The organism is Streptomyces luteireticuli, assembly GCF_041519305.1.
In the GTDB taxonomy this organism is placed as follows: Bacteria; Actinomycetota; Actinomycetes; order Streptomycetales; family Streptomycetaceae; genus Streptomyces; species Streptomyces luteireticuli.
In genome coordinates, this window is sequence record NZ_CP167927.1 from 5,566,673 (window position 1) to 5,623,249 (window position 56,577).

Annotated in this window: 50 protein-coding genes and 2 pseudogenes (2 of these 52 only partly in view); 28 read left to right on the forward strand and 24 right to left on the reverse strand. The window is 71.3% G+C overall.

Translation table 11 applies throughout. The features are described 5' to 3' along the window. Positions 1 to 1,067, forward strand: the 3' end of a protein-coding gene (locus tag AB8735_RS25050; protein WP_372409506.1) for an ALF repeat-containing protein. 2,212 nt of this gene lie to the left of the window's left edge; the window shows 1,067 of its 3,279 coding nt (coding positions 2,213-3,279); the start codon falls outside the window, past its left edge; it ends in the stop codon at positions 1,065 to 1,067. 68 nt (positions 1,068 to 1,135) lie between these two features. Continuing rightward, positions 1,136 to 1,531, forward strand: a complete 396-nt coding sequence (locus tag AB8735_RS25055) for a hypothetical protein (protein WP_372409508.1) — start codon at positions 1,136 to 1,138, stop codon at positions 1,529 to 1,531. 148 nt (positions 1,532 to 1,679) lie between these two features. Here the strand turns inward: AB8735_RS25055 and AB8735_RS25060 are convergent. Beyond that, positions 1,680 to 2,122: pseudogene (locus AB8735_RS25060) on the reverse strand (NUDIX domain-containing protein). Positions 2,123 to 2,236: 114 nt separating this feature from the next. Next, positions 2,237 to 3,589: a transcriptional regulator gene (locus AB8735_RS25065; RefSeq protein ID WP_372411912.1), complete on the reverse strand. Its 1,353-nt coding sequence runs from the start codon at positions 3,587 to 3,589 to the stop codon at positions 2,237 to 2,239. A 127-nt stretch (positions 3,590 to 3,716) separates the two neighbouring features. Here AB8735_RS25065 and AB8735_RS25070 point away from each other — a divergent pair, with 127 nt between their 5' ends. After that, positions 3,717 to 3,917, forward strand: coding sequence for a hypothetical protein (locus AB8735_RS25070; RefSeq protein ID WP_344030433.1), 201 nt, complete (start codon positions 3,717 to 3,719; stop codon positions 3,915 to 3,917). After that, positions 3,914 to 4,222, forward strand: coding sequence for a hypothetical protein (locus AB8735_RS25075; protein ID WP_372409511.1), 309 nt, complete (start codon positions 3,914 to 3,916; stop codon positions 4,220 to 4,222). The genes AB8735_RS25070 and AB8735_RS25075 overlap by 4 nt, the downstream gene beginning before the upstream one ends. Positions 4,223 to 4,671: 449 nt before the next feature. Here AB8735_RS25075 and AB8735_RS25080 read toward each other — a convergent pair whose 3' ends face one another. Next, positions 4,672 to 6,795 (reverse strand): recombinase family protein, encoded by a 2,124-nt coding sequence (locus AB8735_RS25080; RefSeq protein ID WP_372404421.1) that lies wholly within the window; start codon positions 6,793 to 6,795, stop codon positions 4,672 to 4,674. A gap of 535 nt (positions 6,796 to 7,330) precedes the next feature. Here AB8735_RS25080 and AB8735_RS25085 point away from each other — a divergent pair. Then, positions 7,331 to 8,254: a hypothetical protein gene (locus tag AB8735_RS25085; RefSeq protein WP_372409513.1), complete on the forward strand. Its 924-nt coding sequence runs from the start codon at positions 7,331 to 7,333 to the stop codon at positions 8,252 to 8,254. Positions 8,255 to 8,471: 217 nt separating this feature from the next. Here the strand turns inward: AB8735_RS25085 and sodN are convergent, their stop codons facing one another. After that, a complete protein-coding gene (gene sodN / locus AB8735_RS25090; RefSeq protein ID WP_004937667.1) occupies positions 8,472 to 8,867 on the reverse strand; it encodes a superoxide dismutase, Ni in 396 nt (131 codons plus the stop codon). A 149-nt stretch (positions 8,868 to 9,016) separates the two neighbouring features. On the opposite strand from sodN, the gene sodX reads away from it, so the two are divergent. Next, a complete protein-coding gene (gene sodX / locus AB8735_RS25095) occupies positions 9,017 to 9,481 on the forward strand; it encodes a nickel-type superoxide dismutase maturation protease (protein ID WP_372409515.1) in 465 nt (154 codons plus the stop codon). Here the strand turns inward: sodX and AB8735_RS25100 are convergent. The 4 genes from AB8735_RS25100 to AB8735_RS25115 form a co-directional block, all read right to left on the reverse strand. Next, entirely contained in the window at positions 9,373 to 10,017 is a 645-nt protein-coding gene (locus AB8735_RS25100; RefSeq protein ID WP_372409516.1) for a CGNR zinc finger domain-containing protein, read from the reverse strand. The two genes, sodX and AB8735_RS25100, sit on opposite strands and share 109 nt — an antisense overlap. 161 nt (positions 10,018 to 10,178) lie before the next feature. Further along, positions 10,179 to 10,946, reverse strand: a complete 768-nt coding sequence (locus tag AB8735_RS25105; RefSeq protein ID WP_372409518.1) for an amino acid ABC transporter ATP-binding protein — start codon at positions 10,944 to 10,946, stop codon at positions 10,179 to 10,181. Beyond that, the gene (locus AB8735_RS25110) at positions 10,943 to 11,890 is read right to left on the reverse strand and encodes an amino acid ABC transporter permease (RefSeq protein ID WP_372409519.1); all 948 of its coding nucleotides are present in this window, start codon (positions 11,888 to 11,890) and stop codon (positions 10,943 to 10,945) included. The genes AB8735_RS25105 and AB8735_RS25110 overlap by 4 nt, the downstream gene beginning before the upstream one ends. 34 nt (positions 11,891 to 11,924) lie before the next feature. Continuing rightward, the gene (locus AB8735_RS25115) at positions 11,925 to 12,890 is read right to left on the reverse strand and encodes an ABC transporter substrate-binding protein (RefSeq protein WP_372409521.1); all 966 of its coding nucleotides are present in this window, start codon (positions 12,888 to 12,890) and stop codon (positions 11,925 to 11,927) included. Positions 12,891 to 13,481: 591 nt separating this feature from the next. On the opposite strand from AB8735_RS25115, the gene AB8735_RS25120 reads away from it, so the two are divergent. After that, complete coding sequence (locus tag AB8735_RS25120) at positions 13,482 to 14,696, forward strand: NADP-dependent malic enzyme (protein ID WP_344030457.1); 1,215 nt, start codon at positions 13,482 to 13,484, stop codon at positions 14,694 to 14,696. A gap of 54 nt (positions 14,697 to 14,750) precedes the next feature. On the opposite strand, the gene AB8735_RS25125 is transcribed toward AB8735_RS25120, so the two are convergent. Then, entirely contained in the window at positions 14,751 to 16,010 is a 1,260-nt protein-coding gene (locus AB8735_RS25125) for a hypothetical protein (RefSeq protein WP_372409523.1), read from the reverse strand. Positions 16,011 to 16,215: 205 nt separating this feature from the next. Here AB8735_RS25125 and AB8735_RS25130 point away from each other — a divergent pair, with 205 nt between their 5' ends. Beyond that, on the forward strand, positions 16,216 to 17,178 hold the full coding sequence (locus AB8735_RS25130; protein WP_344030463.1) for a zinc-binding dehydrogenase: 963 nt from the start codon (positions 16,216 to 16,218) through the stop codon (positions 17,176 to 17,178). A 7-nt stretch (positions 17,179 to 17,185) separates the two neighbouring features. Further along, positions 17,186 to 18,664 (forward strand): glycoside hydrolase family 5 protein, encoded by a 1,479-nt coding sequence (locus tag AB8735_RS25135; RefSeq protein ID WP_372409524.1) that lies wholly within the window; start codon positions 17,186 to 17,188, stop codon positions 18,662 to 18,664. A gap of 94 nt (positions 18,665 to 18,758) precedes the next feature. Here AB8735_RS25135 and AB8735_RS25140 read toward each other — a convergent pair whose 3' ends face one another. Continuing rightward, positions 18,759 to 19,649, reverse strand: a complete 891-nt coding sequence (locus tag AB8735_RS25140; RefSeq protein ID WP_372409525.1) for a PadR family transcriptional regulator — start codon at positions 19,647 to 19,649, stop codon at positions 18,759 to 18,761. After that, on the reverse strand, positions 19,649 to 20,500 hold the full coding sequence (locus AB8735_RS25145) for a DUF4097 domain-containing protein (protein ID WP_372409526.1): 852 nt from the start codon (positions 20,498 to 20,500) through the stop codon (positions 19,649 to 19,651). The genes AB8735_RS25140 and AB8735_RS25145 overlap by 1 nt, the downstream gene beginning before the upstream one ends. Positions 20,501 to 20,661: 161 nt before the next feature. Between AB8735_RS25145 and AB8735_RS25150 the strand changes: the two genes are divergently transcribed. Next, positions 20,662 to 21,480 carry a hypothetical protein gene (locus tag AB8735_RS25150; RefSeq protein ID WP_344032350.1) on the forward strand — a complete coding sequence of 273 codons (819 nt, stop codon included), beginning with the start codon at positions 20,662 to 20,664 and terminating at the stop codon, positions 21,478 to 21,480. A gap of 71 nt (positions 21,481 to 21,551) precedes the next feature. Here AB8735_RS25150 and AB8735_RS25155 read toward each other — a convergent pair whose 3' ends face one another. Beyond that, a complete protein-coding gene (locus tag AB8735_RS25155; protein WP_004937694.1) occupies positions 21,552 to 21,731 on the reverse strand; it encodes a DUF6104 family protein in 180 nt (59 codons plus the stop codon). Positions 21,732 to 21,997: 266 nt separating this feature from the next. Between AB8735_RS25155 and AB8735_RS25160 the strand changes: the two genes are divergently transcribed. The 9 genes from AB8735_RS25160 (at position 21,998) to AB8735_RS25200 (ending at position 36,697) form a co-directional block, all read left to right on the forward strand. Continuing rightward, the gene (locus AB8735_RS25160; protein ID WP_372409528.1) at positions 21,998 to 22,435 is read left to right on the forward strand and encodes a CU044_2847 family protein; all 438 of its coding nucleotides are present in this window, start codon (positions 21,998 to 22,000) and stop codon (positions 22,433 to 22,435) included. Continuing rightward, positions 22,432 to 24,576 carry a trypsin-like peptidase domain-containing protein gene (locus tag AB8735_RS25165; protein WP_372409530.1) on the forward strand — a complete coding sequence of 715 codons (2,145 nt, stop codon included), beginning with the start codon at positions 22,432 to 22,434 and terminating at the stop codon, positions 24,574 to 24,576. Before AB8735_RS25160 ends, AB8735_RS25165 begins: the two co-directional genes overlap by 4 nt. Positions 24,577 to 24,837: 261 nt before the next feature. Further along, on the forward strand, positions 24,838 to 25,842 hold the full coding sequence (locus tag AB8735_RS25170; RefSeq protein WP_344032357.1) for a MoxR family ATPase: 1,005 nt from the start codon (positions 24,838 to 24,840) through the stop codon (positions 25,840 to 25,842). Between the two features lie 6 nt (positions 25,843 to 25,848). After that, positions 25,849 to 28,935: an SAV_2336 N-terminal domain-related protein gene (locus AB8735_RS25175; protein WP_372409532.1), complete on the forward strand. Its 3,087-nt coding sequence runs from the start codon at positions 25,849 to 25,851 to the stop codon at positions 28,933 to 28,935. A gap of 190 nt (positions 28,936 to 29,125) precedes the next feature. After that, positions 29,126 to 29,386, forward strand: a complete 261-nt coding sequence (locus AB8735_RS25180) for a hypothetical protein (RefSeq protein ID WP_372409534.1) — start codon at positions 29,126 to 29,128, stop codon at positions 29,384 to 29,386. After that, positions 29,383 to 30,666: an HEXXH motif-containing putative peptide modification protein gene (locus AB8735_RS25185; protein ID WP_372409536.1), complete on the forward strand. Its 1,284-nt coding sequence runs from the start codon at positions 29,383 to 29,385 to the stop codon at positions 30,664 to 30,666. The genes AB8735_RS25180 and AB8735_RS25185 overlap by 4 nt, the downstream gene beginning before the upstream one ends. A 165-nt stretch (positions 30,667 to 30,831) precedes the next feature. After that, the gene (gene fxsT / locus AB8735_RS25190; RefSeq protein ID WP_372409538.1) at positions 30,832 to 33,855 is read left to right on the forward strand and encodes an FxSxx-COOH system tetratricopeptide repeat protein; all 3,024 of its coding nucleotides are present in this window, start codon (positions 30,832 to 30,834) and stop codon (positions 33,853 to 33,855) included. Between the two features lie 9 nt (positions 33,856 to 33,864). Continuing rightward, the gene (locus AB8735_RS25195) at positions 33,865 to 34,497 is read left to right on the forward strand and encodes an EF-Tu/IF-2/RF-3 family GTPase (protein WP_372409541.1); all 633 of its coding nucleotides are present in this window, start codon (positions 33,865 to 33,867) and stop codon (positions 34,495 to 34,497) included. Positions 34,498 to 34,720: 223 nt separating this feature from the next. Then, positions 34,721 to 36,697, forward strand: coding sequence for a glycosyltransferase family 2 protein (locus AB8735_RS25200; protein WP_372409543.1), 1,977 nt, complete (start codon positions 34,721 to 34,723; stop codon positions 36,695 to 36,697). 10 nt (positions 36,698 to 36,707) lie between these two features. Here AB8735_RS25200 and AB8735_RS25205 read toward each other — a convergent pair whose 3' ends face one another. Further along, complete coding sequence (locus tag AB8735_RS25205) at positions 36,708 to 37,064, reverse strand: hypothetical protein (protein ID WP_372409544.1); 357 nt, start codon at positions 37,062 to 37,064, stop codon at positions 36,708 to 36,710. A 63-nt stretch (positions 37,065 to 37,127) separates the two neighbouring features. Next, positions 37,128 to 37,670, reverse strand: a complete 543-nt coding sequence (locus tag AB8735_RS25210; protein WP_372409545.1) for a hypothetical protein — start codon at positions 37,668 to 37,670, stop codon at positions 37,128 to 37,130. A gap of 351 nt (positions 37,671 to 38,021) precedes the next feature. Here AB8735_RS25210 and AB8735_RS25215 point away from each other — a divergent pair, with 351 nt between their 5' ends. From AB8735_RS25215 to AB8735_RS25230, 4 genes are all read left to right on the forward strand, one after another. After that, positions 38,022 to 39,260 carry a helix-turn-helix domain-containing protein gene (locus AB8735_RS25215; protein ID WP_372409546.1) on the forward strand — a complete coding sequence of 413 codons (1,239 nt, stop codon included), beginning with the start codon at positions 38,022 to 38,024 and terminating at the stop codon, positions 39,258 to 39,260. A 69-nt stretch (positions 39,261 to 39,329) separates the two neighbouring features. Further along, on the forward strand, positions 39,330 to 39,587 hold the full coding sequence (locus AB8735_RS25220; protein WP_372409548.1) for a hypothetical protein: 258 nt from the start codon (positions 39,330 to 39,332) through the stop codon (positions 39,585 to 39,587). After that, entirely contained in the window at positions 39,584 to 39,907 is a 324-nt protein-coding gene (locus AB8735_RS25225; RefSeq protein ID WP_372409549.1) for a hypothetical protein, read from the forward strand. The genes AB8735_RS25220 and AB8735_RS25225 overlap by 4 nt, the downstream gene beginning before the upstream one ends. Further along, the gene (locus AB8735_RS25230; RefSeq protein ID WP_372409550.1) at positions 39,904 to 40,431 is read left to right on the forward strand and encodes a hypothetical protein; all 528 of its coding nucleotides are present in this window, start codon (positions 39,904 to 39,906) and stop codon (positions 40,429 to 40,431) included. Before AB8735_RS25225 ends, AB8735_RS25230 begins: the two co-directional genes overlap by 4 nt. A gap of 233 nt (positions 40,432 to 40,664) precedes the next feature. On the opposite strand, the gene AB8735_RS25235 is transcribed toward AB8735_RS25230, so the two are convergent. The 3 genes from AB8735_RS25235 to AB8735_RS25245 all read right to left on the reverse strand — a co-directional run bounded on the left by AB8735_RS25235 (position 40,665) and on the right by AB8735_RS25245 (position 42,551). Continuing rightward, positions 40,665 to 41,003: a hypothetical protein gene (locus AB8735_RS25235; RefSeq protein ID WP_372409551.1), complete on the reverse strand. Its 339-nt coding sequence runs from the start codon at positions 41,001 to 41,003 to the stop codon at positions 40,665 to 40,667. Positions 41,004 to 41,112: 109 nt separating this feature from the next. Continuing rightward, on the reverse strand, positions 41,113 to 41,871 hold the full coding sequence (locus tag AB8735_RS25240; protein ID WP_372409553.1) for a hypothetical protein: 759 nt from the start codon (positions 41,869 to 41,871) through the stop codon (positions 41,113 to 41,115). Beyond that, positions 41,850 to 42,551, reverse strand: a complete 702-nt coding sequence (locus AB8735_RS25245) for a hypothetical protein (RefSeq protein WP_372409554.1) — start codon at positions 42,549 to 42,551, stop codon at positions 41,850 to 41,852. Before AB8735_RS25245 ends, AB8735_RS25240 begins: the two co-directional genes overlap by 22 nt. A gap of 244 nt (positions 42,552 to 42,795) precedes the next feature. Between AB8735_RS25245 and AB8735_RS25250 the strand changes: the two genes are divergently transcribed. Beyond that, positions 42,796 to 43,215: a hypothetical protein gene (locus tag AB8735_RS25250; RefSeq protein ID WP_372409555.1), complete on the forward strand. Its 420-nt coding sequence runs from the start codon at positions 42,796 to 42,798 to the stop codon at positions 43,213 to 43,215. 55 nt (positions 43,216 to 43,270) lie between these two features. On the opposite strand, the pseudogene AB8735_RS25255 reads toward AB8735_RS25250, so the two are convergent. After that, positions 43,271 to 43,561 (reverse strand): annotated as a pseudogene (locus tag AB8735_RS25255) (hypothetical protein); the annotation flags it as partial. A 230-nt stretch (positions 43,562 to 43,791) separates the two neighbouring features. Here AB8735_RS25255 and AB8735_RS25260 point away from each other — a divergent pair. Next, positions 43,792 to 44,217, forward strand: a complete 426-nt coding sequence (locus tag AB8735_RS25260; protein WP_372409557.1) for a hypothetical protein — start codon at positions 43,792 to 43,794, stop codon at positions 44,215 to 44,217. Positions 44,218 to 44,441: 224 nt separating this feature from the next. On the opposite strand, the gene AB8735_RS25265 is transcribed toward AB8735_RS25260, so the two are convergent. From AB8735_RS25265 to AB8735_RS25285, 5 genes are all read right to left on the reverse strand, one after another. Further along, positions 44,442 to 44,744, reverse strand: a complete 303-nt coding sequence (locus AB8735_RS25265; RefSeq protein WP_372409559.1) for a hypothetical protein — start codon at positions 44,742 to 44,744, stop codon at positions 44,442 to 44,444. 115 nt (positions 44,745 to 44,859) lie between these two features. Next, positions 44,860 to 48,663, reverse strand: a complete 3,804-nt coding sequence (locus AB8735_RS25270) for a multifunctional oxoglutarate decarboxylase/oxoglutarate dehydrogenase thiamine pyrophosphate-binding subunit/dihydrolipoyllysine-residue succinyltransferase subunit (protein ID WP_372409561.1) — start codon at positions 48,661 to 48,663, stop codon at positions 44,860 to 44,862. A 260-nt stretch (positions 48,664 to 48,923) separates the two neighbouring features. Continuing rightward, positions 48,924 to 50,012 (reverse strand): HAMP domain-containing sensor histidine kinase, encoded by a 1,089-nt coding sequence (locus AB8735_RS25275; protein ID WP_344024288.1) that lies wholly within the window; start codon positions 50,010 to 50,012, stop codon positions 48,924 to 48,926. A gap of 76 nt (positions 50,013 to 50,088) precedes the next feature. After that, positions 50,089 to 50,826: a response regulator transcription factor gene (locus AB8735_RS25280; protein ID WP_344024286.1), complete on the reverse strand. Its 738-nt coding sequence runs from the start codon at positions 50,824 to 50,826 to the stop codon at positions 50,089 to 50,091. A 159-nt stretch (positions 50,827 to 50,985) separates the two neighbouring features. Further along, positions 50,986 to 51,702, reverse strand: coding sequence for a spermidine synthase (locus AB8735_RS25285; RefSeq protein WP_344024284.1), 717 nt, complete (start codon positions 51,700 to 51,702; stop codon positions 50,986 to 50,988). 230 nt (positions 51,703 to 51,932) lie between these two features. On the opposite strand from AB8735_RS25285, the gene AB8735_RS25290 reads away from it, so the two are divergent. Then, positions 51,933 to 52,976: a rhomboid-like protein gene (locus AB8735_RS25290; RefSeq protein ID WP_372409563.1), complete on the forward strand. Its 1,044-nt coding sequence runs from the start codon at positions 51,933 to 51,935 to the stop codon at positions 52,974 to 52,976. A 269-nt stretch (positions 52,977 to 53,245) separates the two neighbouring features. On the opposite strand, the gene AB8735_RS25295 is transcribed toward AB8735_RS25290, so the two are convergent. Further along, complete coding sequence (locus AB8735_RS25295) at positions 53,246 to 54,121, reverse strand: NAD(P)-dependent oxidoreductase (protein WP_372409564.1); 876 nt, start codon at positions 54,119 to 54,121, stop codon at positions 53,246 to 53,248. 184 nt (positions 54,122 to 54,305) lie between these two features. On the opposite strand from AB8735_RS25295, the gene AB8735_RS25300 reads away from it, so the two are divergent. Then, the gene (locus AB8735_RS25300) at positions 54,306 to 55,358 is read left to right on the forward strand and encodes a helix-turn-helix domain-containing protein (protein ID WP_372409565.1); all 1,053 of its coding nucleotides are present in this window, start codon (positions 54,306 to 54,308) and stop codon (positions 55,356 to 55,358) included. A gap of 37 nt (positions 55,359 to 55,395) precedes the next feature. Continuing rightward, positions 55,396 to 56,577, forward strand: partial view of an endopeptidase La gene (gene lon, locus AB8735_RS25305; protein ID WP_372409566.1) — the 5' portion only. 1,221 nt of this gene lie beyond the right edge of the window; only the first 1,182 of its 2,403 coding nucleotides appear in the window; its start codon is at positions 55,396 to 55,398; its stop codon lies beyond the right edge, outside the window.

Sequence of the window (56,577 nt, forward strand, 5' to 3'; positions counted from 1 at the left end):
CCCAGGTCGCGATGTCCGGTCCGTCCTGGATGCAGCACAGCTTCGTCCAGCAGGGCCAGTACAAGGCGGCCCAGTTCGACCAGGACACCGCCGTTCATGTGGCATCCGTCCAGGCGCTGATCGCCGACGCGGCACGCGTGGCCGCGGACGCGAACAAGAACGCGTTCCAGGCGTCCGAGGCGGCGGCCAAGGCACGGAACAAGGCCAAGGAGGCCGGCGAGTGGGCGGACAAGGCCCGCGCCTCGGCCGACGAGGCCAGTGGCTACGCGAAGCAGGCCGCCGACAAGGCCAACCAGGCGGACGCCTCGGCAGCGGCGGCGGCGGACTCCGCCAAGAGGGCCAAGGCCGCGGCGGCCACGGCCCAGCGGGCCAGCCGGCAGGCCAACTACTCGGCCAACCAGGCCGCTTCCTCGGCGGAACAGGCCGTTGCCTCCGCGATGAACGCCCAGGCGTCGGCCGCCAGTGCCGGCCAGTCGGCGACAGCCGCCGGCCGGGACGCGGCGGCCGCTTCCCAGGCCGCCAGTGAGGCCAACGCGATCGCCATCGAGAAGCGCCGGCAGGAGCAGGTGGCGGCAGCGGCCAAGGCGGCCGAACAGGCCAAGGCGAACGCCGCGAACAAGGTCGATCCCGCCGACAACGCGAGCAACGACACGGTCAAGCTTGTCAGCGCCGAAGGCAGCTTGTCCGGTGGCAAGGACGACCCGTGTGCCAAGGCCAAGGACAAGACCTCTTGCGAGTGGGCCGGCCACCTCGGGCATGTATCCACCGTGACCGGCGCGCTCAGTGTGGGCGCGCTCGTCTTCGAGGTCACGGCACCCGCGTCCATGCCCCTGGCACTGGCGTCCGCCGGGACTGCCGTCGCCAGTACACTTTTCACCGGTGCCGCATTCGGCTTTACCAGCCGTGAGTTCGTCGAGAGTGCCGCCACCACCGCCCTCGGTCTGGGGACGTGGGGGATCGGGTCCGCAGCCATCAGGGAGATCCCGGGGGGCAACAAATTGATGTCGAAGTCAATCGACGCCATCCACGGGGCCGTTTCTCCCATCATCGGGTGGTTGGGCTGGTGAGCTCCGACAAGTAAACGATCCGCTGTGGGGCCCGCTTTCGCGGGCCCCACAGGGCAAAGGAAAACAACATGCAGCCGCCCTCCATCCCCTTGTGCGCCTGGTGGATCTTCTCCGCAGGGGTAACCCTGGTGTTCTGGGCCTGTTTTGTTCCGGTCACCCCCAAGGGCCGGCTTCGCATTCAGATTTCTCTCATGCCGGTGCTTATGGCCGGGCTCTTCACCCTGAACTCCGTGGTGAAGGGGGCGAATTCCGAGGTGTCGCTCGCGTTCTACTCGTCCGTCATCCTGCTGTTCGTGCTGGGCTTCCTCGGCCGCAGGCGCGAACTGAGGGTGAAGTTCCACGACCTGGCCGCCCATGGGGAGCGTCCGGAGAACAGGCTCTCGGCCGGTGCGTGGGTGCAGTTCGCGGTGTCGGCGGTGGTTCTCTGCCCGCTCACGGTCTGGATCATTTCCGGAGCGTCGTAGGAGCCGGAGCATCATGGGAACAGGCGCCCTCCCCGGGTGGACGCCGGGTCCGGCCGGCGGCCCCGGGGCTCACTCCTGCCGGTTGGGCGAGGATGCCGGTACCGTGCCGAACGACTCCGAGGTCCCGCATGCGCTGGCGGGCCCCACGTCAACGCCAGCCATCCAGAGAGACCTCTGGCCCCCCGGAGAGATATCGGCGGAGGGCGCTTCCGGTGGTGTCCACAAAGTCATCGGGGATGGCGTCGGCACCGACCCAGCGGACTTGGGAGTGCTTCCGTGGTTCTCGGTTTTCGGGCTCGCCGGTCCATTCGTGGGCGGCGAAGACGACGGTGAGGAAGCCGTGGGGGCTTCGACTCCCCAGGCGCCGTGGATGATGTGGGCGACCTTGAGGGAGTCGGGCTTGACCGTCAGGCCGGTCTCCTCGTGCAGCTCACGAACAGCTGTCTCCGTGATCGGCTCGCCCTGTTCGCTCTTGCCCACGGGGAGGTCCCACATGCCCTGGGCGAACTTCGCGTTCTCGCTCCGCTGGAGGAGGACGACGCGGTTGGCGGCCTTGTCGTGCACGATGACAGCGGCGACCAGCAAGGTCATGGATCCGAGGGCGGGCTTGAGGGCGTTCGGCTGAGCCACGGTGGTCCCTTCGTCGGCCGGGATCGGGGTCTCCCCTGCTCGAGCGGAGCCGAGGGCTTGGGGAAGTGCATGCTCTCAGGCCGCCTGGAGGACCCGGGCCCGCTCGTTGAAGTCGGCCACGAGAGGGTGCTTACCGAAGGGGATCATGCGCCGCTGCAGATCCTGTACGGCTTCCACGCTGCGGGACGACTTCACCCGGCGGGCGAGGTCGAGTGTGCGGACTCCTGCCGCATGGGCGGCTTCGAGGTCCCGGCGCTGCAAGTGGGTGACAGCGAGGGCCGCTTGGGACATGGCCCCGCGGCGGGCCCGGTTCTGCTTGCGGGCGTGCGCGATGGAGGTGCGGGCGTGTTCTTCGGCATGATCCGGCCGGTCGATGTCCCGGAAGGCGTTGGCCCACTCGCCGCCGAGGTATGCGGGGTCGATGAACTTGGCCCATTCGGGTTCCTTGGCCGCGTCCACCTTGGCGAAGCTCTGCTCTGCCTGGTTGATGGCGTGCACGGTGGCTTTCTTGTCGCCGAGCACAGCGTGAGCCCTGGCTTCGAGTGTCCACAAGTCTGCGAGGCAGGCACGGGAGTTGGTGCGGATGAGTCCCTGTCGACCGGCTTGGGCGAGGCGCTTCCCCTCGTCGGGATGCCCGAGCAGCGTCGCTTGGTCCGCCATGCCCGCGAGCACGTGCGCGCCGAGCGCCGGGTCCTTGGACTCTTCGGCCAGGCGAAGAGCCTGGATCAAGTACCGCTGTGCTGTGCCGTGTTCACCGGAGTCGAAGGCCATCCATCCCAGAAGGTAGGTCTGCTCGGCGGCGGCCGAGCACAGCGCATGCCTCACATCCTCGGTGTGGGTCCGGCGCAGCAGCGGGTACACATGCTGGTTCATGTAGGCCGCGAGCGCGAGCCGACCGCTCCCGCCCCCTTGGAAAATGTCCATCTCTTGGAATGCGCCGAACATGTTCTTCACGGCTGTCACGTCTTCGAGACGGACTTGGGGCCCAGGTTCAGGTTGTTGATCAAGGGTGTTGAGGAGCCAGTCCCGGGACGGCCCTACTGCTGAGACTGCAGCGAAGGGTGTCCCCGCGAGGAAACTCCGCCTGTCCACGTCCGCTCTCCCTAGCTCGGTGACCGCCTCGACCGTCACAGCCCACGATGAGCTGTAGTTGAGCGCCTGGTCAACGTCCGGTGACTCACCAAGGCCGAGGTCGTAGGTCGTGACCCGATATCCGAAGCGCGCCGAGAAGAGGTCGGCGAGGATGGCCGGCACCGGGTGTCGGGGCACTTCCCCGAGGGACACCCAGCGTCGAACGCTGGACGTGTCGGAGGAGACATGGGCGTGTCCCCACTCTGCGGCACGAGAGCGAACCTGACGGGCGAGTTCACCGTTCGTCCATCTCGAACGACCGATCCAGTCGGCGAGCTTCGTGTTCGGATTCTTCACTGCGACCGTCCAAATGATCGACAGGCGTGGTGGATTCACCACGGTTCACCACTACTTCGGAAGCTACCCGCTGGAGGTCTGCGGATGTTGGCTATCCGTGCAGGAAACGAATGCGGAGGCTGACGATATGAGCAGCGGACGGTACGCGGTGGACACCCGGACGAACCGGCTCGGGGAGCGCATGGGCAGCGAGGGCCCGCACGTACAGCTGCGACCGGTCGGCGGTGGCAGGGAATGGGACTGTCCGCCCGACAAGCTGCGTGAGCCCACGGAGGCTGAGTTGAAGACGGCCCGCACGCTGGGATCGCCGGTCGGGAAGCGCCCATGAGCCTGCCGGATGCTGTGGCGAAGCCCGTTCAGCACAGGATCAGCGCCCACCCCAGAAGTGAGACCACCTTGACGGCACGGTGCATGAGCGTCGGATGCTCGTGGACGCTCGCGCCGACGGCGGACCTCAGGGCGGCTGATCTGGCGATGATGACGCACATGGGGATGCGCGGGCACCCGACGTTCGCCCGGACATTTGAGGACGTGGCCCTTGTGCGCCGCCTGGAGCTGAACGAGGGGAAGCGAGAGATCCCACCGCTTCCGGCAGCCGGCGAGGAGCCGCAGCACGAGAGGGCGACCCTCTGAGACCCCCGCCCGGCCGCACGCCCCGTGAAGCGGAGACGGCCGGGCGGGCAGCCCGTTGCGGCTGTAGGCAGCGGCGGCACGGTGGACATGGGCGGTATGCCGCTGACGGTGCTTCGCCTGCGTGCCGCTTGTGCGCGCCTGCTCGGCTGGGTGGTGATGCCAGTTCCGGACCTTGTGACGATCCGGGACACGGTGCGCCGGGCGCTGCAGGAGCGTCCGGAATGGAACTGCGTGCTTGATCGGGCATGTTCGGAACTGGAGGGCGGTGTGCTCGGCCGTCGCATATATGCGGAGGCTCGGCCGCATGTGTCGGCACCTCGCGGACTGCCTCGACGAATGGTGAATTCAGTGTTGGCCAACGGCACTTGAGTTCCGGGGTCCGGGCGGCGGGATCCGAGCGCTCCCTATAAGGAATGGTGGGTTGTTGAGACGTGTCAAGCACACTGCACTCATGGATGCGGATCGGCTGGCGTGTTGTCGTTCTCGGTCCAGAGGCGGCGGCTGTACCAGCCGGGCGGGCGAGTCCGTCGTTCCCGCAGTTCGGCAAGTTCTTGCTGGCCGGCGTGAGCGATGAGCCGGTGCGGCCAGGAGCTCTCGCGGCGCGTGGTGATCCAGCCTCGGTTGATCCAGGCGTAGAGGGTGGAGGTGGTCATGTCCAGTTCCGCGGCCAGGTGTTTGAGCCACCATTCGTCCGGGCCGGGGCCTTCGCCGGGAAGTGCGGGGCGGTGGCGGTGGACACGGCCTGCCGGGCAGCCGAGACGGCGCATGAGGTTGCGGATGGTGGTCGCGGTGATCCGTTTGCCGCCCTTCGCCGGGCGGTAGCCCTCGGCTTCCAGGCGGTCGGCGATCCCGCTGGCGCCGGTGCCCTGGCCTGCGAGTTCCCTGATCCGGCTGGTCAGCTGTGGGTAGTAGGACAGTTGGTCGAGCCGCTGGACCGGGCGGACGAGCTCGCCGGAGGTGGTGGCGCCGCCCGCCCAGACGATGACCGCGGTGACGCGTTCGGTGGTGCCGGCCACGGTGACGACGACCTTGTCGACGATCGCGCGGATGATCTCCTTGCGGTCCGTGACCGTCGTCGTCTTCGCATGCCACAGCCCGTTGATGTCACCGGCCAGAGTGGTGATGGTCCGGCGCTCGGCGGGGGTGAGGGTTCGCGGGCTGGTGCGGGTGAAGCGGGCGTGTTCCTCGCGGAGTTTCTGCTGGCTGGCCAGCGCGGTCTCCCATTCCTTCTCCAGCTGGCGCACGACCAGGCGGTTTTCGGGTTCGGCCAGGTGGTAGCAGCGGCGGGCCCGGTCGGCTTCGTACTCGGCCCGCTCCAGCCGCTGGGCCCACAGCTTCTCCAGTTCGGCCCGCTCGGACATGACCTGGTCAGCCGCCTGGAGCGAGACCTCGACGGCGGCGGGCGTGAGCGCGGCCAGGACCTGCTGTTCGACGAAGCGGTCCACGCATGCCGCGTTCAGGAGCTGGCAGGTCCTGGCGGCTCCGTAGTTGGTGACCTCCCGGGAGCACACGTACTCCGGGACGGCCTTGCTCTCCTGGGTGTGATACCGCACGATCACGCGGCGGTGGCAGCGGCCGCAGAAGACCAGCCCGGCCGCGAGAGCGGGCCCGTTGCGGACGGCGCCCATGGTCTCGGCGCGGGCCCGGTTGGCGGCGAGTTTCGCCTCGTTCGCCTCGAACTGGGCCACCGTGATGTAGGCGGGGAGCACGTCGGGGACCATCACGAGCCATTCGTCCCTTGCCTGGACGACCCGGCCCGTGCTGGGGCGGGCGGGGTCCTTGCGGCGTGGGTCGACCCGGCGCCGGCCGTAGGCGTAGATGCCGGCGTAGGCGGGGTTGTGCAGCAGGGTCTGCAGGGTCATCCGGTTCGGCCTCCGCCATTCCAGGGTGCCCTTGTCCGGACCCTCGCGCAGCCGGATGCCCAGCTGGATGTCGTGGTCGACGAGGTAGCGGAGCATCCCGTGCAGCGTGCCGATCCGCTCGAACTGCGCGAAGACCAGGCGGATGACGGTCTGCACCTGCTCGTCCGGGTCGAAGACCACCTCGCCCGAAGGACGGCGGACATAGCCGGAGGGCAGCGGGAAGGTGAGTTCGCCGCGGCGGGCCTTGTTGATGCGTCCGTTCCACATCCGCTGCTTGATCAGGTGGAGTTCGGCCTCGCTCATCGTGCCCTTGAGCCCGAGCAGCAGCCGGTCGTTGTAGTCCGCCGGGTCGTAGACCCCGTCGGTGTCCGCCAGCACCGCCCCCGACAGGGCACACAACTCGATGAGCTGGTACCAGTCCTTGCCCGAGCGGGCCAGACGGGACATCTCGATACCGAGCACGAGGCCGACGTGGTCCAGGCCGATCTCAGTGACCAGCCGCTGGAAACCGGTCCGGGCCACCGCACTCGCCCCGGACATCCCCTGGTCGTCGTCGATCACCAGGACCCGGTCCGCCTCCCAGCCCAGCCTCACCGCCCGGTCCACCAGCGCATACTGCAGCCGCGTCGACTCCTGATGATCCAGGACCTGCTGCCGCGTGGACTGACGGACATAGACCGCCGCGAGACGCAGGAGGTGACGGTCGGTCACCTTACTGTCAGCCCTCTCCCAGGGCATCACCGCTGTCATGACCGGCCCCGTTCACCCGGCGCCGCAGCGGTCGACATCACGCGGCCAGCCAGCTTCGCCAACTGCCGCACCACCGCCTGCCGGTTCACCTCCGGCAGCCCGGCCCACACCCTCTCGTCCGACGCCGGCCGCACAGTCCTCTGGGGCCGACATCACCTCCGTCGCACATGCCACGACCCCCTCGCCACGGCCCTCCAGCCGCTCGGCCACCATGACCAGCCGCAACAGGCCCTCACGACCGATTATCGGCGCACGTCCACACTCGTGACTATCCATATGCGCAGTGTGCTTGGGCGATGGAACCCGCCCACCCGACCCCGTGCGGCGCGAGTGCGCGCGCTCAAGCGCGCGTATACCACGGTGAGTTCGCGTTCCGTAGCCGGGTTGCGACACGGCGTCGCCAGGCCCTAGCGTGCGCAGCAACAAGCGACCCCGGCCGGTGCTACCAACACCAGGACCGGGGTCTCACCGACGAGATCGAAAGCAGTCGATCACGATGGCTGACGCCTACCCTAGCCTTGCCCCGTTCCCCGCGCACGCGCCCCGCATGGCCCGCCCCGGCTTCGGCAAGCGATCCGCGCCCGCCCAAGCACCCCGCCGCAAGGACAACTTCGCGCACCTCCCGCCCCGCGAGGCGTCGATCGCCGCCTTCATCGACCGGCTGCCCGAGGGCGCGGCGATCGACGGGAAGTCCCTGGCCGCCCAGCTGCCCGCATACGGGCAGGCCGCCTGCCTGACGGCGCTGCGGCGGCTCGCCGAGGCCGGTCACCTGCGGCGGTTCACCGAGCACCTCAAGAGTGAAGACGGCAGCTCGCGTTGGGTGACGCGGACCTTCTTCTCCCGGACACCGCGCGACGACGCCTGGTGGGAGGCGGTACGGACGGGGGACGTCGCTCCCGCCCCTGTGAAAGCCCCGGAGGCGGCCGCCCCGGCTCCCGCTCCCGCGCCCGAGCGGCCCCGCTCCCGCGCGTACCGCCTGCTCGCCACCCTCGGCCGCACCGAGCCCCGGCTGACGCTGTCCGCCGCCGACTGCGCGGCCCTCGCGCCGCTCGCCGAGCCGTGGTTCGAACGCGGCGTCGGTGATGACGAGTTCGTCCGGACGTTGACCTGCGGGCTGCCGCCCGAGGGAGTCCACCACGCGGCCGGCTTCGTCCGCCGCCGGCTCACCGACAAGATCCCGCCCGAGAAGATCGCCGCCCCCTCACGGCCGCACCTCCTCCTGGAGTGCGTCGTCTGCCGCGACCCCGGCACCACCGAGGCCCTCCCCGGCGGCATCTGCCGCCCCTGCCGGGGCGAGGCACCACCCCGCCCCGACCCCTGCCGCATCCTCGCCGACGACGTCCACGTTCGTGTCGAGGAGCTCCGCTCCCTCAACCGCCGACACGACAGGGAGGCCGCGTCGTCCCCTGCGGGGGTGTAGCGAAGGGCCTGTACGGGCGGCCTGTGCCCGCCGGGCCCCGCAGGTGGGGCGAGCGTCAAGCAGGTGCGGCTGGCCCTCGGCCGCGCATCCGCCGTCATTCGTCATCGCGCCGCGGATCTACGCGTACCTGTGGCCGGGCGAAGAAGACCGCACCCGGCCCGCCGGCCCCCGTATCGGGGCCCTGCGGACCGGGTGCGGCACGTGCGACCCGACCGGATCAGGCCTTCTTGGTCTCCCAGAAGATGCGGTCGATCTCGGCGATGAGCTCCAGCGCCTTCTCGCCCGTCTTCGGGTCGGTCGACGCCTTGGCGGCGCTCAGGGCCTTCAGGGTGTCGTTGACCAGCTGGTGCAGCTGGGGGTACTTCTCGAAGTGCGGGGCCTTGAAGTAGTCGCTCCAGAGCACCGAGACGTGGTGCTTGGCCAGCTCCGCGCGCTGCTCCTTGATGATGGTGGCGCGGGCGCGGAAGTGGGGGTCCTCGTTGGCCTGGTACTTCTCCTGGACGGCCTTGACCGACTCGGCCTCGATGCGGGCCTGGGCCGGGTCGTACACGCCGCACGGGAGGTCGCAGTGGGCGCTGACCTTCACCTTGGGGGCGAACAGGCGGGAGAGCATAGTGGTGGCTGTCCTTCCTCGTGATCGTCTTCTCAGGTGCGAGATTACTCGGTGCGGGAAGGCTTTTCCCGGGCGCCCCGGGGGGGCCTAGGACAAAAGGCGGGTGTCAGGCTGGAGACCGAACGACGGACCGGGAGTGAGGTGCCGAGGTGCAGGAGCGACTGGACGAACGCGGTACGGGGCTGGACCGTGAGCGTCGCGGACTGCTGCGGATCGGGCTGGCCGAGGTCTACAACCCGTCGATGGTCCCGACCCTGAACCCGGGCGACCAGCTGGTCGTCCAGTACGGCGCGAGCGTCCGGCCGGGGGACGTGGTGGTGCTCCGGCACCCCTTCCGGCAGGACCTGCTGATCGTCAAGCGCGCCGTGGAGCGGCGCGACGGCGGCTGGTGGGTGACGGGGGACAACCCCCTCGTCGAGAACGACAGCCGGGAGTTCGGGGCGGTGCCCGACGAGCTCGTCGTGGCCCGGGCCTGGGTGCGGCTGCGGCCGCCGCCGCGGTCCGGTCAGCGTTCGGCGGGTGCGGTGCTGTCCTGGCTGGCGTCGGCCGTGCGGCCGGTGCGCTCCCCGGGGCTGCTGGGGCCGGTGCTCTCGCGGCGCTTGCGGGCCCGGTAGGCGGCGACGTTCGCCCGGGTGGCGCAGCGGTCGGAGCAGTAGCGGCGCGAGCGGTTGGTCGAGGTGTCGAGGTAGGCGTTGCGGCACGGCGCGGCCTGGCAGATGCCCAGCCGGTCCACGCCCAGCTCGGTGAGGTGTACGGCCAGGCCCATGCAGGCCGTCGCCGTGTAGCCGGCCGCCGAGTTGGCGGCGTGGTCGGCGATGTGCATGTGCCACAGGGGACGCCCGTCCTCGTCCCGGTGGCGGTGGCCCGAGATCTGCGGGCTGACGGGGAACTCCATCAGCAGCGCGTTGAGCAGGTCCACGGCCCGTACCTCGTCGCCCTCGGCCGCCGCCTCGAAGACGGCGCGCAGCCGGGTGCGGACGCCGCGCAGCCGGGTCACGTCGCCGTCCGTGAGCCGGCGGGCCAGCTGCGAGCCGGGGTCGAACAGGACGGCGCGGGCCGACTCCACCGAGGTCAGGACGTCGGTGCCGCGTGCCGGCTCTTCGGAGTTGACCAGGCGGACGGCGTAGTCCGAGTAGGCGGACAGTTCCACGTGGGGGTCCTTCTGCGGTCGGCCCTGGGGTGCCGGGCGCGAAGCGGTAATGGATGTTGTTCAGGGAAGGGTATTACACCCTGTTCCGGGGGCGGCAACGGCGGACGGCGGTGTACGGACAACACGTCGTCCGTACACCGCCGCCGCGGATGCCCCAGCCGTCACAGCACCTTGGACAGGAAGGACTTGGTGCGCTCGTGCTGCGGGTTGGTCAGGATGTCCCGGGGGTTGCCCGCCTCGACGACGACGCCGTTGTCCATGAACACCAGCGAGTCGCCGACCTCCCGGGCGAAGCCCATCTCATGGGTCACGACGATCATCGTCATGCCCTCCTCGGCCAGCGAGCGCATCACGTCGAGCACGTCGCCCACCAGCTCCGGGTCGAGCGCGGAGGTCGGCTCGTCGAAGAGCATCAGCTTGGGCTGCATGGCCAGTGCCCGGGCGATGGCCACCCGCTGCTGCTGGCCGCCGGAGAGCTGGGACGGGTAGTTGCCCGCCTTGTCCGCCAGGCCGACGCGGTCGAGCAGCTTCAGCGCCCGCTCCCGGGCCACCGACTTGGTCTCGCGCTTGACCTGGACCGGCGCCTCCATGACGTTCTCCACGGCCGTCATGTGCGGGAACAGGTTGAAGCGCTGGAAGACCATGCCGATGTCCCGGCGCTGGGCGGCGACCTCGCGGTCCTTGAGCTCGTAGAGCTTGTTGCCCTGCTGGCGGTAGCCGACGAGCTCGCCGTCCACGTATAGCCGGCCGCCGTTGATCTTCTCCAGGTGGTTGATGCAGCGCAGGAAGGTGGACTTTCCCGAGCCGGACGGGCCGATCAGGCAGAACACCTCGCGCGGGGCGACCTCGAGGTCGATGCCCTTGAGGACCTGGACGGGGCCGTAGGACTTGTGGACGCCTTCGGCCTTCACCATCGCCGTTGCGGTCATCGGGCCACCTCCGGGCGGCGGAACGTGCTGAGGGAAGCCTTGACCTTCTGTAGGGGTGTCGGCGGCAGCTGCCGCAACGAACCGCGCGCGAAGCGCCGTTCAAGGTAGTACTGGCCGACGCTGAGCACGCTGGTGAGCACCAGGTACCAGGCGGAGGCGACGAAGAGCATCTCGACCGTGGCCCCTGAGGTCTGGGCCACGTTGGTGGCCGCCTGAAGGAGGTCGTAGTACTGGACGGCGATGACAAGCGAGGTGGTCTTGAGCATGTTGATGAACTCATTGCCGGTGGGCGGCACGATGACCCGCATCGCCTGTGGCAGTACCACCCGGCGCAGCGTCTTGCCGTGGCTCATGCCCAGCGCGTGCGCGGCCTCGGTCTGGCCCTCGTCGACCGACTGGATGCCGGCCCGGCAGATCTCCGCCATGTAGGCGGCCTCGTTGAGGCCGAGGCCCAGCAGGGCGGCCAGGAACGGGGTCATGAAGGACGACCAGTAGTCCTTGTAGATCGGCCCGAGGTTGATGTACTCGAAGACCAGGCCGAGGCTGAACCAGAGCAGCAGCTGGACGTAGACCGGCGTGCCGCGGAAGAACCAGATGTAGAACCATGCGACGGTCGAGGTGACCGGGTTCTTGGAGAGCCGCATCACCGACAGGATGATGCCGAGCACGACGCCCAGCACCATCGACAGGATGGTGATGGTGATGGTGTTCCGGACGCCCTTGAGGATGTCCGCGTTGAAGAAGTAGTCGGGAACCGCGCCCCAGTTGAGCTTGCCCTGGGCGAACGCGTTGACCAGCAGGGCGAGTACGGCGAGGACCGCGACCGCCGCCACCCAGCGACCGAAGTGGCGTACGGGGATGGCCTTGAGGGCCTCGGGAGCGGTGGTCGTGGCGGCTGGCCGCTCGTCCCCGGGATCCTGGGCCTTGTCGGTGTTTATGGTCATGGAGAGGGCCTTTCAGCGAGCGGCAAGGGCGAGGTCAGGAACCACCGTTGATCTTGGCCTCCTTGACCGCCCCTGCCTGGACGCCCCACTTTTCGAGGATCTTGGCGTACTCGCCGTTCTTGACGATGTTGTCCAGACCCGCCTTGATGGCGTCCCGCAGCTGGGCCTGGTCCTTGTCGAGCGCGATGCCGTACGGGGCGGCCTCCACCTGGTCGCCGACGATCTCGAAGTCGTTGCCGCCGCCCGAGGTCTTCACGGCGTAGGCGGCGACCGGGAAGTCGCTGGCCGCGGCGTCGGCGCCGCCGCTGCGCAGCCGGGTCTGGGCGAGGATGTCGGTGTCGAAGGCCTCGATGGAGATCTTCTTGTCGTCCCCGCACTTCTCGGACTGCTGCTTGGCGAGGTTGTGCGAGACCGTGCCGCGCTGCACCACGACCTTCTTGCCGCACAGGTCGGACCAGCCCTTGATGCCCTGGGTCTTGCCCTTGGGGGTGTAGATCGAGACGCCGGCCTGGAAGTAGTCGACGAAGTCGAGGCCCTTGCCCACCGACTTCTTCGTGTCCGGGTCGATGCCGTTCTGGCGGTCCTTGGTGTCCGTCATGGCCGACATGGCGATGTCGTAGCGCCTGGAGCGGAGGCCGGCGACCAGGGTGTCGAACGTTGCGTTGTTGAACTCGAAGCGGACACCCAGCTGCTTGCCGATCGCCTCGGCGATGTCCGGGTCCATGCCGACGGTCTTACCGTCCTTCCTGAACTCCACGGGCGGGTAGGCGATGTCCGAGCCGACCCGGACGACCTTGGAGCTCTTGACCGACTGCGGCAGCTTGTCGAAGAGCGGGGCCGAGGCGCCCGCGGAGCCGGAGTCCCCGTCCTTGGGGTGGTTCTTGGTCTGGTCGCCGCAGCCCGACAGCAGCAGGGCGAGGGCCCCGGCGACCGCGATCGCGCCGACGGCGGCCGAGCGGTTCCTGGCGGCTGCCGGGCGAGTGGTGGTGCTTGCGGTCATTGCTGGTTCCTCCTGCGGGTGAGGGGATAGCCGACTCTTCACAAGGGATTCACACGATCTGCCTCCCGTGGCCGTGAGCACAGTTCTCCGGCTGCCGCGACCTCGGGTGTTTGGGGCATCTTGCCATCTGGACTACACCCTTCGGGGGGCCCGCAATGTCAAAATCGGATAACGGGATGGCGCTGGTCCTGGAGCGGGTTGTTCGGTTTGTGGAGCACCGGTGACCGTTTCGGTGGGGATCTTGAGCGAGACGCATCTCACGGGCTCCACGTCTCACTCCCTGGACAGGGAGCACCAGTTGACACCGGTTTCCCGCAGACCTGCGCGTGCCGTGGCCCACAACTCCCGATGCTCACTCGTCGGCCGTAGCGCTCATCCGGTAGAAAGAGCGGTTACACCCCATACCCGGGGCTCAGGGCGCGTTGTGCGGCGCGCCCGCGTGTCCGCACCACCCCGGCCGCGCCCCACGTGGCGCGGCCGTCCCGCTCCGCGGACCACCGCGGGGCCGGGTGGTGGACGCATGCCCGATCCTGCCCCGCGATCCAGGGGCGGCTACCCTCGATGGAAATTACGACAAAGGGGTCTAATAAAGTGGCAGCGGAGATCGTCAACCCTCGCAGCGAGAGCGCCGGCGGCGAAGGAGGCACGGACGAGCCCTTCGATCCGGCCTTCGCGCTCCACCGCGGCGGCAAGATGGCCGTCGTGGCGACCGTGCCCGTGCGGGACAAGGACGACCTGTCCCTCGCCTACACGCCGGGCGTCGCCAAGGTGTGCAGCGCGATCGCGGAACAGCCGGAGCTCGTCCACGACTACACCTGGAAGTCCCAGGTCGTGGCCGTGGTCACGGACGGCAGCGCGGTCCTGGGCCTGGGCGACATCGGACCCGAGGCGTCCCTCCCCGTGATGGAGGGCAAGGCCATCCTCTTCAAGCAGTTCGGCGGCGTCGACGCGGTGCCGCTCGCGCTCGACTGCCGCGACGTCGACGAGCTCGTCGACACCGTCGCCCGCCTCGCGCCGTCCTTCGGCGGTATCAATCTGGAGGACATCTCCGCGCCGCGCTGCTTCGAGGTCGAGCGCCGGCTCCAGGAGCGGGTGGACATCCCGGTCTTCCACGACGACCAGCACGGCACCGCCGTCGTCACCCTCGCCGCCCTGCGCAACGCGGCGAAGCTCACCGGGCGCGGCCTCGGTGACCTGCGCGCCGTCATCTCGGGTGCGGGCGCCGCCGGTGTCGCCATCGCCCGGATCCTGATCGAGGCCGGCATCGGCGACGTCGCGGTGTGCGACCGCAAGGGGATCGTCTCCGCCGACCGGGACGACCTCACCGACGTCAAGCGGGAGCTGGCCGGCTTCACCAACAAGGCGGGCCTGTCGGGCTCGTTGGAGTCCGCCCTGTCCGGCGCGGACGTCTTCATCGGCGTCTCCGGCGGGACGATCCCGGAGCCGGCCGTGGCGACGATGGCGAAGGACGCGCTGATCTTCGCGATGGCCAACCCGACGCCGGAGATCCACCCGGACGTCGCCCACAAGTACGCCGCGGTCGTCGCGACGGGCCGTTCGGACTTCCCGAACCAGATCAACAACGTCCTCGCCTTCCCCGGCATCTTCGCCGGCGCCCTCCAGGTGCGCGCCTCGCGCATCACCGAGGGGATGAAGCTGGCGGCGGCGGAGGCGCTGGCGGCGGTGGTCGCCGACGAGCTGAGCGCGGAGTGCGTCATTCCGTCGCCGTTCGACGAGCGGGTCGCTCCCGCGGTGACGGCGGCCGTCGCCGCGGCGGCACGCCGGGACGGCGTCGCGCGCCGCTGAGGCGTACGGGATGAGGGGGCCGGACGCCCGGAGGGGTGTCCGGCCCCCGGCCGTTCAGGGAAGGCGGCGCAGGAAGACGTCCCCGGAGTCATTGGTGTCGCCGGGGACGAGGTTGTCCGCCCAGCTGTCGAAGAGCAGGCGCCGACCGGACCGGTCGACCGCGATGCTGCCCGCACCGCCGTTGCCCTGGGCCCCCTCGGCGGAGACGTCGAGCCGCTCGACGGCGCCGGTGCGCAGATCCTTGACGAAGACGCCTCGCCGGCCGTTGGACCCGCCCGGAACGATGTTCTTCGCGTCCGAGGTGAAGAACACCCGGTGGCCGTCGGGGCTCATCACCGGGTGGGAGCAGTCGCCGTCGGTCAGGGAGCCGTCCCGGGCGAGACTCACCCGTCGGACGGAGCCCGTGCGCAGGTCGTTGACGTAGCAGTCCCAGACGACGGTGTCATGGCCGGGGCCCGGCACGATGCCGGGCGTGCCGGTGGCGAAGGCCGCGTACCGCCCGTCGGGGCTGATGCTCGCCTCGAGCACCGTGGAGGCCGCCTTGCCGTCCCGGGTCACGGCGGCCGGCCGGGTGCGTCCGGTGCGCATGCCGTGGACGTAGAGGCTGCTCTCGGGCCAGGAGTGGAGCCTCGCCGCACCCAGGTTGTCGGCCAGCGACTCGAAGCCGATCCTGCTGCCGTCGGCACTGATCACCGGTGAGTCGGACAGCTGGTTCGCCCGGCTGCCGTCGGAGGCGACGCTCACCCGCCGGGTGGTGTGCTTCCAACGGTCCCGCAGGTACACGTCCCACTGGCGGGTGCCTCCCCCGGGGACCAGGTCGGTGCGGTCGGAGGCGAAGGCGACATAGCGGCCGTCGGCGCTGATCGCGGGGGATGTCGCACGGCCCTTCCGGTTCTCCGCCCCCAGGAGGGGCTCGGTCCGTCCCGTCAGCCGGTCCCGGACGTAGATGTGCTTGTCCAGGACGTGGCCGGGCCCGTTCTCCTCGGCGGTGGAGGAGAAGGCGACGTACCGGCCGGTGGCGCTCAGCGAGAACTCGTACACCCAACGCAGGTCGGGATCGGCGTCTTTCGCCACGTTGGCCTGCTCGACGGCCCCGGTCCGCAGGTCCTTGAGGTAGAGCGTGGTGGCGTTCGGCGCGCCGGGGATCAGATTGCGCGCGCGGGAGCGGAAGGCGGCGTAGTGGCCGTCGGCGCTGATCACCGGCGCGTACGAACCGCCGTTCCCCTGGGTGCCGTCCGCGGCGACGCTCACCCGCTCGATGCGCGGGCGTGCGGTGGTTCCCGCGTCCGCCGAGGAGAGGGGTAAGGCCGTCACGCAGGCCCCAAGGGTCGCAGCAAACACGGCAATTCGTCTGAGGCGCATGATTTTCCCTCCAGGGAGGCGCATCGGTGCGAACCGGGGCAGCCAACCCCGCGGGGCCGCGGGCGGTCAACGAGGACGGGTCACCTCCGGCCGCGGATACGGCCGTTGCGGGAGCGCACTCTGGACGGTGAACGGCGTGCGGGGCTAGGTTCGGATCATGTTCGCCGCCTACGCCGCCCGTATCGACCGCGATCAGCCGCTCGCCGGACTCGAGTTGGGCGACCGCCCCGAGCCCGAGCGGCGCCCCGGCTGGACGACCGTCACCGTCAGGGCCGCCTCCCTCAACCACCACGACCTGTGGACCCTGCGCGGGGTGGGGATCGCCGAGGACGCGTTCCCCATGATCCTCGGCTGCGACGCCGCCGGGATCGACGAGGACGGCAACGAGGTCGTCGTCCACTCGGTCATCGGGGAGACCGGCCACGGCATCGCCCCGGGGGAGAAGCGCTCCCTGCTCACCGAGCGCTACCAGGGCACGTTCGCCGAGCGGGTCTCCGTCCCTGCCTGGAACCTGCTGCCCAAGCCGAAGGAGCTCTCTTTCGAGGAGGCCACCTGTCTGCCGACCGCCTGGCTGACCGCGTACCGGATGCTCTTCACCAACGCGGGCGTCCGGCCCGGCCAGAGCGTCCTGGTGCAGGGGGCCGGCGGCGGGGTGGCCACCGCGGCGATCGTGCTCGGCGCCGCCGCCGGGCTGCGGGTCTTCGCCACCAGCCGGGACGAGGCCAAGCGGCGCCGCGCCGTCGAGCTCGGCGCCGAGGCCGCGTTCGAGGCGGGCGCGCGGCTGCCGCTCAAGATGGACGCGGTCGTCGAGACCGTGGGCGCGGCGACCTGGTCGCACTCGGTCAAGTCCCTCAAACCGGGCGGCACCCTCGTCATCTCCGGCGCCACCAGCGGCCCCAACCCGCCGGCCGCCGAGCTCACCCGCATCTTCTTCCTCGAACTCAAGGTCGTCGGCTCGACGATGGGCAGCAAGGACGAACTGGCCGACCTGCTGGCCTTCTGCGCGGCCACCGGCGTACGGCCGGTGATCGACTCGGTGCTGCCGCTGGACCGGGTCCGCGAGGGGCTCGAAAAGATGGCCGGGGGCGAGCTGTTCGGGAAGGTCGTGCTGACGGTATGACCGTGGGATGCGGTCGAGACGCCTGTGGGGCGCGGGACTTGTCCTCGTCCTGGTACTGCTGACCTCTCCTGTTTCTGCTGCTCCTGTTTCCGCTGCCGCGCCCGGTGACGGCATCCCGCCGCTGACCGACGGGCGCGGCCGGACCCTGACCCTGCGCGGCTGGAACCTCGCCGACAAGACCCACCGCGGCGACGCGGCCCTGTCCGGCATCACCGAGCGCCATCTGCGGGACATGGCCGACCGCGGCTTCGGCTTCACGCGGCTCGCGGTGTTCTGGGACGATCTGGAGCCGCGGCGGGGCCGGTACAGCGAGCGCTATCTGCGGAAGATCGAGCGGGTGCTGGACTGGGCGGAGCGGTACCGGATCCGCGTCGTCGTCGACGCCCACCAGGACGTCTACGGGCCCGCGTTCGGCGGTCACCGCGGCATCCCCGAGTGGGCGACGCGGACGGACGGGCTGCCGTGGCGGCCGCACCCCGACGACTGGTTCGCCGAGTACTACGAGCCCGGCGTCCAGGCCGCCTTCGAGCACCTCTACGAGGACGCGGACCTGCGACGCGCGCAGGAGCGCATGTGGCAGGTGCTGGCGGGGCGGCTGGGGCGCCACCCGGCGGTGTTCGGCTACGACCTGATCAACGAGCCGATGGGGAAGCTGCGGCCGGGGGAACAACTGCCGGACGCGGCGCGGCGCGTGGAGTCCACGCAGGTGACGCCAATGTACGACCGGCTGGCGGCCGCTGTTCGCTCCGCCGACCCGGACCGGCGGCACTGGCTCTTCGTCGAGCCGACGCCGGTGGTGGGGGAGGGTGTCCCGACGGCCCTGGGGCGTGTGCACGACCCGGCCGGGAGGGTCGTCTACGCGCCGCACTTCTACAACACGGCGATGGAGACGGGTGCGGATTACGATCCGGCGGTTCGTTGGATCGAGGCGTACGAGGCGGCGGTGGTGCGGTATCCGCGGGAGCGGCGGGTGCCGGTGGTGGTGGGGGAGTGGGGGCCGCCGGACAGTTCGCTGCCCGGGATGGCGCGGTACTACGCGGACGCGCTGGCGTCGTTGGGGCGGTACGGGAGCGGGTGGGCGGGGTGGGAGTGGTGTTATGGGGGTGGGTATTGCGCGGTGGGGGAGGACGGGCGGTTCCGGCCCAACAAGGGGCGGACGGTTGAGCCTTATGCGGTGGCTGTTGCGGGGGTGGTGCGGGTCGCCTCGTATGAGGCGGGGCGGTTCCGGTTGGAGTACGTGGCTTCGGGGGCGGGTGTGACGGAGCTGTTCGTGGGCGGTGAGCGGGTTGAGGTGAGCGGGCCGGTGGTGGTGCGGCGGGGGGAGCGGGGGCGGGTGTTCTTGCGGGCGGTTCGGGCGGGGGTGGTGGTGCGGGTGATGGTGGTGGGTGGGGATTGTGCCCCGGTCCCGCCCTTTCACCGTTTCTTTGCGCTCCGCGCGGGTTGTCCTCAAGCGCCGGACGGGCTGAATAGCCCGTCCGGCGCTTGAGGACTTCGCCCGAAGGGCGAATGGGGGCCCGGGGGTCTCCCCCGGAAGAAACGGTGAAAGGGCGGGACAGGGGCAAACTCCCCCGCGAAGCGGGCTAACCCCGCAACACCGCCCCCACCCGCCCCGCCGCCTCCGCCAAATACCCCCGGCACTCCGCCAGTTGCTCGGCGGTCACCCCATGATCCCGCGCCGCATCGCGGATCTCGTCGCGGAACCGGTCGAGGAGCCGGTCGAGATCGCGCCCCGGGTCCGCGGACCCGGAATCGTCCACGGATCCCCACTCGGGGGCGGAGGGGGCGGAGGGCGCGGCCGCCGGCCGCCCCCCCGCCAGCGAACCCAGCTCCCGGGCCAGCGCGTTGACCCCCTCCACCAGCCCCGTCGGCCAGTCCCCCCGCCGCGTGTGCTCCCGCACCTGCTCCTGGACGCGCTCCTTGATGCGCAGCACCTCGTCCCGCGCGTCCTCCTGGACGCGCCGTGCCTGGCGGCGGGCCTGCTGGGCCTCCTGGCGGGCCCGGCGGCTGTCCTCCTTGGCGCGGCGGGCCTGCTCCTTCCACTCCTCCTTCGCGGCGGCGAAGGCGGCGAAGGGGTCGGCGGACGCCGCCGTCTCGCGCATCTCCCGGCGCATCTCGCGGCGGAGTTCGCCGGCCGCGCCGCGGACGTCCTCGCGGATGTCGGCGGCGAGCGCGGCGACGGAGCCCTGGATCTCCAGCTCCAGCTCGGCCAGTTCGCCGCGCCGGGCGTCGAGTTCGGCGCGGCCGGCGTCGGTGATGGAGTAGACCTTGCGGCCGCCCTCGGTGGCGTGGCTGACCAGGCCCTCGGCCTCCAGCTTGGCGAGCCGGGGGTAGACGGTGCCGGCGGACGGCGCGTACAGGCCCTGGAAGCGTTCCTCCAGCAGGCGGATGATCTCGTAGCCGTGGCGCGGCGCCTCGTCGAGCAGCTTGAGCAGGTAGAGGCGCAGCCGGCCGTGGGCGAAGACGGGGGGCATTACAGGACCTTCCCTTCGGGCGCTTCGGTCGCTTCGGGCCGGCGCAGCAGGGCGAGCGCGCCGGAGGCCGTGGTGACCTTGATCCGTCCGCCGCCCCGGCCGAGCCGGCCCGTGATGCGCCGGGGAGGCCAGTGGCCCTGGACGGTCAGGGACTCGAAGGCGCAGGAGACCGCGCCGGTGGCGGTGGTGGCGGCCACGTCGGCGTCCGTCCCGGAGGGCAGCCGCAGGGCGACGTCGCCGGAGACGGTGGTGAGGTCCAGCGCGGTGCCGGCGGGCCCCGAGGCGGCGGCGAGGTCGATGACCATGCTGCCGTTGACGGTCTCGGCCTTGACGGCGCCACCGCGGCCCTCGACGAGGGTCAGGTCGCCGGAGACGGAGTTGAAGTGGAGGTCGCCGCCGAGGGACTGGGCCTCCAGCGCTCCGGAGACGCTCTCCGCCCGGACCGGTCCGGTGAGGGCGACGAGCGTGACGTCGCCGGTGACGCCGCGGACGTCCGTGGCGCCGGTGACGCCCGAGACGACGGCGGCGGCGCCCACGACGCCGGCCTCGACCCGGGTGGCGGTGGGCACGGCCAGGGTGAGGGTGAGGGTGCGCTGCCAGCCCGAGCGGTCGAGCCAGGCGAGCAGGCCGCGCCAGGGCACGTCCTCGTATCCGACGGTCAGCCGGCCGTCCTCAAGGGTGACGCGCAGCGGTGGTCCGGAGACGGCGGACAGCTCCAGCCGGGCGGGGCCGGAGTCGGTGCCGACGATATTGAGGGTGCCGTTGACCAGGCGCACGTTCAGCGCCGTGACCGGTTCCTCGAAGGTGAGCTTCTGCGGTGCGGTCAGCGACCACTCCGACGGCGTCGGCATCACGGGCCTCCTCGGGAGCGGGGACGCGGCGGGGTCCCTCCGGGGCGGTGGGGACGGCCCGGCGTCCGGGCAACGTATCGCGTCTTATCGCGTCTCTGGAAGACACGATATATCGCGGATGTGTGAAGTCAAGCGGCGGCGCTGTGGCATAGCGTGGACGCATGTCCGCTTTCGATCACACCCCCGCGCACACCCCCGCCGCGGGAATCCTGCTGCTCTGCCGGGCCGCGCCCGACCGCGTACGCCCCTCCGCGCAGCTCCTGCGGCGGCCGCTGCTGATGGCCCCGGCGGGGGAGGAGTGGAGCGCCCTGGTCCCCGCGGAGGAGTCCTGGCGCGACAACGGCACCAACCTCGCCGCGGTGACGGCGGACTGGGCGCACGCGCTGACCGTGGACGGCAACTGGCCGGTCGTCGGCCTGTGGTGGGACGCGGACGGGGCGGGCTTCGTGGTGGCGGCGGGCTTCCGGCGGACGGTCGGCCACACCTGGCTCGCGGACGGCACCCCGCTGGGCGGGCAGGAGGCGATGACCGCCCTGCGGGCCCGGCTCGGCCTCGACCCGGTGCTGGACGCGGCGGCGTTCGACCGGCTGATCCAGCAGGACGGCGGTGCGGACGGCGCGGACGCGTCCGCGCGGGTGCTCGGCCTGGTCGCGGTCCTGGCCCGGGCGGGCCTCCACCTCGGGCCCGGTCTCGTCCCGGGGTTGAGCGCCGGGCGGCTGTGCGAGGCGGCCGGGGCGCTGCCGGGGGCCGAGCCGGTGGACTGGCCGGGATGGCGGGCGGCGGAGCGTGGGGCCCTGGGCGTCTGGACGCGCGGGCCGCGGGCCCGGGCGCTCGGGACGGCCGAGGTCGCCCTCGGGGCGGCGCTGCTCGTCTGGTCGCGCGGGTCGGAGCGGCGGGGATGGCGGGCGGCCGGCGTCGCGCTGGTCGCCGACGGCGCGCTGACGCTCCTCTACGACCGGTGGCGCGCGGGGCGCGCGTAAGCCGGAGTGCGCTTCAGGGGGCTACTGCGCGCCCCCTGAGGAGCGCCACCGTGCACTTACCGCGCGGCGTCCTACTCGTCGTCCTCGTCGTCGAGGCGCGCCAGCCACGTCGCCAGCCGCTCCACCGGGACCTCGAAGTCGGGGTTGAGGTCCACGAAGGTGCGCAGCTGCTCGGCCACCCAGCCCAGGGTGACCTCCTCCTCGCCCCGTCGGTTCTCCAGCTCCTCGATGCCGCGGTCGGTGAAGTACAACGCTCTCTCCGTCTGGGGTAGTTCCGGCCGTCGTGTCCGGTCGTGCCGGTCGTGTCGTGCCGGTCGGTACGGGGGATTCAGGGTCCGCAGGGATCTCCGGGGGAGTCCGGGGAAGTCCGGGAGGTGTCCGGAGATCTCCGCGAGCCCCAGGATAGGCGGCGGCGTTGGCCATGGCCTCTCGCGTCTGTCAGACCCGAGGACTAGCCTGCTGCATCATCACGGGGCTGCACCCTCGGGGTGCACCGGACGACGGGGGGACGGGGCACGTGACGGACGGGATCACCCAGGTGCGGCTCGACGACGGCACGGTCGTCTGGGCCCGGATCAGCGAGGCGCAGGAGCTGCGCCCGCGGGGCGGAAACGCGGACGGGGGCGGGAGCGGGGGCGCTTACCAGGACTCCAGCGGATATCAGGACTCCAGCGCCACGCGCCGGGTCGCCCAGCTCGCGAGCGGCATGTCGGACGTGGTGCGCGGGGTCGTCGGCTCGCTGCGGATGGGGCTCGCGGCGGCGCGCCCGCAGGAGGTCAGGGTCGAGTTCGGCATCGAGCTCTCCGCCCAGTCGGGGCAGGTCATCAGCATGATCGCCGACGGGGGAGGCAAGGCGTCCGTCAATGTGACGCTGACCTGGACGGAGGGTGGACCGGGGGAGGACGACGCAGGCGGCGGCGCCCCCGGGACACCCGTGACCCCCAGCGCTCCTTGAGCCCCCACGAGAGCACCGTGCGCCGGTCCGTCGTCCGCATCTCGGCCCCCGGCGCCGGGCAGGACGACGAGGACACCCGGTTCTGGGGCAGCGGCTTCTTCATCGCCCCGGGCTGGGTCCTGACCTGCGCCCACGTCGTGGGGAACGGAGGCGGCGACGTGCTGGAGGGCGGTGCGGCCTTCGACGTCACGGCCTTCGACGCCGGGACCCGGCGGGAGCGCACCCGCCCGGGCCGGGTCGTGCTCGCGCTGCCGCCCCCGCGCCCCGGCGGCGCCCCGGCGGGCCGCTGGCCGCTGCCCGACCTCGCGCTGGTCGAGGTGGAGGACGCGGCCGACGCCGAGTGCCTCTGGCTGAGCGACCGTTCGGCGGTCGTCCCCGCCCCCGTCGCGCTCTACGGCTGGTCGCGCGAGACGGGCGAGCTGGGCTGGCGCTACGGCACCGGCACCGCCACCGGCGGGGACGCCGGCGGCGGGGCGATGCTGCTGCGCGGCGAGATCCCGGTGGCGGGCTGCTCGGGCGGGCCGGTGCTGGACACCGGCCGGGGCGCGGTCATCGGCGTGAGCAAGGGCCGCGGCGAGGGCACCGCGGGCCTCGCCGTCCCCGTCACCGCCCTGCGCGCGATAGCCAACGAGCGCCCGGGCCGCGCGCTGCTGCACACCGTCGTCCGCGCCCACGACCGCTATCACCTGCAGCGCTACCGCTCGTTCGGCGCCGGCGGCTGGCCGGGACTGCAACGGCCGCGCGCCGCCGGGGGGTTCACCCCCGTCCTGCGGGCCCAGCTCTTCGCGCGCCTGGCCGAGCTGACCCAGCCGGACGGCCCCGGTCAGGTGATGACCCTGGTCGACGAGGTCAAGTCCCGGGTGCTCCAGGACCCTTACCAGCCCGGCGTCGAGCACGACCCGCGCACCTGGCGCGAGGGCGTCGGCCTGCTCTACGACCTGCGCGACGGGGCCGCCGACGTCCCGGAGCGGCCCGACGGCCCGCCCCGGGACCTGGAGCTGGAGGCCGTCCTGCTGTACGCGGCCCGGGTCGCGGCGGCGGTCAGCGGGCTCGGGCACGCGGCGGACCGGAGGCCGCTGAGCGGTCTGGCCGACTGGCTGATCATCCAGGCGGACCAGCTCCGCGACGGTGTCCGCAAGGACATCCACCGCCTGCTGCACGGCGGTTCGGACGGCTTCGCCGAGCCGGACCGGCGCCCCGTCGGCGACAAGGTCTCGCTCGACAAGGTCCGCTTCGGCCCGGTGGAGACCGAGGAGGACGCCGGCCGCGCCCGTGCCGACGTCCTGGTGGAGATCGACCCCCTGATGTACGGGGACCTCTACCCGTGGCGGATCAAGCTCCTCGGGGAGAACAACCGGGTGACCCCGCTGTGCGACGACACCCGCGGCGTCCCCCGGGCCGGCTTGCGCGAGGCGCTGCGCGAGCCGATCGCCGAGGCGCTGCGACAGAGCGACGTCGGGGAGCATCTGGCCGCGCTCCAAGTGGTGCTGCCGCGCGAGCTGTTCGACGAGCCGGTGGCCTCCTGGCGGCTCACCCCGCCGGGCGCCGGGGACGACGTCTTCGACCCGCACGCCCTGCCGCTCGGGCAGCGCCGCGTCGTCGTCGTGCGCGACCGGCGGCGCCGGGACCGGCCCGCCTTCCCGGAGTGGCACACCCGTTGGCGCGGTACGGACCGGGGGCCCATGACGGCCGTGCCGCTGCGCGGGGAGGTGCCCGTCCCCGGCCACGACGCGCGCCGCAGGGAGAGCCGGCACGCGGCGTACGCCCGGTTCGTGGACACCGACCCGTCCGCCGTCCCGGTCTACTGCGGCCCCGTCTCCCAGGGCCCCGGCGCTATGGCGCTGGAGGCCGCCCTCGCCGCCGGGCACGCCGTCGTCATCTGGCGGTGCTGTACCGGGGAGCACGACGACTGCGAGGAGTTCCACGAGCAGGCGTCCCGACTGGTGTGCGAGGCCACCACGGCGGAGGGGCTCCACCGCAGACTGCGCAGCCTCCGCATACGCTGCGCCGACCCCGAGTCCCCCGACGAGGACGCCCGGTGGGCGCAGTCGATCGCCCTGCTCATGGACTCGCCGGAGGATCCGACGCTGTCGCCCCCGCCGCTGACGGCGCCGGGACCGCGGCCGGGGCAGGGGATATGACGGTGTGGCGGAGCGGGCGACAGGGAAGCGACAGAGAGGGACGGTACCGGTCGTCAGGCCCCATCCGGACCGGTACCTTCGTCCGGGGAACGGCACGAGCGTGAGCGGCACGAGTGCGAGCGGCACCAACGCGAGCGGGACGAGCGTGAGCGGCACAAGCGCGAGCGGGACGAGCACGAGCAGCACGAGCGCGAGCGGCGAAAGCGTGGGGGCCGGGGCGGAGCAGGCCGCGGGAGCCACACCGGCAACGAGGAGCCCAGTGTGAACGATTGGCGCATCTACCGGGGAGCCGGCCTGCCGCACGACGGCATCCGGCGGCTGCCGCCGCCACCGCCCTGGAGGGACTTCGCCGCGGCCGGCCCCGACACCGGCGCGGCCACCGATCCCAGCGCGGCCCGCCGCCTGGGGGTGCAGCGCCGCCTGGTGGAGAACCACCATCCGCGCCCCGAGGAGGTCGAGGCCGTCAACGCCGCCCTCTACCTGCGCCGCCCCCTCCTCGTGACCGGCAGCCCCGGGACGGGCAAGTCCACCCTGGCCCACGCCGTGGCCCACGAGCTGGGCCTGGGGCGGGTGTTGCGCTGGCCCATCGTCAGCCGTTCCGCCCTCCGCGACGGCCTCTACCACTACGACGCCATCGCCCGCCTCCAGGACGTCCAGCTGGAGCGGGCCGGTGCCGACGTCGGCGAGCGGCGCTCGATCGGTTCGTACCTCCGCCTCGGCCCGCTCGGCACGGCCCTGTTGCCCGCCGGGCAGCCCCGCGTCCTGCTCATCGACGAGCTCGACAAGAGCGACCTCGACCTGCCCAACGACCTGCTGAACGTGCTGGAGGAGGGCGAGTTCACCCTCCACGAGCTGGAGCGGATCGCCGACCGCGAGCCCGAGGTCGAGGTCGGCACGGACGACGGCGGCCGCGCGGTGATCACCGGCGGCCGGGTGCGCTGCACCACCTTCCCGCTGATCGTCCTCACCTCCAACGGCGAACGGGACTTCCCCGCCGCCCTGTTGCGCCGCTGCATCCAGCTCGACCTCGAACCGCCGGGCGAGGAGCAGCTGACCGCGATGGTCCGGGCGCACCTGGGCGACGACGCCGTCACCGACGGCGAGGAGCTCATCCAGCGTTTCCTGCACCGCGAGCCCGGCGAGGTCGTCGCCGCCGACCAGCTGCTCAACGCCCTGTTCCTGACCCAGCACGCCCCCAGCACCGAACGCGTCACGCGCGAACGGCTCGCCGACATGCTGATGCAGCCCCTCGACCGCCCGAGGTGATGAGCGATGACGGCGCCCCCCGAGCCGTGGCTGGAGGAACTGGTCGCCCGTCTGCGGTCGGCCGCGCCCGACCTCACCGCCGAGGAGATAGCCGACGCGGTGTGGCTGGCCCGCCGGATGACCCCGGGGCCCGGGGAGGCCGGGGTATCCGTCCCGGCCGGTGACACCGGTCCCGACCCGGTGTTACGGGCCGCCGTTCCCCCTTCCGCCGTGCCCGCGGCCGGCCGGCGCGCCGCGCCCCGGCGGCTGTCCGGGGACCGCGGACGCTCGCCCGCGCCCGCGTCCGTGGCCGTCCGGACGATGCCGCGCCCGCGGCCCGAGGAGGCCGCCGGCGGGCCGGTGGAGGGCTTCCCCGTCCGGGTGCCCACCGCGGCCTCGCTGCCCGGCCTGCTCGGCCTCCAGCGCGCCCTGCGGCCGCTGCGCGGCTACCGCTCGCTGGCCGCGCCCGCCCGCGGCCCGCTCGACGAGGACACCACCGCCGACCGGGCCGCCCGCACCGGCGTGGTGCACCCCGTCTACCACCGCGGCCGCGGGCAGTCTGCCGCCATGCAGCTGTTGATGGACGCCTCTCCTTCCATGGTCGTCTGGGAGCGGACGCTGGACGAAATGGAGCAGATCTGCGCCCAGTTGGGCGTCTTCCGTGACGTCCGGGTCGGCTATCTGCACCGCGCCGCGGACGGCACGCCGCTGATCGGCCCCTCCGCGGCCCGGGGCGCCCGGCCGCGCCCGCGCCCCGCCGAGCAGTTCCTCGACCCCACCGGGCGCCGCCTCACCCTCGTCCTCAGCGACTGTGTGGGCCCCCTGTGGCAGGAGGGGCGGGCCCAACGGCTGCTCCACCGCTGGTCGCTGACCGCCCCCGTCGCCGTCGTCCAGCCGCTGCCGCCCCGGCTCTGGCCGCGCACCGCGCTCCCCGCCGAGCCCGGCCTGCTCACCCGCGACCCGGTGGCCGGCGGCCGGCTGGGCTTCGAGCCCGACGGCTTCGGGCCGCCGCCCCCGCCCGGCGCCCTGCCCGTGCCCGTCCTGCTGCCCGTCCGCGAGGCGCTGGGCGCCTGGGCCCGGCTGCTGTCCGGCCCCGGGCGCACCACCGTCCACGGCGCGGCCGGCCTGCTGCGTCCGGACCACCCGTCCCGCCCCGTCCCGCCCGGCGACGACGGCCCGGGCCCCGGCGCCGACGCCCGGCTGACGGCCTTCCGGGCCTCGGCCTCGCCCGGCGCCCTGCGGCTGGCCGTGCACCTGGCGGCCGTTCCCCTGGCGCTGCCGGTGATGCAGCTGGTGCAGCGCGCCATGCTGCCCGACACCGGGCCCATGGAGCTGGCCGAGGTGCTGCTCGGCGGGCTGCTGTGGCGGACGCCTGCCCCGGCGGGCACCGGTGACGACAGCGGGCCGTGGTACGAGTTCGCCGACGGCGTCCGCGAGCTGCTGCTCCAGTCCCTCGACCGGAGCGAGGCCGCCCTCGTCCTCAAGCACTGCTCCGACTATGTGGAGCGGCACTTCGGCAAGGGCGCCCGCAACTTCTCGGCGCTCGCCGTCGCCCGGCTCGCCGGGCTCCCCCCGGCGCCCGGCGCCGCCCGCGCCCCCGAGGGCCCCTCCCCGGAGCCGGAGCTGTTCGCCCAGGTCCCCGCCCGGGTCGTGCGCTGGTACCGGCCCCCGCAGGCCGAGCCCGGCCCCCTCGCCGAGGCGGAGCTGCTGCTGGAGCTCTGGCACGACCAGGGCGATCCCCAACTCCTCCAGCAGGCCCGGGAGCTGGCCGCCCCGCTCGCCGCGGGCGGACCGGGCGGGGAGCCGGACGGCGAGGGCGTCCGCGCCCGGCTCGTCCTCGGCGGCGTCCTGCGGGCCCTCGCCGGCACGGAGTCCGTCCGCGCGGACGCGCCGCGGCGGCGCGAACTGCTGGACGAGGCGGTCGCGTTGCTGGCGGAGGCCTATGCGCACGGGGCGCCGGGCCCGGCCCGGGAGACGCCTGCCGACGAGGACGCCCCCCGGCACACCGCCGTCGGCCTGGAGCTCGCCGCCGCCCACTGGGACCGCTGGCACGACAGTGGCGATGCGGACGAACTCCGCGCCGCCGAGGGCGTCCTGCGCTCCCTGCCCGCCACCGGCGCCCCCCGCAGGCTGCACCTGGGCCGGGTGCTGCTCGCGCTCGCCGGCGCGGAGACTCCCGCCGGGCCGGCCCCCGCCGCGCAGGCCCTGCTCGCCGAGGCCGTCGCCGAACTGCGCGCCGCCTGCGACCTCCTGGAGGCCGAGGACGCCCCCTACGCCCGCCGCAGCGCCGCCCTCCTGGACCTCGCCCGGGCCCTGCGGCGCGCGGGCGCCCCCGCCTCCGAGGCGCTCCCCGTCCTCGACCGCGCCGAACTGACCGCCGCCGACGACCTCCAGCTGCTGCACGCCCGCGCCGAACAGGCCCGCGTGCACACCGCCGCGGGCGACGGACCCGCCGCCGACGCCGCGTACACCGCCGCCGTCTCCCTCACCGGCCGGGACAGCCCCCGGCGCTGCGCCCTGCTCGGCGAGTGGGGCGCCTCGCTGCTGGAGCGCGCGCAGGCGGAGGGCGGGCGCGGCAGTGGGACGGTCTCCAGGGCGGAGGCCGTGCTGCGCGAGGCGTACGCCGTGAGCCCGGGGCGCGCGCCCGAACGCCCGCGCCTGCAACTCCTGCTCGGCCGCGCCCTGGTGCTGCGCTACGAACGGCTGGGCTTCCTGCCCGACCTCTACGAGAGCTGTCACCTGCTGGAGCAGGCCGCCCGCCGCGCCCCCGACGCGGCCACCCGCGCCGAGTCCTGGCTCGAACTGGGCACCGCCCGGCTCGCGTTGCGCGAACGGGCGCCGGGCGTCCCGCTCTCGGACGCGGCCGACGCGTTCACCGCCGCCGTCGAGGAGGCCCGCGAGGCCGCCGGCGGGGAGTCCGGCTCGGTCGTCGCCGCCCGCGCCGCGCACCGCTACGGGGACGCCCTGGAACGCATGGGCCTGCGGCGCCAGGCGCTCGCCCTGTACCGGACCGCGGCGGGGGAGTGGCGCGACCTGACGGCCCGGCTCGCGGACGTCCCCTGGGACGAGGTCCGGCAGACCCGGGAAGGGGTGGCGCGGCTGTCCGGCGGATGAACGAGGGCGGTACGGAACGGGCCGCGGCCGATCCTCACGAGGCCCGAACGGGTTTCCGGATAACGGTGCCCGGGAAGAACCGAGCAGCCGCGCACGGCTGTTGAGCGGGGATTCCGGCGGAAGGGAGGAGAAGAGAGTGCCCATCGGCTTTCCGACGAAGGGGCCCTTGAAAGGGCCATCGAAGGGGCCATTGAAGGGGCCGTCGAAGGGGCCTTCGCCCGCGGGCGGAGGGGAGAACGCCTCCCCGGCCGACGGCGGTCCGGCCGCCCCGGCGCCCCCGCTGCCCGACCTCACCGGCGTCCGTCTGCGCGGTCTGCGCGCGCTCGACGACCCGTGCCTGTCGGCCGCGGCCGACAGCGTCCTGCTGCACCCGGACGAGCTGGCCGAGACCTGGTACTCCAGCGGGGCCCAGGGCGGCCGCCGGGAAGTCCCGGGCGGCCACCAACCGTGACCCGTGCCTCCGGTGGGGCCCTCGTCCCGCAGCGCGTCCCGCCGTCCGCCCTGGCCCGGCTCGCCCGGACCCGGGCCGCCCCCGAGGACCTCGTCCTGCTGCGGAGCGCCCTGCACGGCAGACGCCTGGTGCTGCTCAAGTCCCTGCTCACCCGTCTGGAGCGGCAGCCCGGCGCGGTGCCCGCCCGCACCCGTGAACGCTTCGAGGCGCACTGGCGGTTGCTGGAGCGCGCCGAGGCCCGGCACGCGCCCTCCGTCCGCGACACCCTCGACTACCCCGCCGTCGGCACCTGGCTCGCCCGCGCCCTCGCCGCGCCCGCCGGGCCGCCGCTCGTCGGCGAGCTAGGCCACTTCGGCGCCGTCGCCGCGGCCGCCGCCCTGCGCTCGGGCGCCGGCTTCACCGTCGAACTGGCCACCCCCGCCGGGGTCCTGGCCCTTCCCGGCATCGGCCTGCTGGAGACCGGCCGCCCCCTCGTCCGCCTCACCGCCCGCTCCCGTACCGCCCGCCTCACCGGCCCCGGTTCTCTCCGTCCGGCCGTCCTGCTGCGCTCGGCCGGCCGCGTCACCGGGGCGGGCCGGGGCTGGCGCGGTCTGCGCCGCCTCCCCGGCGCCGACGCCCTCCTCGACGACCTCGACCCCTACCGCGCCCCGCCCGGCGGCGTCGGCCGGGCCGCCCTGCCCCCCGCGGGCCGCGAGGGGACCGACTGCCGCACCTGGACCCGGCGCTGGCGCGCCGCCCTCGCCCTGCTGCGCGCCACCGACCCGCACCGTGCCGCCGAGACGACCGCGCTGCTGCGCTGCCTGGTGCCCGTCGCGGGCCCGCCGGACGACCCCGGCCTCAAGGTGAGTGCCACCTACCGGGCCGCGCCCGGCGCCGTCCTGGCCACCCTCCCGCCCACCGCGGCCGACCTCGCCGAGGTGCTCGTCCACGAGACCCAGCACAGCAAGCTGGCCGTCCTGCACGACCTCCTCCCGCTGCACGGCGCGGGCCCCGAGGCCCTCCACAAGGTGGCCTGGCGGCCCGACCCCCGCCCGCTGGCCGGCGTCCTCCAGGGCACCTACGCCCACCTCGCCCTGGCCGACTTCTGGGACCGGGCGGTCCGCGGCCCCGCCCTGCCGCCCCCGGCCCGGCGCGACGCGGCCGAACGCCGCGATTCCTACCGCCGGCAGGTCGCGGAAGCGGTCCCCATCCTGCTTGAATCCAGTGAACTGACTCCCGCGGGCCGGGAGTTCGCCGGAGGGATGGAGCGGCTCCTCGCGGCGCTCGGGCAGCCGGGGTGACATCCCCGCCGAGCGGTGCGTGACAGTCGCATGACGTACAGTGATGTCGACGCCGGTGGTGACGACTCCGTGATGACGATTTCGTAATGACGACGTCAGTGATGACGACTCAGTGATGACGACTCAGTGGTGACGACTTCAGTGGTGGCGGAACGAGGGACGCGCATGAACACGCAGCGGTATCAGGTCGGCGGGGGCGCACAGGACCGGGTCGGCGAGCATTTCGTCGTGGTCTTCGCCGGCTACTACCGGCCCTGGGCCACCTGGATCGCCCACCGGCTGGAGAGCCACGGCCACCGCGTCACTCTCCAGCGCTGGGACCCGCCCCGCGAGGTCCCCCTGGAGGACGCCCTCGGCGACCTCCTCCTCGCCTCCGGGCGGATCCTCCTCGTCCTCAGCGACTGGTTCTTCGAACTCGGCCCGCGCCGCGAGGGCGAGTGGAACGACGCGCTCCGGGGCATCGTCAACACCCACGCCGAGCGGTTCGCCGCCGTCAACCTCACCAATCGCGTCCTGCTCCCCGCCACCGCCGTCCTGGAGCCGGTCGACCTGTGGGGCGTCGGCGCCCAGGAGGCCGAGCGCCGCCTCCTCGCCCGGCTCCAGCTCCCCGAGGGCCCGCCCCGCCGCCCCCTGCCGGCCGGCCCCGGCTCCCGCTACCCCAACGACCCGCCCGCCGTCTGGGGCGACGTCCCCCGCCGCAACCGCCGCTTCACCGGCCGTGACGACCTCCTCAACCGGCTCCAGGAGCACTTCACCGAGGCCGACCACGGCACCGCGGTCTGCGCCCTCCTCGGCATGTCCGGCATCGGCAAGACCCAGATGGCAGCGGAGTACGCGCACCGGTTCAGCTCCGACTACGACGTGGTCTGGTGGGTCAACTCCGACACCCGCGGCACCCAGCGCGAGCGCTTCGGCGAACTCGCCCCCGAACTGGGGCTCGACGCCGGCTCCGAGCCCGGCGAGCGGATCCGCGCCGTCCGCGAGGCGCTGCGCCGCGGCGAGCCGTACGGCCGCTGGCTGATCATCTTCGACGGCTGGGACGACACCGACATCGCCGACGAACTGCTGCCCGCCGGCCAGGGCCACGTCCTGATCACCTCCCGCAACCGCAGCTGGGACCGGGCGGGCGCCACCGTCCTCGACGTCCCCGGCTTCCAGCGCCACGAGAGCACCGGCTATCTGATGCGCCGCGCGCCCCGCCTCACCGCCGACCAGGCCGACGAGGTGTCGACCGAACTCGGCGACATCCCCATCGCCCTCGTCCAGGCCGCCGCCTGGCTGGGCGAATCCGACATGGAGGTCTCCGACTACCTCCGCATGGTCCGCGAGGGCGAACTGTCGGGTGTCGAGCCCCAGGGGGACTTCACCGACATCCCCCGCTCCTCCCTCACCTCCTGGTCGATACTGATCAACCGCCTCCGCGAGACCCAGCCCCACGCCGTCGAACTCCTCACCCTCTGCACGGCGTTCGGCGCGGGCCGTATCCCCATCGGCCTCATCCGCGTCATGCCCCCCGCCCAACTCCCCGAGCACCTGGGCTGGCTGATCTCCGACCTCCCCTCCTGGACCCGCGCCCTCGACACCCTGGTCAACTACTCCGTCTTCACCCGCGAGACGCGCGACCTCCGCACCACCCAGTCCAACGACCCGGGCCCGGAGCAGGAGTCGGTGCACATGCACCGCCTCGTCCACGACATCGTCATCCGCCTCTCCTCCCCCTCCGACCGCCAGCTCTACCGCCGCATCGTGCGCCGCATGATCGCCGCCGCCGACCCCGGCAACCCCCAGGACAGCCGCCTCTGGCCCCGCTACGCCGAGCTCCTGCCCCACCTGGAACCGTCCGGCGCCCTCGGCAGCCACGACTACAAGGTCCAGGAAACCGCCCTCAACATGCTGCGCTACTGCTGGCACAGCGGCGAGTTCCGCACGGGCGCCACCCTGGCCGAACAGATCCGCACCCGCTGGACGGACCTGTTCCCGCCGGAACACCCCCGCATGCTGGAACTCACCGTCCAGCAGGGCAACATCCTCCGCTCCTACGGCCGCTTCCGCGACGCCTACGAACTCGACCGCGCGACGCTGGACCGCCTCCGCGCCCTCCCCGACGCCGACGCGACGAGCCTGATGACGGCCACCAGCTGCCTCGCCGCCGACCAGCGCTTCCTCGGCCAGTTCACCGAGGCCCTCCGCATGCAGCGCGAAGTCCTCGACTCCGCCCTCGAACTCCTCGGCCCCGAGGACTACACGACCCTCCTCGCCCAGCACAACCTGGGCGTAGGCCTGCGCCTGCTGGGCCGCTACGCCGAGGCCTACGAGATCGACCTCGAAACCCTCCGCACCCGCGAGAGCCTGCTCCGCGCCCGCCACGCGGCCACCCTCATGTCCGGCATCGCCTGCGCCCGGGACCTCCGCCTGATGGGCCGCTACCAGGACGCCCTGGCCCGCCAGGAGTTGGGCGTACGCCTCCAGATCCAGATCCTCGGCCCCAACAACCCCCGCACCCTGCGCGCCCGCCACAACCTCGTCCTCTCCCAGCGCCGCGCCGGCATCCCGTACGACATCGGCGCCGCGATGGCCACCCTGCTGGAGCAGATGGAACAGGTCCACGGCCGCGGCCACTACGAGACGCTGGCCCTGGTCGTCGACTACGGCAACTACTGCCGCGAACACGGCGACCTGCACCAGGCTCGCGAGCTGATCGAGGAGGGCGAGAGCGGCTACCGCACCCTCCTGGGCCCCGCCCACCCCGTGAGCACCGGCATGCTCTCCAACACGGGCCTGGTCCTCCAGGCGGCAGGCGAACGCGCCGAAGCCCTCACCATGTTCGAAGCAGCCCTGGCCGGCCTCACGGCTTCCCTGGGCCCTGACCACCCCTGGGTCCTGGGCTGCGCCCTGAACGCCGCGGCGGGCCGCAACTTCACCGGCCGCCTGGAAAGCGCCATGGACCTGAGCCGCGACACGCTGCGCCGCTCCCGCCTGATCCTGGGCCAGGACCACCCCTTCACCCTCTCCTGCGAGGTGGCCCTGGCGGCCGACTTGCGCGCTCTCCGTGAACACGAGGAAGCGGGCAAGGTGGAGGAGGACGCCTTGCAACGCTTGGCCCGCACCCTGGGCGCCCAACACCCGCACGCGATGTCGGCCCGGCAACGTACTCGCCCGTACTGGGACTTCGAGCCGTACCTGGGCTAGATTCCCGGGATGACCAACGAGGAGCCCTGGCGATCGACCGGCCTGCCCGCGTACGGAGACATCGACGCGCCCTTGCTCATCATGGTCGAGGACACCATCCACTACAGGTGGATGGGGCGGCGTTTCGTGGTCACTGGCCGAGTGTGCCGTGGCGTCGTCGAGGTGGGCGAGCAGGTCGAGATCGTCGGCCTGGGGAAGACGCGAACCGCTGTGGTCGGCAGCATCGACGCGTTCTGGCAACAAGTCGGCCGAGCCGAGCCCGGCCGCAATGTCGCCCTGGAGTTCCCCGGGTTGACCCGAGAGGACTTCCAACGCGGCCAAGTCCTCGCCACACCCGGCTCGATAGCCCCGTACACCGACTTCAAGGCGGAGATATACATCCGCACGGAAGAAGAAGTCGGCCGCCCGATCATCTTCCCCCAGGCCCGCAAGCACGTGTTCCACCTGGGCTACGTCGAAACCTCCGGCAAGGTCCTCACGCTCCACCGGGACGGCCAGGACCTGGAGTGGCCGTCCCCCGGCCCCGCCACCCTGATGGCCCGCCTGTTCGAGCCCGTAGCCCTGGAGCCGGGCCTGCCCCTCCTCATCCGCGAGAGCGGAAGCGCGATCGCGGACGGGGTCGTCACGCACGTGCTCGCCTGACGCTCCGCGTCACTCGACGACGAAGGTCCCCTTGGCGGGCAACGTGATCACGGGTCGTATCGATCGCGATGCCGCACTGCTCTCCTTCTACCGGAGGGTGTCCCTGATCCGTGCGGTGTCGGCCCGGATCAGGGCGTTCCGTATGAAGTCGCCCATTGGTCGCGCATGGCCATGACCTACCCTTTACTAACGCCCCTGAACTTTGAAAACGGAGCACCCCGCCATGCCTGCGCCGGACGTCACGGTCATCATCGCCGCGTACAACGCCATGCCGTATGTGACCCGAACTGTCCGGTCGGTCCTCGACCAGTCCCTGGGCGGGGAGCGCGTCGAGGTGATCGTGGTCGACGACGGCTCCACGGACGGTACGGCAGCCGAGCTCGACCGCTTGGCGGCGCAGGCGTCGCAGATGCACGTCATCCACCAGCCGAACTCCGGCGGACCCGCCGCCCCGCGCAACCGTGGCATCGGTCACGCTACCGGGCGGTACGTCTTCTTCCTCGACGCCGGCGACCGCCTCGGTCCCGAGGCCCTGGAGCGCATGGTCGCGGCAGCGGACGCGAACGGATCCGACGTCGTCCTCGGGCGCATCGTGGGGGAGGGCGGCCGCCGTGTCCCCCAGTCGATGTTCCGGCGCAACCAGCCGAAGACGGACGTCTTCACCTCCCGCGTGTACTGGACACTCGGTCCCTGGAAGCTGTTCCGGCGCGAGCTGGTCGAACGGCATCAACTCCGCTTCGACACGGGCCTGTCGATAGGCGAGGACCAGCCGTTCACCGCGACCGCGTATCTCAAGGCCGCCGCGATATCGGTGGTCGCCGATTACGACTGCCTGTACTTGCTCGCACGGGAGGACGGAGGCAATATCACCGCGCAGGAACACGGCACGCGGATGCGTATCGACCTCTTCCGGACGATGACCGAGCTCATCGCCGACCACGTCCCGGCCGGCCCGGACCGCGACGCCTTGATGCACCGCCACTTCGCCGTCGAACTCCGTGAAGCTGTACTCCAGTTGTGCCGCGAGCCCGACCGAGGCGTCCAGGACAAGTATCTGCGTGAACTGGCCGACCTGATCGCCCCGTACTGGACCGGGGGCCTCGCCGCCCGCCTTCCCGCCGTCTTCCGGCTCCGCTACCACCTCGTACGCCACGCGCTCCTCGACGAACTCCTCACCCTCGTGCGCTGGGAACTGGACCGCGGTGCGGCGAACTCCGAGATCACCACCTCGGCCCCCACGACCACAACGGACCCGGACGTCCATATCGACAATGGCCGCGCCTACGCCCTCTATCCGTACTTCCGCGACTCCACACTCAACATCCCCGACGACTGCTACGACATCACATCCGAACTGCGCATGCGCCACCGTGTCGACACCGCCGACATCGACGGATCGGGGCTGCGCCTCACGGGGCACGCGTACATCCACCGAATACCGGCGAGCGACATCACCAGGGAGCTGGTACTCCGGAAGCGGGGGACGAAGACTGAGCTGCGCCTGCCGGTGGCTTCGGTTCCTGCTGCGGGCGAAGACGGTGACCTGCCCGGCTATGACACCGTGATCGACCTCGCACCGCTCGCACCCGGCCTGTGGGACATCTCGCTCGCAGTGAACGCACGGGGCATCGTCAAGGAAGCCCGCCTGGGCAGCAGCCGCGCCGAGTCAGTCACGACTGCGACGGCCACGATGGTCACCGATGCGGGGACGGCTGTAGCCCTCTACACCACGAAGCCGTACGGCAACCTCACCTTGGACGTCGGCGAAAACCACCACCGTGTACTGCCTCACCTGCGCGTCACCGGCTCTGCGTGGTCGCCGGACGATCCGACCGCGCTGATCGTGAACGGACGCTGCACCCTGGCGAGTTGGCCGCAGGGTGCGCTGACGGTGTACGCCAGGGATCCGCACGGAGCGGAGTGGGCGGTGCCGGTGGAAAACTCCTCGTCCGACGGCACGTTCAGGGCGCTGCTGCGGTGCGAGACCGCCGGAGAGTGGGAATTCGGCCTTCGGCTGACGGCGGGGGACCGGGAGTGGGGCGTACCGGTACCGCCGGAGCCGGCGCTCAAGCCTGCTCGTTGGCGACGGTTCGGCTTGCCGTGGTACGCGAAGCCGTTGGCAGGGCGGGACGCGCTGACATTGCGCGTGGGAAGGGTGGAGCTGGCCAAGGCGATACGGAACAGGTTCGAGGGACGGTAGCCACCGGCTGTCAGGAGCCACCACCCATGCGTTTGATCCTCTCGAACGGGTACCGGCCCATGACGACGACCAGGAAGCCATAACCCGCCAGCGCGAGAAGGGCGGTGAGGGACAACGGCTGCTGCTCGTCGGCGCTCATCGCGAAGACGAGCGGAACCAAGGGCGGAACGCTCAGCATGGCCGCCCTCGCACACCAGGACGCGACAAGCGCGTTGGCCTTCCTCGTCAACTCGGGATCGGCCGCCACGGCAGCGGGCACCTCGTACCCGCGCCGCCTGTCGCAGACGAGCCCGCGACGGCCGGTGACGGCGGCCAGCAGAGACACCAGCCCCAACAGCGCGAAGCCGATAAACAAGACGTAGATCATGGAATGTCGCCCCGATCGGGACCGGACGGCAGGGGCTGCCGACCCCTGCCGTCGCAGAAGTGCCTAGCGGATGTACTTGATGATGAAGGCCGCGACGAGGGAGACGGCCTTGTTCTTCACCCAGCCCGGCAGGACCTTCCAGGCCCAGCCGCCGATCTCGCCACCGAGGCAGCCGATGATCGCGTTCTTCGCGTAAGTGCCCTTGCCCGAGAACTTGCCGTCGGCGACATCGCTCAGTACAGAGGTGGGGACACTGGCAACGGCTCCCCGAGCGCACCACGCGGCGGCGGCGATCGCGGCGGCCGCGATCGGGAAGGCCCGCTTCACCCGCCCGCTCTCCTTGCCGGACTTGCCGGACCGCATGGCGTCCTCGATCTCGGCCTCGGCTTCCGGACCGAGCCCGTTGCTGATGAAGTCGAACTGCTCCGCGGTCAGAGACTCGTCGGGCCGGTCCTGCTGAACGGACAGAGATGCGGCCCTGCCGCCTTCCTCGGCTTCCGCGGCGTGTGCTGCTCCCGCGGTGAACAGCACGCTCGCCGCCGTGAGTCCCGCGAGGGTGACGGTGGCGCGGCGCAGTGCGGTGCGTGACAGTATGGCCGTAGACACGTGGTGCCTTTCTGATGGTGCTGTGCGTTGTCCTCGTCGGCCGGGGCTGTACGGGTCGAAACGAATGGCCCCGGTTGGCGATCTTGACCATTTCTATACAAGTTTTTTGCTTGCGTAAAGGTTGGTTGCCCGCGCGTACCTGTTGGTTGCGAAGGGCCCGGACGGACTCGAGCTGTCCGCGCGTCGAGTTCGCAACGGACATGCGGATTCGGCTGAAGGGCGGAGCTGGTCGACCCAACTGAACCTCCCACGGCGGCAGTAGACCTGCCGAATGCGGTGGAACAGTTTCGGCGAGCCTCAAGGAAACGCCCTAGGCTGGGAGTTGAGCCCATGCCTTCGAGGGGAATGTCCATGATCGATGTACCGGAACTCAGCATCGGCGAGCGGATCAGGCACTACAGGACGAAGAGTGGCAAGTCGCAGGCGGCTCTGGGCGGGCTCGTCGGCCGTTCCGAGGACTGGGTGTCCAAGGTCGAACGTGGCCTGATCCCCGTGGACCGCCTGTCCCTGCTCCTCGACATCGGCCGTGTCCTGGGCGTCCGCGACCTGGCCGACCTGACCGGCCCCGCCATCTCTCTGTCACTGACGTCCTCGCCGGAGCACCCCGCTGTCCCGGCGATCCGTCGTGCTCTGCACACTCCGCCGTCACTCCTCGGCTCCGGGCTTCCCGGTGAACCCTTGACCGCGGACGAGTTGGCGCGGCGCGTCGACGAGGCATGGCAGGTGTACGAGACGCGGACGGAGCGGTACGGTCCTGTCGGGCAAATGCTGCCCGGCTTGCTGGCCGAGGCATATCTGACCGTGCGCAGCACGGGCAGCGAAGACGAACTGGAGGCCCCACGCTCCCTGATCTCCCTGCTCCACCTTCACCAGGTATTCCTGCGTCGCGTCGGCGAGCGGAAACTGTCCCTGACGGCGGCGGACCGGGCGATGCAGATCGCCGACGACACCGGGGATCCGACTCTCATCGCCGCCTCGGCGTGGAACGTCTGCGGCATCCTCACGTCGAGCGGCGAGGTAGGGGACTCCCTGGAGTTGGCCCGGTCGGCCATCGAGCACGTACGGCCGGGGGACGACGCCGGCCCGGAGTACCTCTCCGCGTACGGAGCACTGCACTTGGCCGGGGTGATCGCGGCGGTCCGCCAGGGCAAAGCCCCGGTGGCCTGGGACCTGTTGCGCGAGGCGGGCACGGTGGCAGAGCGGCTCGGCACCGACCGCAACGACTGGCACACATCGTTCGGCCCGACGAACGTCAAGATGCACGCCGTGCACCTGGCGGCCGAAGAAGGCGACGCCGCCGAGGCGTTGCGGCTAGCCGATGACGTGGAGGTGCCGGAGCCCGGCGGCGTGCTGCCGCTGGAGCGTACGACCCGGTACCTGGTCGAGGTGATGCACGCCAACCGGCTGACGGGTGACGACTACGCGACGCTGTACATGCTCCGGAAGATCAGGGAGACGAGCCCGGAGGAGATCCGGTACTTCCCCCTGGTGCGTGACGCGATCGGGGCCCTGCTCAAGCGCGAGCGCCCGACGTACCGGCGTGAGCTGCGCGAACTCGCCGCGCACGTAGGCGTCCTGGCGGCGGCCTGACTCGGATACAGGGGCAGCCCGGAAAGCCTTTCCGGGCTGCCCCTGTCCGACCGCCTTACGGTCTGTCGCATGACAACCACCGAAAGGCACCGGACGGCGAAACCCGTGACCGCCAACCCCGCACAGGGCGTGCGGATCGAGCGTCTTCCCGGTAAAGCCCTGCGCTGTACCGAGGCGGGCCGCATCGCGCTGCCGCTGTGGGTCATCAACGACGGCGTTCACCTGGGGGACGGTGAACTCGTCCTGACCTACGAGGAGGCTCGCGGCGTCCAGGAGGAACTGGGCGTGCTGCTGACCCCCGCCCCTCCTGAGGAGGGCAGCGAGTGATCCCCGTACCCCGCCGCAGCGTCGCGGACCGTACCCGCCGTGCCGCACTCGCCGCCGCGGCCGCCGGCCTTCATCCCGGCAATCCGGGCGCGGAGGCCGCCGCGTGGTCGATCAGCCAGGACGCCGCCAGTGGCGCACCGCTCTACGAGTTCCAGTGCGCCACCTGTCGGAAGATGTCGAAGACGAGCGAGGGAGGCCCGCTCGCCCCCGAAGTATGGGCGCTTCGGCACACCGCCCTCCATCCCTCCCACCGCTCGTACTGTTCCGTCGTCACGTCGTTCTGGCGCGTGGCCCTGGTCGGTGAGGAGGTGCGGCCGTGAAGGAGAGGACAACTCCCCATCCATCGACCCGCGATCACGCAGGAGCTCGATGGCTCGTTTCCCGCGCCAGTCGCCCCGGCGAGATCCACGAAGCCTGGGCCATGGGGCGGACGCCCAGCGTCGAGATCGGGCGGCGTTTCGACGTCGTGCACTTGTTGGCCGGCGTCGTCGAAGGCGTGCTTCCCGGGATCAGGACCGACGAAGTCCTTGAGAACGCCTTCCGTGCCGCAGGCATCGGGCACGGTGTGATCGTGTCACGGCAGCGGGACACCTACAGTGTCCTGGTCCGGACAGGGACCGCCAGGACATGGGACGCGCCGAACACGAGCGCCGTCGGTACCGATGACCATCTGCGCTATCTGCGTGTTCCTCACCCGGGTCGGAAGGAAGGGCCTGGCGCCTTCTGGCTGTTGCCCGTCCCTGAGCGGGACGAGGCGCTCCCCGGGGCGGAACAGGTCTGTTCGCTGCTGCAGCAGCCCCAAACACGCAGTATCAGTTGGATGCGTTCGACAGCGTCGCAGTGAGCGTTATCGGTCCGCACGCTGGATGAGTGGATTGGTTCGACAACAGAATGGGCAAGGTCCCAAGGGCGTTGAGTGAGGTGTCTTGCACCTCGACTCGTCATCCAAGGGGCCTTGTTGGTTACCTATCCTGCTGCACTAGACCTGCTGTGTTCTCCCGCCGAGGTGGTCGCGATGCTCATCATCCTTCGGTCATGAGTCCCTGAAGGTCCTAGAGCTTCAGGGAGGGAATACATTTACTCGGCGGGTGCGCTGAACCAACAGATGTAGATGAAATCCAGTGGATCTTTGTATTTCTGCATGCCTTCGGCTACTTTCCGGAGCGTCTGTTCGCGTGAAAGATTCCACGGGATCACTGCTTCACCTTCGAGAGGGCTCATGTCGCCGATCTGTACGCCGCGGTCCAACAGATCGTCAACCAGTTTCAGCGTCACCGCCTGGATCTGAGCCTCGGTACTCCCCTTTCCTGCGACTGTCTCGGCCGCGTCTCGAACGGGCGTGAAATAGACGGGAGTCGTTTTGGCGTACTGGGTCAGGTAGTCCAGTTCTTCTTCGTACTGCTCGCCGGCCAGCATCCGGTCTCTTGCTCCTTCTCTGGGGGTAGCGCCCCGCCGCCGGGACGACCAAGAGTTCCACCGAGCCCCTGAGCTGCAAGGGTCTCGTACGAGGACCCTCAGAGCCGGGTCACCTCCCCCTGGGTTCGGCTGTCCCGCATGTGGTGGACGGCTGCCGGCTGAACCTTGAGTAGAGGTCGGCATCGCGCCACCCGTCCGAGAAGGAATCCAGCATCGCTTCGTAGAGCCTGAGGTTGCTGACATTCCTCCCAGGATCAGAGATCCTGATCAGGATCGCTCGCTCGATATCTGGCCATCGCAACTCGTGCATGACAAAAGAGACCAGCTCGACGACGCCTTCCCTGAGCGAATCGATCAGGGAGAGAATCTCGGCTTCGAACTGTGGTCTCAGGCCGGGGTTTCGCCGCAGTACCGCGAGCGCACGCTCCAAGTCTTGCTTGAGAGCCTCAACGCCGCACGATTTATCGGCGATGCCCAAGACTGTTTGAGCGATACTTTGGAACTCTGCGATGGGGTCGGCAGGGCAGGCGATCTCTCGGTCCGTGCCGGTCCTCCCGTCGTGGTACCGCACCCTCCAGCCAGGTCCGAGTTCCTGCGCGAGGCGTCTGGCGAGAGTCTCGCCCGTCTCGGCAAAGGCATTCTCGGCTTCTTCCGAGGGGAAGGTGGACGATGCCGGATCGTCCCAATGCAAGATGCTGTCGTATTCCGCAGCCCACTCGTTCAGGCCTTTGACCAGGTCCGGTGACAAGCCCAGTCGAGGGTCGTCCGGCGGGATGTTGTCGTACTCGTCCGGGAGCCAGAGCGGATAGCAGCCGTAGTCGGCCAGGACTCGGACGATACGAGCCTTCACCGCGATCCTCCTGGCCATGCCTTGTCCGTGAATCCGAAGAACCGCATCACTGTGCTGCGTTGATCCTTCACTGTGCCCACTGTCGAGGGTTTGGCAGGCAGGAAGATGTCCACGAGATCGGCGCCGGTCAGAGGCGGATCCCGCCGCAATGGGTAGGCGAGCCGTCCGTTCGACATTTGACGTTCCATTCCCGATGGGAACACCGTGGGTCGAGCCCCCTGGCAGCAGAGTAGGAAGCCGTCTGCTTCAAGTGCACAGCGGACTTTTATGAGGCACTCGAAGAGGTTCGTGCCCGGGTGGGTCGTAGTCGTCCCGTCGGCGCGGATCAGTGTAATGCTCGGCGTGCCGGAGTCCTCGACTCCGAGGATGACGGACTCCTGACTGCCGTCATTGTGGACAGCGGTCAGATGGTGTTCGTCCAACACGGCTCCAGGGGTCGGTGTTCGGGAAAAGGAATGGACCGCTCTGTCGTTGGCTTCGAGGAGACGGCGGAGGCGCTGGATCTCGGCGATCAGGCGAGGAATGTCCTCGCGGGCGCCGGCGATGAAATGCGCGTTCTCGTCCCACCGTTCGTCCACGACGTCCACGTAGCGAGGCTGCTGCACCAGAGTGGCGGCAACGATTTCATGGTGGTCGAATTCCGGCCAGCGCTCCCCGAGCCCGGTGTCGGGGGCAGTGCTGACTGCGACAAGGTTCATGGCGGAGTCGTCGTCGAGTTGCCGTACGTGCCAGGGGCCAGGAGTCGCGGCGTCCGCGCGTCCTTGGATGGCGCTGAGGTCTTCAGTAGTAAGAGGGTCTGGAGTATTCATAGGAAGCCAGTATCTCGCGCGGGTTCTAGGCCATGGAGTGGCGATTAGGACGGAAAATCCCTCGTGAACTGACGTGGTGTCACATAGGGTTTGTTTCGACAACCGACAGGAGTTACAGGGGGAAGGAACCATAGTGAAGATGTCTCGTACGGGCCGTCGTGCGGTCGGAAGCTCCTTTGCTGCTTTGATGATTGGCGCTGCGGCGTTGGCCGCCGCGCCGACCGCCGCTGCCAAGAGCTACTCGCTGGATGTCGACAACGTGACCTTGAAGAAGCCGGGCGTTCTGGTCGACGTCAACTACACCTGCGACGACGGCGATGTGAACTGGTTGATCGTCAACGTCACCGAGCTCGGCAAGTCGTCGGGCGGGGCGTTCGGCGGGGCCTCCGTCAACAAGGTTACGTGTGACCACGAGAGCCACAAGGCACGGGTCTATGTTGATCCGGTCAAGGGGCAGTTCGCCAAAGGCAGCAAGGTGCGGGCTACCGTCAGCTACTTCAGCACCGACTCCGGGCTGAGTGGCTGGGTCAGGGACATGGTCAAGGACTTGTAGAGCCTGCCTGTCGAAACGGGCCCCGGCTCGTTCGGCTGACGGGATCGGATCCTCGTCAGGCGTCGAACACCTCGTTCACCAGAGCCGTCTGCTCCACCTGGTGGCGCTTCGCCGAGCCGACCGCCGGGGACGACGAGTGCGGGCGGGAGATGCGGCGCAGGCGCTCGGGGGCGGGGACGTCGGCGCCGACCGCCAGGTCCAGGTGGTCGATCAGGTTGAGGGCGATGAACGGCCAGGCGCCCTGGTTCGCCGGCTCCTCCTGGGCCCAGATGTACTTCTGGGCGTTGGGGAACTTGGCGATTTCCGCCTGGAGTTCGGCACCCGGGAGCGGGTACAGGAACTTGAGATCGTTGACGGCAGGCTGCCACCAGGCGGCCGGCGGATTTTTTGGGCAGACACTATCGCCGCCAGGGCGTAAAGGAGTTGGATCAGGCCGAGCTCGTCGGTACGACGGGAAGCCAGAGATGGTTGGCCGACCCCTGTGTGATAAAGATCCACTCACGGGTGTGATGTTGCGTCAGTTATTTTCGGTGGGCGCAACTGACAGATGTTGCAGAGAAGCAGGGGGGAAGAGCCATGAAGGTATCTCGTATCGGCCGTCGTGTCGCCGGAAGTGCCGCCGCCGCTTTGATGATCGGTGCCACGGCGCTGGCCGTCGCGCCGACCGCCTCGGCCAAGGCCTACTCGCTCAGCGCCGGCAAGGTCGCGTTGAAGAAGCCCGGCGTCGAGGTGGACGTCACGTACTCCTGTGACGCGGGTTCGAAGGACTGGCTGGTGGCCGGGGCGGTCAACGTCAACCATCCGTGGGGGGTGGAGGGTTCGGTCATCGTCAAGGGCGACAAGCTCGTCTGCGACTACGAGACCCACAAGATGAAGGTCTTTGTACCGCCCATCGTGGACCAGCAGTTCAACAAGGGCGACAAGGTCGAGGTCACCCTGGTCTACTTCGACTCCGAGAACGGCCGCCGGAGCTTTGAGACGAAGACCACCCAGGTGGTGTGAGTCAGGGCCGGAAACAGGTCGGGGCCCGTACCGTGCGTAAGCGGTACGGGCCCCGACCCGTGGTGGGCGTCATGGCCGGGCGGGCGCGCGACATTCGCCCCGTCAATCCCGTACAGCGCCCGGTACCGGCCGACGTGCAGTCGCCAGGTGTCCGTTCCGCCCAGGTGTACGGCGGTGGTTCGTCGTGAGGGCGTGCGTGGTCCGGGGTGCGTTGTCGGCCCGGATCAGGGGTGGTTGGGCACGGCCACGGCCTCGGCGCGGGCGAGTTCGATGAGGTGGAGGTCGGCGGCGTCCTCCAGGGCTGCGCGGGCCTCGGGGTCGTTGCCGGCCGTGTCCACGACGGCCTGCCGCCACCAGTCGTTCAGCAGGAGGCCGAGGGCGTCGGGGCTGTCGGCGTCGCGCACCTCGTCCCGGAAGCGTCCGTGCCATCTCCCGTCCAGGGCGTCGGCGATACCGCCGATGGTGCGGGGGATGTCCGGCAGTTCGGTGGAGAGGTTTATGGCGGGCTCCGGGAGGGGGAGGGACATGCTCGCCTTCGGAGCGTGGGGCCAGTAGGGCATGGGAAACGGGCCGGGGCCCGTACCGCGCTCTTGCGAGAGCGGTACGGGCCCCGACCGTTCAGCCGACGGGATCAGATCCTCGTCAGGCGTCGAACACCTCGTTCACCAGTGCCGTCTGCTCCACCTGGTGGCGCTTGGCCGAGCCGACCGCCGGGGAGGAGGAGTGCGGGCGGGAGATGCGGCGCAGGCGCTCCGGGGCGGGGACGTCCGCGCCGACCGCCAGGTCCAGGTGGTCGATCAGGTTGAGGGCGATGAACGGCCAGGCGCCCTGGTTCGCCGGCTCCTCCTGGGCCCAGATGTACTTCTGGGCGTTGGGGAACTTGGCGATCTCCGCCTGGAGTTCGGCACCCGGGAGCGGGTACAGGCGCTCGAGGCGGATGAGGGCCGTGTCGTTCGCGCCGCGCTTCTGGCGCTCGGCCTCCAGGTCGTAGTAGACCTTGCCGGAGCAGAAGACGACCTTGCGGACGGCGGCGGCGTCGACGCCGTCGTCGCCGATGACCGGGCGGAACTGCCCGCTCGTGAACTCTTCCGCCTTGGACGCCGCGGCCTTCAGACGCAGCATCGACTTCGGGGTGAAGACGATCAGCGGCTTGTGGTGCGGGTTGTGGACCTGCCAGCGCAGGAGGTGGAAGTAGTTCGAGGGGAGGGTGGGCATGGCCACCGTCATGTTGTTCTGGGCGCAGAGCTGGAGGAAGCGCTCGATGCGGGCCGAGGAGTGGTCCGGGCCCTGGCCCTCGTAACCGTGCGGGAGGAGGAGCGTGACGCCGGACGTCTGGCCCCACTTCTGCTCGGAGGAGGAGATGAACTCGTCCGTGATGCTCTGGGCGCCGTTGACGAAGTCGCCGAACTGGGCCTCCCACAGCACCAGCGCGTCCGGACGGGCCAGGGAGTAGCCGTACTCGAAGCCCATCGCCGCGTACTCGCTGAGCAGCGAGTCGTAGACGTTGAAGCGCGCCTGGTCCTCGGAGAGGTAGAGCAGCGGGGTGTAGTCATCGCCGGTCTCGCGGTCCACCAGCACCGCGTGGCGCTGGCCGAAGGTGCCGCGGCGGGAGTCCTGGCCGGCGAGCCGGACCGGGGTGCCCTCCATCAGCAGCGAGCCGAAGGCGAGGGTCTCGCCCATGCCCCAGTCGATCGTGCCGTCCTCGATGCTGGCGGCGCGGCGCTGCAGCTGCGGCACCAGACGCGGGTGCACCGTGACGCTCTCCGGCGGGGAGACCTGCGACTCGGCGATCCGCTTGAGGACCTCGGAGGAGATCCCGGTTTCGACGGCGACCGGGAACTCGGGGCCGGAGGGGGCCGAAGGGGCCTCCGCCGGGGCCGGGTTGGCGTCGGCGTCGCGGACCTCGACGAAGACCTTCTCCAGCTGGCCCTGGTAGTCCTGCAGGGCCTGCTCGGCCTCCTCCAGGGTGATGTCGCCCCGGCCGATCAGCGACTCGGTGTAGAGCTTGCGCACCGAGCGCTTCTTGTCGATCAGGTCGTACATCAGCGGCTGGGTGAACGAGGGGTTGTCCGACTCGTTGTGGCCCCGGCGCCGGTAGCAGATCAGGTCGATGACGACGTCCTTGTTGAACGTCTGGCGGAACTCGAAGGCGAGGCGTGCGACGCGCACGACTGCTTCCGGGTCGTCGCCGTTCACGTGGAAGATCGGCGCCTCGATCATCCGCGCGACGTCGGTGCAGTACATCGATGAGCGGGAGGACTCCGGCGGCGCGGTGAAGCCGACCTGGTTGTTGATGACGATGTGCACGGTGCCGCCGGTGCGGTAGCCGCGCAGCTGCGACATGTTGAGCGTCTCGGCGACGACGCCCTGGCCCGCGAAGGCCGCGTCGCCGTGCAGCTGGACCGGCAGGACGGTGAAGTCCGTGCCCGCCTTGCCGATGATGTCCTGCTTGGCGCGGGCGATGCCCTCGACGACCGGGTCGACCGTCTCCAGGTGGGACGGGTTGGCGGCCAGCGAGACCTTGATCTGCTCGCCGTCCAGGCCGGTGAAGGTGCCCTCGGCGCCCAGGTGGTACTTCACGTCGCCGGAGCCGTGCATCGACTTCGGGTCGAGGTTGCCCTCGAACTCGCGGAAGATCTGCGCGTAGGACTTGCCGACGATGTTGGCGAGGACGTTGAGGCGGCCGCGGTGGGCCATGCCGATGACGACCTCGTCGAGGCGGGCCTCGGCGGCCGCGTCCAGGACCGAGTCCAGGAGCGGGATGACCGACTCGCCGCCTTCGAGCGAGAAGCGCTTCTGGCCGACGTACTTGGTCTGCAGGAACGTCTCGAAGGCCTCGGCCGCGTTGAGGCGGCGGAGGATGCGCAGCTGCTCCTCGCGCTCCGGCTTGGCGTGCGGGCGCTCGACGCGGTCCTGGATCCACTTGCGCTGCTTGGGGTCCTGGATGTGCATGAACTCGATGCCGGTGGTGCGGCAGTACGAGTCGCGCAGGACGCCCAGGATGTCGCGCAGCTTCATCAGGGACTTGCCGGCGAAGCCGCCGACCGCGAAGTCGCGCTCCAGGTCCCAGAGGGTCAGGCCGTGCTCGGTGATGTCCAGGTCGGGGTGCTTGCGCTGGCGGTACTCCAGCGGGTCGGTGTCGGCCATGACGTGGCCGCGCACCCGGTACGCGTGGATCAGCTCGAAGACGCGGGCGGCCTTGGTGACGTCGTCGTCGTGCGAGGCGTCGATGTCCTTGAGCCAGCGGACCGGCTCGTAGGGGATGCGCAGCGCCTCGAAGATCTCGTCGTAGAAGCCGTTCTCGCCGAGCAGCAGCTGGTGCATGATCCGCAGGAACTCGCCGGAGGCGGCGCCCTGGATGACCCGGTGGTCGTACGTCGAGGTCAGGGTCATGACCTTCGAGACGCCCATCTTGTTCAGGGTGTCCTGGGAGGTGCCCTGGAACTCGGCGGGGTAGTCCATCGCGCCGACGCCGATGATCAGGCCCTGGCCGGGCATCAGGCGCGGCACGGAGTGCACGGTGCCGATGCCGCCGGGGTTGGTCAGCGAGGCGGTGACGCCCGTGAAGTCGTCCATCGTCAGCTTGCCGACGCGGGCGCGCTTGACGATGTCCTCGTAGGCCTGCCAGAACTCGAAGAAGTTCAGGGTCTCGGCCTTCTTGATGGCCGCGACGACGAGCTGGCGGTCACCGTTCGGCTTGACCAGGTCGATGGCCAGACCGAGGTTGACGTGCTCGGGCTTGACGAGGGTGGGCTTGCCGTCCTTCTCCGTGAAGGAGTAGTTCATCGACGGCATCAGCTTCAGCGCCTGCACCATGGCGAAGCCGATGAGGTGCGTGAAGGACACCTTGCCGCCGCGGGCGCGCTTGAGGTGGTTGTTGATGACGATGCGCTGGTCGAACAGCAGCTTCACCGGGACGGCGCGGACGGACGTGGCCGTCGGCAGCTCCAGGGAGGCGTTCATGTTCTTGGCGACCGCGGCGGAGGGGCCGCGCAGCGTCACGAACTCCGGACCGGCGGGGGCCTCGGTGGCCGGCGCCGCGGGGGCCTTGGCCGCCGGCTTGGCGGCGACGGGCTTCGCGGGCGCGGCCGGGGCGGCCGGAGCGGCTGCCGCGGGCTTCACGGGAGCCGGGGCCGGGGCGGCGGGAGCCGGTGCAGCGGCCGCCGGAGCCGCGGGCGCGGGAGGAGCGGCCGCCGGGGGCGCGGCGGGGGGCGTCGTGCCCCCGGTCACGGCCTGCTGCGCCGCAGCAGAGCTCGTGTCCTTGCCCGGCTTGTAGTCGGCGAAGAAGTCCCACCAGGCTCGGTCGACCGAGTTCGGGTCCTGGAGGTACTGCTGGTAGATCTCGTCGACGAGCCACTCGTTGGGACCGAATACGTCAGCAGGGCTCTTGCCCTGCCCGTCTTGGTCGGTCGAGATGCTCGATGAGTTCGGGGACTGTGGCGACACGGCGGCAACCGCCCTCTTCCGCTTCCTAAGGTGGTGGACAGCGGGAATAAAGGCTACGCCTGTCAGGGGCTCTCATGCAGGTCGCCGAGGCCAGTCGTCGCCTAAGTCACACTCCGTGCGGGGTTTCGGGGCATGACACGGCGGGAAACACGTGGAGTTTCCCTCTCCTGCCCCGGTTCCGTGCGCTTTCGGGTTCGCCGAAGCTCGCCGCACATCCGGATGAATGTGTGCCTCCGTCTCCGACCCTACGTCAAGACCGATCAACGAGGGCCTCCCGGAAGAGTGACCTTGATGCGACAGCCACGCGGGGATTCGGCCACCCCGATGGTTCCGCCGTGCAGATCGACGGCCCAGCGGGCGATGGCCAGCCCCAGCCCCGTCCCGCCGTCGCTGTCCGGCCCGTGGTGTCCCGAGCCGCCCCGGTTGAACCGCTCGAAGACCCGGTGGCGCTCCGCCGGGGGGATGCCCGGGCCCTCGTCCAGGACCTCCAGGGCCAGCGACTGGGCGCCCTCGTCGCGCCGGGCGCGGATGGTGACCCGGCCGTGCGGCGGGCTGTGCCGGACGGCGTTCTCGACCAGGTTGGCGACGACCTGGTGCAGCCGCTCCGCGTCCGCGTGCGCGGTCAGCTCCGGCGGCTGGACGTCCAGGTGCAGATGGACGTCCTTGCGGACGCGCGGCGAGGAGCCCGTCCCGCAGGTGAGGCTCGCCTCCTTGAGCACCCCGGCCAGATAGGGCCAGACCTCGAAGCTGCGGGCGTGCAGCGGTACGACGCCGTGGTCGAGCCGTGACAGGTCCAGCAACTGCTCCACCAGCCGGCCCAGCCGCTCCGTCTGCCGCAGCGCGGCCCGCATGGTCTCCGGGTCGGCGGCCGAGACGCCGTCCACCACGTTCTCCAGCACGGCCCGCAGCCCGGCGATCGGGGTGCGCAGCTCGTGCGAGACGTTGGCCACCAGCTCCTTGCGGTGGGTGTCCACCGCCTCCAGGTCGGCCGCCATGCGGTTGAAGGCATGGGCCAGGGCCCCGAACTCGTCCCGCCGCCCGGCCCGCACCCGCCGGCCGTAGTCGCCCTCGGCCATCGACCGGGTGACCGCGGTCATCTCGTCCAGCGGCGCGGTGAGGCCGTGCGCCACGAACTGGGTGATCAGCAGCGAGGCGATGATCGAGAAGACGGTGATCACGCGTAACCCGGTCGCCGACCGGAAGGCCACGAAGACCAGGAAGGTGGTGATCACCACCGAGCCGACCACCAGCCAGCCGAGCGCGGCCTTGACGGAGCGGTAGGGGTCCAGCGGGCGCAGGGCCTCCCAGACCCGGGCCGCCGGTCCCGGCGGCGGCGGGCAGTCGGTCATCCGTGGTCCGTGTGTCCGTGGTCCGTGCGTCTGTGACCCATGTGTCCGCGGCCCGTGCGTCCGTGGCCCGTGTCCCTCATGCGGCCGGTGTCTCCAGCGCGTACCCCACACCGTGCACCGTCCGGATCCTTTCGGCACCGATCTTGCGCCGCAGCGCTTTGATGTGGCTGTCGACGGTCCGGGTGCCGGAGGCGTCCGCCCAGTCCCAGACCTCGGCCAGCAACTGCTCCCGGGAGAGCACCGCGCGCGGGGTGTTCGCCAGACAGACCAGCAGGTCGAACTCGGTCGGGGTGAGGTGCACATCCGCGCCGCGCACCCGCACCCGCCGCTGCGCGTGGTCGATCTCCAGCTCGCCCAGCCGCAGGATCCCGCTGCGCGGGGTGTGCGCCGCCAGCGTGGCGCGCTCGACCCGGCGCAGCAGGACGTGCACCCGCGCGGCCAGCTCCCGCATGGAGAACGGTTTGGTCATGTAGTCGTCGGCCCCCACGCCCAGCCCGACGAGCATGTCCGTCTCGTCGTCGCGCGCGGTGAGCATCAGCACGGGCACCGGTCTCTGGGCCTGCACCCGGCGGCACACCTCCAGGCCGTCGTAGCCCGGCAGCATGACGTCCAGGACCAGGAGGTCCGGCTGCCAGGCCTCGGTGGTGTCCACCGCCGCCGGCCCGTCGCCGGCGGTCCGCACCTGGAAGCCCTCGGCGCGCAGCCGGGCCGCGATGGCCTCCGCGATGGTCCGGTCGTCCTCGACGACCAGCACCCGCCGCTGTGCCCCGGCGGAGGCTGCGGTGCCGCCCGGGCCGATCTGTGTCTGCTCCATGCGCCCCGCCCCTAAGCGTCGCTCCCGGCAACTCGAACCAGTCCTCTCGAGTGCCTGAAGAGTGCCTGTTGAGTGCTTGACGAGTGCCGGTCGAGCACCGGTCCTCCGCCAGTCCTCACAACTGTGGCAAGCAGGGTACGGGCAGGTGGCGGGGCACGGCTACGCGGCGAGGACGCCGAGGTGGACCACGTCCGGGACGCCTCGGGCAACGCTGATCTCTTCGGTGGTTACCCCGGCGAACCCGGCATTCCGGAGCGCTTTCTCGAACTCCGCGGACGGTTGTGCGGACCAGACGGCCAGTACCCCGCCGGGGCGCAGTCGCTCCCGGCAGGCCCTGAGGCCGGCGGGGGAGTAGAGGCTGCCGTTGTCATCGGTGACGGTCCAGTCCGGCCCGTTGTCGATGTCGAGGCAGAGCGCGTCGTAACGCTCCCCTGTGGTGCGGATGTGACGGACGAGGTCCGCCTCGACGATCCGGACGCGCGGGTCGGCGAGCGCGCCCGCCGAGACCTCCGCCAGCGGGCCGCCGCGGTGCCAGCCGATGACGGCCGGCTCCCGCTCCACCACCGTGATCCGCCCCCAGCGCGCCTCCTCGGCGGCCCGGACCAGTGAGAAGCCGACGCCCAGCCCGCCGATCAGCACCCCGGGGCCCGCCAGGGCGGCGGGCAGGGCCGCGAGCGCCGCCTCGACCAGCCGCCGCTCGGAGCGGCCGTCCGAGGTGTCCATCAGGAAGCAGCCGTTCTCGATGATCTCCAGCACCCCGGGCCCCGGACCGCCGCCGCGCCGCCGCAGGACCACCTCCCCGTACGGACCCTCGCGGCGGTCGAGGACGACGGGACGTTCCTCCGATGCGAACTCCGATGCGAACGGAGCGGACATACGGGCCTCCGGAGATCGTTGGTGCTCGACGGACCGTTGATGTCCGACGGATGTACCGGAAGGCTATAGACGCGCCGAAGGGTCAAGAGGTTGACAAGCGTGGGCCGCCTCACGGCCGGAACGTGATTCCTCCGGAGGCCCGGACCCGTACTGTTCGTAGTGCGACGGCGTCCCCGACGGGTCGCCGCGCGAGGCCCGAGCACACCCAGGGGAGAAAGGGGCCCGGCCGAGTGACCGCGGTTGACCCCGCCGGCGCGCACGAGGACGCGTCGGCCGGCACCCCCCGGCGTGACGTTCCAGGGCGCCGCGGCCGGCTGCGCGCCCTGCGGCAGTTCGTCCCCACCCCGCGCGCCACCCCCTTCACGTTCTGCTACGGCCTGGTGCTGCTCGCCACCGCCGTCTACGCCGAGTTCGGGGACGAGGCCACCGTCAACCAACTGCTGCGCGACTCCAGCACCGACGCGGCGCACCTCGCGGACCGGCCGCTGGTGGTGCTCGTCGCCAGCGCCCTGTGGGTGGCCGGCGGCCTCTGGTCGTTCTTCGGGCTGGCCTTCGCCCCCGTCCTCGGCGCCCTGGAGCGGCGCGTCGGGGGACTGCGCACCGCCGGGGTCTTCCTCCTCGGCCACGTCCTGGCGACCCTGGCGACCGAGCTGCCGGTGGCGGGTGCCGTCGCCGCCGGCCGGCTCCCGGCCGCCTCGCTGCACCGGCTCGACTACGGCATCAGCTTCGGGCTGATGGCCGCCCTGGGGGCGCTCGCCTGCCTCCAGCCGACGCGCCCCAAGTGGGTCCTGCTCGGCGGGGCGTCCCTGATGTGCGCCCAGGACCTCGTCGAGTTCGCCGACCCGCTGGCCAGCTGGGGGCACCCGATCGCCCTGCTCACCGGGTGCGCCTGCCACGCGCTGCTGCGCGACGGCCGCGACTCAGACCGGGCGGACGCTGCCGTCCCACTGCCACTCCCCGCGCAGGCCGAGCCCGGGCAGCGCGAGCCGTCCCGTGCACCACAGCAGGGTCTCGCCGGGGGCGTGTCCCCCGGGGGCGTCGGGGAAGAGCCGGCCGAGCGCGGGGGCGGCGAGGTCGTCCGGCGGGGTCCAGCCGAGGCCCAGGCCGGCGGCGATGTCATGGGTGTGGACGACGGTCTCCACGACGCCCATGGCGGCGAAGCCGGGCCCGTCCGCGTGTCCCCACGGGTGCCACGCCCGGTCCGCCGGGGCGGCGGCGCGGACGGCGGCGGCGAGGAACGACGCCGCGACGCGGATGCCCTCCAGCCGCGCTGAGACGGGGGCCTCGGGGTCCAGCGAGGCGAAGAGCGTGATGTAGCGGTCCCGCGGCTTCGCCGTGAGGAGCCCCGCGTAGCCGGTCAGGCCCAGCGCCAGGTGGTCGAGCGTCCTGTGGCCCGACCACTCCAGCCGCCCGGCGGGCCGGGTCCAGTCGCCGTCCGCGTCCTCCAGGAACGCGGTGCAGCGCCCGGCCGCGTCGAGGGCCAGCGCGGCCCAGTCGGTGTCCGTCCGTGTTTCCGTGCCTATTTCCGTGCCTACGGCAGTGATCATTTCCGGCCGTCCTCGCGGACGAGCTCCACCAGGCGGGCCCAGCTGTCCCGGCCGTGCCCGGCCTCGATGCCGCGCCGGGTCAGGTCCCGGAAGATCTCCGGCAGGCCGGACGCGATCCCGCGGGCCTCGCTGGCGTGGACGAGGTGCTCGATCGCCGCGGCGTGGACGTCCAGGGTGGCGTCGTCGCCCGGGTACGTCCCGGCGTCCACCTGCGGGGCGTAGGTGTTCATGAAGAAGCCGACGGCCTTCATCCACCGGTCCGCGACCTCGGTGAACGCGGTCGCCTTCTCACCGCCGTCCGCCCCGACCAGCGCGGCGCCGTGCAGCCAGCCGGTCAGCGTCGACCACATCAGGCCGAGCAGCGCCGTGTCGTACAGCGAGGCCAGACCGGCGTCCGCGCCCAGGTGCACCGGGTCGCCGAGCGCGGCGAGGACCGGGCGGCGGACGTCGAAGACGGCCCGCTCGCCGCTGTAGAGCAGCATGAACTCGGGGTTGCCGATGCCGGGCGGGGTGGTCATGATCCCGCCGTCGAGGTACTCGGCGCCGTGCGCGGCGGCCCAGGCGGCCGTCTCGCGGGCCTCCTCGGGGGTGCCCGAGGTGAGGTTGACGAGCGTGCGCCCCGCGAGGCTGTCGGCCACCGGTTCCAGGACCTCGTGGACGCTCCCGTAGGTCGCCAGGCAGACCACGACGAGCTCGCTCGCGGTCACCGCCGCGGCGGGGTCCAGTGCCTCCGCGGCGCCCTTCGCGACCAGGGCGCCGGCCTTGCCGGGGGTGCGGTTCCAGACCGTGGTGCGGTGGCCGGCCGACAGGAACGCACCGGCCAGCGCCGTGCCCATCGAGCCGAGACCGAGGACCGTGACGTTCGCGCTCATCGATGTCTCTCCGTGTGGTTCGTGAAAGTCCCTTGGTGCAAGGGAGTTGATCAGGTGGTGTTGATCGGGTGGTGTTGATCGGGTGGTGTTGATCGGGTGGTTACGACCTTCGCAGCGCCGGCGGCGGCCCGACAGTGGCAGGACTGACCACTCCCGCAAAATTCCTGCCACTACTCTTGCGGTCATGAGCGCTGGTTCCGTGGCCGTTGTGGCGATCGACGACGACATCCCCTTCTGGGACCTGTACGAACTGGGGGTGGTCTGCACCGTCTTCGGCATCCCGCACCCGGATCTGGCGGACCCCTGGTACGAGTTGCGGCTCTGCGCCGCGCCCCCTTCCGAGGGCCAACCGGCGCCCGCCCCCGCCGGGTTCACGATGCGCACCCCGTACGGCCTGGAGGGGCTGGACGGCGCGGACACCGTGATCGTCCCGTCGGTTCCGGAGGCGTGCGTCGACGGGGAGCGCGAACTGCCCGACGAGCTCCTGCACGCGCTGCGACGCGCCGCCGACCGGGGCGCGCGCATGGTCTCGCTGTGCGCCGGGGCCTTCGCCCTCGCCGCCGCCGGCATCCTCGACGGCCGCCGCGCCACCGCCCACTGGATGCACACCGAGGCCCTCGCCCGCCGCCACCCCGAGGTCGAGGTGGACGACTCGGTGCTCTACGTGGACGACGGCAACGTCCTGACCAGCGCCGGCGTCACGGCCGGCCTCGACCTCTGCCTCCACCTCGTCCGCCGGGACCTGGGCGCGCACGTCGCCAACCAGCTCGCCCGCCGTCTGGTGGTGCCCGCGCACCGGCCCGGCGGGCAGGCCCAGTTCGTCGAGGTCTCCGTCCCCCCGAGCGGGGACGAGGGCCTGGCCCCCGTCCTCCAGTGGGCCACCGAGCGGCTGGACGAGCCGCTGACCGTGGACGACCTGGCGGCGCGCGCCGGGATGAGCCCGCGCACCTTCTACCGCCGGCTGCACGCCGCGACCGGCTCCACCCCGCTCCAGTGGCTGCTCGCCCAGCGGCTGTCCCGCGCCCAGTCGCTGCTGGAGGCGACCGCCCTGCCCGTCGAGCGGGTCGGGGAACTGAGCGGGCTGGGCACGGCCGCCAACCTGCGCCGTCACTTCACCCTGCACTTCGGCGTCACCCCGACGGACTACCGCCGGGCCTTCCCGGGCCGGGCCGCCCATGGGGCTGATCGCTCACAGCGAACACGCCGTGGGGAACATCCCCGGACTCCGAAGCATTGAGCCGGTACAGCTCAACTTGCCTGCCGAAGGGGAGATCATGGCATCGATGTCCGCACCGCTCACCCTGCCCGTGCTGCCGCTCGACGACGAAGTGGTGCTGCCGGGAATGGTGGTGCCCCTGGACCTGACCGACGCCGAGGTCCGTGCCGCCGTGGAGGCCGCCCAGGCTGCCGCGCGCGACGGGGCCAAGCCGAAGGTCCTGCTCGTACCGCGCCTCGACGGCACCTACGCCGGCACCGGCACGCTGGGCAGCGTCGAGCAGGTGGGCCGGCTCTCCGACGGCGACCCCGGCGCGCTCATCCGCGGCCTGCGCCGCGTCCGCATCGGCGCCGGGACGACGGGTCCGGGCGCCGCTCTCTGGGTGGAGGGCGCGGTGGTCGAGGAGATCACCCCGGACCCTCTCCCCGGCTCGGCCACCGAGCTGATGAAGGAGTACAAGGCCCTCGCCACCAGCTGGCTCCGCAAGCGCGGCGCGTGGCAGGTGGTGGACCGCGTCCAGCAGATCGACGACGTCTCCCAGCTCGCCGACAACTCCGGCTACTCGCCGTTCCTCACCGTCGAGCAGCGGGTCGAGCTGCTGGAGACCGCCGACCCGGTGGCCCGCCTCCGGCTCGCCGCCCGGCAGCTCGGCGAACACCTCGCCGAGCAGGACGTCGCCGAGTCCATCGCCAAGGACGTCCAGGAGGGCGTCGACAAGCAGCAGCGCGAATTCCTGCTCCGCCGCCAGCTGGAGGCCGTCCGCAAGGAGCTGGCCGACCTCAACGGCGACCCGGAGAACGAGTCCGACGACTACCGCGCCCGCGTCGAGGCCGCCGACCTCCCCGAGAAGGTCCGCGAGGCCGCCCTCAAGGAGGTCGACAAGCTGGAGCGCTCCTCCGACCAGAGCCCCGAGGGCGGCTGGATCCGGACCTGGCTCGACACGGTCCTGGAGATGCCGTGGACGAAGCGCACGGAGGACGCGTACGACATCCCGGGCGCGCGGGCGGTGCTCGACGCCGACCACGCGGGCCTGGACGACGTCAAGGAGCGGATCACCGAGTACCTGGCGGTGCGCAAGCGGCGCGCCGACCGGGGGCTGGGCGTGGTCGGCGGGCGGCGCGGGGGCGCGGTGCTGGCGCTCGTCGGCCCGCCCGGCGTGGGCAAGACCTCGCTCGGCGAGTCCGTGGCCAAGGCCATGGGCCGCGCGTTCGTCCGGGTCGCGCTCGGCGGCGTGCGCGAC

What these genes read in the sequence shown, in the direction of transcription:
- AB8735_RS25055 (WP_372409508.1), top strand. Translation starts at nt 1,136, where the DNA reads ATGCAGCCGCCCTCCATCCCCTTGTGCGCCTGGTGGATCTTCTCCGCA.
- AB8735_RS25070 (WP_344030433.1), top strand. Translation starts at nt 3,717, where the DNA reads ATGAGCAGCGGACGGTACGCGGTGGACACCCGGACGAACCGGCTCGGG.
- AB8735_RS25075 (WP_372409511.1), top strand. Translation starts at nt 3,914, where the DNA reads ATGAGCCTGCCGGATGCTGTGGCGAAGCCCGTTCAGCACAGGATCAGC.
- AB8735_RS25085 (WP_372409513.1), top strand. Translation starts at nt 7,331, where the DNA reads ATGGCTGACGCCTACCCTAGCCTTGCCCCGTTCCCCGCGCACGCGCCC.
- sodN (WP_004937667.1), bottom strand. Translation starts at nt 8,867, where the DNA reads ATGCTCTCCCGCCTGTTCGCCCCCAAGGTGAAGGTCAGCGCCCACTGC.
- AB8735_RS25105 (WP_372409518.1), bottom strand. Translation starts at nt 10,946, where the DNA reads ATGACCGCAACGGCGATGGTGAAGGCCGAAGGCGTCCACAAGTCCTAC.
- AB8735_RS25110 (WP_372409519.1), bottom strand. Translation starts at nt 11,890, where the DNA reads ATGACCATAAACACCGACAAGGCCCAGGATCCCGGGGACGAGCGGCCA.
- AB8735_RS25115 (WP_372409521.1), bottom strand. Translation starts at nt 12,890, where the DNA reads ATGACCGCAAGCACCACCACTCGCCCGGCAGCCGCCAGGAACCGCTCG.
- AB8735_RS25130 (WP_344030463.1), top strand. Translation starts at nt 16,216, where the DNA reads ATGTTCGCCGCCTACGCCGCCCGTATCGACCGCGATCAGCCGCTCGCC.
- AB8735_RS25135 (WP_372409524.1), top strand. Translation starts at nt 17,186, where the DNA reads ATGCGGTCGAGACGCCTGTGGGGCGCGGGACTTGTCCTCGTCCTGGTA.
- AB8735_RS25140 (WP_372409525.1), bottom strand. Translation starts at nt 19,649, where the DNA reads ATGCCCCCCGTCTTCGCCCACGGCCGGCTGCGCCTCTACCTGCTCAAG.
- AB8735_RS25145 (WP_372409526.1), bottom strand. Translation starts at nt 20,500, where the DNA reads ATGCCGACGCCGTCGGAGTGGTCGCTGACCGCACCGCAGAAGCTCACC.
- AB8735_RS25150 (WP_344032350.1), top strand. Translation starts at nt 20,662, where the DNA reads ATGTCCGCTTTCGATCACACCCCCGCGCACACCCCCGCCGCGGGAATC.
- AB8735_RS25175 (WP_372409532.1), top strand. Translation starts at nt 25,849, where the DNA reads ATGACGGCGCCCCCCGAGCCGTGGCTGGAGGAACTGGTCGCCCGTCTG.
- fxsT (WP_372409538.1), top strand. Translation starts at nt 30,832, where the DNA reads ATGAACACGCAGCGGTATCAGGTCGGCGGGGGCGCACAGGACCGGGTC.
- AB8735_RS25195 (WP_372409541.1), top strand. Translation starts at nt 33,865, where the DNA reads ATGACCAACGAGGAGCCCTGGCGATCGACCGGCCTGCCCGCGTACGGA.
- AB8735_RS25200 (WP_372409543.1), top strand. Translation starts at nt 34,721, where the DNA reads ATGCCTGCGCCGGACGTCACGGTCATCATCGCCGCGTACAACGCCATG.
- AB8735_RS25205 (WP_372409544.1), bottom strand. Translation starts at nt 37,064, where the DNA reads ATGATCTACGTCTTGTTTATCGGCTTCGCGCTGTTGGGGCTGGTGTCT.
- AB8735_RS25215 (WP_372409546.1), top strand. Translation starts at nt 38,022, where the DNA reads ATGATCGATGTACCGGAACTCAGCATCGGCGAGCGGATCAGGCACTAC.
- AB8735_RS25220 (WP_372409548.1), top strand. Translation starts at nt 39,330, where the DNA reads ATGACAACCACCGAAAGGCACCGGACGGCGAAACCCGTGACCGCCAAC.
- AB8735_RS25235 (WP_372409551.1), bottom strand. Translation starts at nt 41,003, where the DNA reads ATGCTGGCCGGCGAGCAGTACGAAGAAGAACTGGACTACCTGACCCAG.
- AB8735_RS25240 (WP_372409553.1), bottom strand. Translation starts at nt 41,871, where the DNA reads ATGGCCAGGAGGATCGCGGTGAAGGCTCGTATCGTCCGAGTCCTGGCC.
- AB8735_RS25245 (WP_372409554.1), bottom strand. Translation starts at nt 42,551, where the DNA reads ATGAACCTTGTCGCAGTCAGCACTGCCCCCGACACCGGGCTCGGGGAG.
- AB8735_RS25260 (WP_372409557.1), top strand. Translation starts at nt 43,792, where the DNA reads ATGAAGGTATCTCGTATCGGCCGTCGTGTCGCCGGAAGTGCCGCCGCC.
- AB8735_RS25265 (WP_372409559.1), bottom strand. Translation starts at nt 44,744, where the DNA reads ATGTCCCTCCCCCTCCCGGAGCCCGCCATAAACCTCTCCACCGAACTG.
- AB8735_RS25275 (WP_344024288.1), bottom strand. Translation starts at nt 50,012, where the DNA reads ATGACCGACTGCCCGCCGCCGCCGGGACCGGCGGCCCGGGTCTGGGAG.
- AB8735_RS25280 (WP_344024286.1), bottom strand. Translation starts at nt 50,826, where the DNA reads ATGGAGCAGACACAGATCGGCCCGGGCGGCACCGCAGCCTCCGCCGGG.
- AB8735_RS25285 (WP_344024284.1), bottom strand. Translation starts at nt 51,702, where the DNA reads ATGTCCGCTCCGTTCGCATCGGAGTTCGCATCGGAGGAACGTCCCGTC.
- AB8735_RS25295 (WP_372409564.1), bottom strand. Translation starts at nt 54,121, where the DNA reads ATGAGCGCGAACGTCACGGTCCTCGGTCTCGGCTCGATGGGCACGGCG.
- AB8735_RS25300 (WP_372409565.1), top strand. Translation starts at nt 54,306, where the DNA reads ATGAGCGCTGGTTCCGTGGCCGTTGTGGCGATCGACGACGACATCCCC.